Raw genomic sequence first — 57,068 nt, 5'->3', positions numbered from 1 at the left:
CGTGTAATCCGTTCCTTGCCCGTGGGAGGACTGATAATAGTCAGCGGTTTTTCACGGTTTCTGACAGCCTCTTCCAACAGTAAAAAAGGTACTCCGCCATAGTGGTCACCGTGAAAGTGGGAAATCACGATGGTATCAATATCATCTATTTTTATTCCCTGTTTCTTTATCCCACAATAGGCGGTTGCTCCGCAATCAATAAGTAAATTGGTATGTGGAGCTTTGATGGAAAAGCAGGTGTGCAATTGTCCGCCACTTGTAAAGGCATCCCCACAACCGATGATGGTTACCGTTAATTCTCCCATTTGATTGTTTTTAATGGATACAATCTAACCTGCGAATTGTTACACAAACAAATGAATGACTATCCTTGTCAATAATGTATGATGAACTCCCATTGTACCTTTCGATATACACTTTTGTTGCTCATCGGGCTTTTCGTTGCTTGCAGTGACCAATTCTCCGGCGTACTTTTCAAAAGCCAATCGCCACACGAACGTTACCAAAATCAATTAAGTAACGCGGGACTTGAACGCAGCCTACTGTATCGGCAATGGCTTCAGGCTTCTATGCAGAGCCTGACTGATCCGACGATGGTCACGATTCCGCATCAGGAATTAGCGTATATCGCGCGCGATAAACCCACTGCCATCGGATACGCATTTATGGCAAGGCGGGGCGAACGGCTGCTTATCGATGTATCCGTAAATAGCAAGGATAGCGTCCAGTTATTTATTGACCTTTTTGAAGCCCCGCCGGACACCGCTATTCGCCCAAAGCGCCTGGTTTCTGCAGATACCGCTACAACGATCACTTGGGATGTCAGGCAGGATGGGCAGTATCTGCTACGCATCCAAACGGAACTACTTGCGGAATTGTCGTTCCGGCTTCAACTTACCGCCGAAGCCTCCCTCGCCACTCCCGTAATACCCAGTGCCAGGCAGCACATCGGCAGCATATTTGGTGATGTTCGAGACGGTGGCCGCCGCAAACACGAAGGCATTGATATTTTTGCTGCACGCCATACGCCGGTTGTCGCAGCTACCGATGGCGTCGTGCGCGTGGGTAACAATCGGTTGGGAGGGAAAGTTGTATGGCTCCGCGCGAAAGATCGACCGCTAAACCTGTATTACGCCCACCTGGATAGCCAACTGGTAATCAGCGGACAATCCGTGTCAGGGGGCGACACACTGGGATTCATCGGTAATACCGGAAACGCAAGAACGACTCCGCCGCACTTACATTTCGGCATCTATGGAAGAAACGGAGCTATAGATCCGCTCCCGTTCTTGCGTCCGGGGAAGTCCAAGCCGCCGGCCATTTCAGCCGATACCAGTCGGATTGGCGACACTTTACGATCCACGCAGCCGCTTCTTCCGGATGCTTCGCCACATATCCCCCTGCTGGTAGAGGCCACGTATCGCGACGGTTACCGCGTGGTCCTCCCCGACTCCAGCAAACACTTTGTAGCTCAGAAGCGGGTGAGTCCATTAAGCCGGCTGCGACCCTTACGCCTTACTGATGGACGTTATCTATATGCTCAACCAGATACTACCGCTGCACGCATTACCGAACTGGAGGCAGGCCTGCAAACTCAAATCATTGCCGAATATTTGGACTTTTTACTTGTTGAAGGTCCCGTTCGTGGCTGGGTACGTCGATAATAGGTAGGCAGAAGAAATAAAAACAAAAACTAAAATAGTACTTCGTTGTAGAAGAAATAACGAATATTTAATAAGCTTCACTATGTTTTTTTCGATTTTGTTCGGAGTTATTTTTATCATCGCTGTATTGACGTATGTCATTTACCGTTCGAGGCGGAAGCAGAGGTAGTAGACCGCTTTTTCCTGAGTTTGAAAATGGCTCTTAATTGGTTATTCCAGGTAATGAGGTTGCCGATGATCATGGCGTCCTTCATGTTGCTCTTAATCCTCGTCCGCATAATACGCCTAACTACATCCTTTTCCACTTCACCTGTCTCTTTTACCCGACTTAATAATTCCAGTGCACATAACGCCAGGAATGCACCTATTAGGAACAAGAAATTCCATTGATGCAGTGAAATTAACTTTAAGACCTTATCAAAGCCGGGGCTATCCCACTCAAACCGGATTTCCAACGTTTTGTCCGAAAAGTAGTCGGCCAAGATACCGCCCACCAACGGACCAAGGGCGGAAAAAGTGGAAGTGACAATGTTTTTAACCGAAAGGTATACAATAGCATCTTCCTTCGGAGCAAGTTTTAACCCGATATTGGTAAGCGAAAGATTGATTCCAGCGGTCGAAATTCCGCTGAAGATATGGATGAGCGCCAATAGCCCAAGATTGATATACATCTTGGAATAAATGCCAACAAATGTCCACGCAAGGATGCAAAGAATATACAGCGGTGCGCTAATGGCTATGATACTTTTGTTGCTATACCGGTCGGAAAACACACCCCACATCCGCAGCGTCATGATACTGGATAATTGGCTGATGATCGTCAAAACGATAATATAAGAAAGCGGCAGTCCCATCCCTTGCAACATAAACACGGTAAAAAACGGGGTTGCAATGTTCAACGCAAAAACCCATGCCGAATTAAAGACCAGCAATCGCCGGAAATTTTGGTTTTTCAGCGGCATTTTCAAAAGCGTAAACAACCTCGCATTTGACAGATAAGATTGTGGCTCCGGGGCCCTAGACAGCAAATAAGCACCGGTCACACCGACGACACCTGCTATGATGAAGAAAATAGCAAACGTAGTCAGTTCATACGCGGGATACCGGCTGCGTATAAAATCGAGCAATAAAGCCAGAACGACACTTAGCGCAACATTAAGTGTCTGTGTATATCGACTTCGGCGGGAAAAATATTCGCCCAGCATTTTTTCCGGAATCATGTCTTTCATCCATGAATTCCAGCTTAGCCCCGATACCGAGCTAAAAAGAAAGTGGAATAAAAGAAAAAAAATGAGCATGTCGATAGATCCGCTCCCGCGCAGAAATACCACCGAACCGATAATTGCTAAAGGGATCCGTGCCAATGTAAGGCAGAGAACCGATATTGCCCGCCGGTTCTGATACCTCCTTACCAATACAATCGAGAGCAGTTGAAAGACGTTGGTGATCATCGGTAATGCTGCCAATAACCCAATTTGCAGGTTGTTAGCTCCCAATAACAACGCCATCGCCACCAGGAAAGCTCCACCGGTAAGTGAGGTTACGACTTCGGATGCCAGCCCATCCCAAATCACCATTGTCAACCCCCGCTTCAGATCATTTTCGGTCAATTCGCTTTGAGGTTTCAATGCCATAGGTGCGCATAATGATTCAAATTATCAACAAATCAAAAGGACAACTGTTGGCACAATAATGAAAAACAGAAAAAACTCTGGATTCCCGCTTGCGTTATCAGAGTAAACGTAGCACGGATCAACAAATAAGAGCTTATGAAATCAACAGGATTTATTAAACGCTGGTTTGCGATTCTAAAAAACACATTCACCATTTTCATGGATGTAAAAGGCCTCAAATTCAGTGCATCCTTAGCCTATTATACCGTTTTTTCCCTAGCTCCGCTGTTGGTATTGACCATTTCCCTCGCAGCGCTATTTTTCGGCCAGGAGGCAGCGGAAGGGAGAGTCTTCCATGAAATCAACGGATTAGTAGGCAAGAATGCCGCAGCACAAATCCAGGAAATGCTCAAAAATGTACAACTCAAGGAAGACAATACCTGGGCGCTTATTGTCGGTATCGGCACCCTGCTTCTTGGGGCCACCACCGTATTCGGGGATATGCAACATTCCATAAATAAGATCTGGGAAATCAAACCCAAACCTCAGAGGGGATGGGTGAAACTGATCACCGATCGACTGCTTTCCTCATCACTCGTCCTGTCTTTGGGCTTTTTACTGATCGTCTCGCTGATTGTGAATGGGCTATTGATGATATTCATGGATTATATCAGGAGGCAATTTTCGGATTTAGCAGTCTATTTATCACTTACTATAGAAACCCTTACCAACTTTATCGTCATTAGCGCATTGTTTGGGGTTATCTTTAAATTTTTGCCTGATGTGCGCATCCAATGGAAAGACGTAAAAGCAGGTGCATTTTTTACCGCTATACTATTTATGATCGGTCGCTTCCTGATTGGCTTCTATATACAAACTACCGGACCTGAATCTACTTATGGCGCCGCGGCTTCCATCATTGTATTACTTTTATGGGTGTATTACACCGCGGCGATCCTTTATATCGGCGCTTCATTTACGCGGGCGTACGCCGAGTATCATGGGTCTCGCATTGCCCCGGCAGAATTTGCAGTACATGTAGAAGAACGCGAAACCGAATTACAGGTCAGCCATGTCCCACCGCCGAAGGGAACCGAAAATGTAAAAAAGTGATAACAAAAACCAACGTAACATGCCTAAATTCATCTTAAAGGCCGATTTCTTATCGAGACATCAGAGCCCTGCTCTATTTTTTAAAATAATTCAAACAAAAATGAAGGTGCTTTTGTTTACCTAATCACAAACAAGCTAGCTATCGAACAACGCTACTAAACGACAATCCGTCATTTGCCGGATACGATGGAGCAACCATCGAATACTTGGGTGTGTCCACCCGGCGTACACATGGCTCGAGATGGCAACGGGGATGAATATAATACGTAACGATAAATGCTATAGATTATGAATAAGATCGAATTCAACACGAAAGTAGTACAAGAAGTAGGTTCCCTGAACAGCTATGCATTTTATTTTACACGCGACGAAGAAAACGCTAACGACCTGGTACAGGACACTGTCCTGAAAGCGTTTTCTTACTATAACAAGTTTAAAGAAGGCACCAACCTGCAAGCCTGGCTCTATACCATACTTAAAAACACATTTATAAATTACTACCGGCGGAAAGTCAAGACCAATGCAATCATCCTAAAATCTGACACAATTTCCTCCTCCGACCTGTTTAAAAGTTCACTGCGTAATGGCGCAGAGGGCAAATTCATCATGGAGGATATTGAATCGGCACTTGCCAAATTGGCTGAAGAATATTATTATCCTTTTTCTATGTATTATGAAGGATATAAATATCACGAAATTGCTGACTACTTCCAAATACCCATCGGTACGGTTAAAACACGGATTCACGTTGCCCGACAACAATTAAAAAAGAAGCTCAAACCTTATGCAACCGGCAAATAAGCGCGCTACCATGTATGCAAGCTAAGATCACGCGTATTGCGAATATCGTAATCATCACCACGTTATCAGTAGCCGCGCTTTATTTTGCAGCTCCCCTCCTCATTCCGATAGTCCTTGCAGCCTTGCTGGCAATGTTATTGGTTACCGTCAGTAACCGGTTGGAAAAAATGGGAATCGGTCGTGCATTGGCTTCGCTCATTCCGATCTTATTGTTTGTTTGCACGATCGTTTTACTGGGTTTGATCCTTTCATGGCAGATCAATCGTCTTGCTGAAGACTTTGCGGAGACAAGGGCGGTAATAACGGCAAGGATCGATTCCGTCCGCGAATGGATAAGCGACACTTTCGGAATCCATCTGGATGTGCAGAAAAAAATGCTGCAAGAGCAGGAAAAAGAAGCATCCACCTGGGCAGGCTCTTTATTTTTCAGTTTTATAAATGCGGTCAGCAGCTTGGCTATCAACGCGGTGTTGGTCATCATCTATACCTATTTGCTGATATTCTATCGGTCTCACCTGAAAACATTTATACTGCACATTGTTCCCAAGGATAAAAAGCAGCAGGCGGATACCATTATCCATAAATCGGTAACCATCTCGGGCCGCTATCTCATCGGACTTTTTAACATGGTCGCTGTCTTATGGGTGATGTACAGCATAGGTTTTACGCTGGTGGGATTGGAAGGGGCCATATTCTTTGCCATTATCTGTGGGATTTTGGAAATCGTACCCTTCTTTGGAAATTTCGTTGGTAACCTGATTGCTATTTTTTCCGTGTTGGCACAAGGAGGAGATGGACGCATGGTGCTTGGTATCTTATTCGTTTATCTCACCGTTCAGTTTTTGCAAACGTATATTCTCGAACCACTTGTTGTCGGACAACAGGTAAACATTAATCCCTTGTTTACCATTATGGCGCTGGTAGCTGGTGAGTTGTTATGGGGAATCGCCGGTATGGCGTTGGCAATTCCGGTAATAGGCATTGTAAAAATCATTTGTGACCATATTCCTGCACTTCAGCCTTGGGGAGTCCTATTAGGGCCTGCGAAAACCAAAAAGGACAAAACTTCTCTCCTCAGGGTTTTTGGAAAAAGACACCGATCAAAGTAATCAGATTTCTACCGTTACACAACGCAAGAAAGTCAATAATTGTGTCTCTGCGGCCTTAGTCGTGACCTGGCCCCGTCCGGCCCGGCTTTTCCGCAAATAAGGAAGTAATGAGCCGTCCTCATAACCACTGACTAGCTTATCCGGCACATAGTATTGCTTGCAAACCGTGCGTGTGTTGCCCAAACGTTGAGATACCGTATCTAAAACCGACAGGATATTGGCTTTACAATCCTTCTCGCCTGCATAGTCTACACACGCTGCAAACAGTCGGAGTGCCCAAAGCCCTGCGTACCAGGTACGGTAGTCCTTCGAAGAAAATTCCGGCCCTGTGTGGTACTGAATATAACTATTGATATCATTGGCACGAAGCCTTGTAATTTGGTTTTCATCGTTGACGTACTGAAATAAATAAGGCCGGGGAAAACTTGATAACGTTAAGAGCTGCCCGACTAGGTATTTTCGGTTAATCGTAATTTTCTGTTTAACCCCCTTTTTTCCGACGAATTGAAAGGTAGCAGTTGTTCCGGACAGTATCAAATGTTTTTTTTTCAAGGTAGTTAAGCCATGGCTACCATATCTACGGCGATATTGTTCGTTACCGACCCGCATTAGCGTCTCTTCCATAACTTTCAACGCCAAAGCGGTCACCTTGGTCTTATCGAAGTCATTACGACGCAAATCTTTTGCAATTTGCTTTCTAAAAGCGGGTAAGACGGTCCCGAATGCGACCATACGCTCCAACTTCTTCCGTTGCTTTTCGGCGGTCCATTCAGGGTGGTAAAGGTATTGTTTCCGGCCATACTCATCCACTCCCGTGGCCTGTAGATGGCCGCGCCTACTAGGGCTGATCCACACGCTTTTCCAAGCAGGAGGGATAACCAAGGCCCGGAAGCGTTCAAGCTTACGAACGTCCGTAATCCGCTCGCCTTTATCGTCCAGAAAGCAAAATCCCCTACCGCGCTTTATACGTCGATAGCCGGGTACAACGTCTGGCAGATACCTGAGTTTCACCACGCCCCTGTTTAGTGTTCGCCGTGGTGGTCGTCTTCTACTTGGCTTTGAATACGGCTGAAAAGCAAAGCCATTTTCAAATTTTCAAGCATTCTACAACCCATGATATCGTTAGCGTTTTCCTCGTTGCCGTGATTACCCTGCTCCTTATCGTCTCCTTGATAAAATGTTGGCAAAAGTGCCATCTCCCGGTTTAACTTCATACTTTTCACTCGCAAATAAATTTGTTTTTCAATTTTCTCCTGAACCTGCTTTTTCCTCAGCATCGCCACGTTAATCGCTATTGCGCCCGATCACATCGCGGGGTCATGTTTTGGATAATAATCGTTCACGGCGTCAATGACATCGTAGATTTCAAACGGCTTTCGGATATATGCATTGGCTCCGCAATGTTGCGCGATGTCATCGATCTCACGAACCGCCGAGATCATAATGATTGGAATATTCGCGGTCTCTTCATTGGAACGAAGTTCCCGGCACAGATTACTGCCCCAGCACCAGCTCAACCCTTCATCCATCAAAATCAGTCCGATATCGTTATTTTTCAAATATTTGTACATCGATTTTCCGCTATCGGTAATTACCTCATACTCCTCATATTGCATGATTTCCGCAACAATATCTGCCATATCAGGATCGTCCTCAATGTATAGAATCTTCTTTTTCATCAAGTATTTAAGCGTCTGGTTAATTACTTAAACTTATCTGCGCCCTGATAAATGTGTGATGAGCGACCGGATAACTGCAAATTAATAGTCGACCGAATATAAAAGCTTAGTCAAATTTAAGAGGACTACAAACCATTCCGGCAAATGTTTGATTTTTTTATTTTTTTTGGCTGTTAGTGCTTTGGGTAGTTGTATCCTTCAGCAATCGATTACCGCCACCAGGTTTTGAGTCGCCCTGCTCACTCCCCGTTCCTTCTGGCACGGTATTGAGTTGTTCATCCTGTGGGTCCACACCCGCTTCATAATTCTTCTGTTGTTTTTTATTTTTTAGATCACGACGTGGATGGATCAAGCCGTCTCCCTTTTTGTCAGACAATTGATCGCTGTTAGCCGAAACCTGCGCGCTCTCTTTTTTTATTGCCATCGTTCTACGTAATTGAATGTACCTTTGCCTATAGTACAATTTAGGTACTTAAAAGTTTCGTAAATCGTGATCAAAAGTTCATTCGAGCCCTTTTTTATCCGATGACAAATACGCACTGATGTCGGCTGCGTCCTGTGCGGTTAAGGGTATAAAGCGGGGAGATGGCATAATGCTGGTATTCAGATGCCGTTTTTCAGCCACGGCCGATGCCTCGATGACATATTGCTTCCCGTAAGTATCCATGACAGTTACCACCGGTCCGTCTGACAACAGCAGGCCGTAAAGAGCCGCACCGTTCTTTAATAAAACCAAATACGGCTCCGAACCGAACGCCACCGCCACGTCGGGATGGATTATACCATCGAGTATCGCCTTCCGGTCGAATCGGGTCTGGATGTTAGTTAGATCAGGTCCTATCTCCTGCCCAACCGTACCGACCTTGTGACATACAATGCAATTGGCAATGAATAAGCTCTTTCCTTTATCAGGATCGGGGCGCAGTTCCGCTACTTGCTCAATTGAAAACGATACCGTGTCGCCAACATCGAAATAGTGGGCTGCCAAGGCCTTAAAATTGCGGTCGCTATCCTCCAGCATCTGCTCGGTCAGCTCTTTTTTCAACGAGTCCGAAACTAACCCGGCAGCGGCAAGATCTATCAAATAAAGTTTGCCCGTTTTGCTCTTTACCAGCTGCCGGGCCGCCTCCCTTTTATCGTGATCTCCCAAATTGTCGTCTTTCATCTGTCGATAAAAAGCAAGTGCCTCGGGTTGCGCAGCGAGCAGTTTCTGTGAAGCCGATTGCCAGTCCTGGAGATAAGGTTTCCAATCGTTGGTCTTTCGGAACTGCAACCACCACAGTGCTGAACCGGCGACTTCTTGGTTGGCTGCGCCGAGCAACTCACGCATGGACATAGCTGCTTCACGGGTGGGAACAAAACCGAGTGCTACCACGGCCTTGTTCCGGTCGGCTAAATTGAGCTTTTCACTTAATGCCCGTTGTTTCAGTGCAGATACCGCTTCATCGGGATGCAGTTCCCACACGACCGCCGCGAGAGCCTTTGACCAGTTCTCTGGCTCCGGATTACCGGCATGGCTCATTAATGCAGCATAGGCCTCTCGTTCTTTACCTTTCAGCGCAATACCCAATGCACTTAAGTAGGCGCGGTCCTCACCGTCGAAGTCATCGATAAGCGTCAATAGTATGGAGCCACTCTCGTCAAAGGGCACATCCCGAAGCATAAGGGCAACCTCCCTCCGTACGGCAGAAGAGGCGTCGCCCGCCATCTTTTCCGCATACATAAGTAAATTCCCCTTGTCTGCCTGTTTTAGCGCCCGCAATGCGGTCAACCGAATCTGGGGGTCTTTGTGCGCTAACATTTCAACGGTTTTGCGGAGGCCTTCCTGGCCAAGTTGTGCTAATAGCCAAATGGCTCGGGCCTGGTGATATGGATTTTTGTTTTCCAGTAGTTTTGTTAGTTCAGGCAGGATTTGCGGCCCCTGGGCTCTCAACCGTTCGAATCCTTGATTCCGTACATTGACGGCCGGACTCAAAAAGGCTTCGATCTGACCGGAAGTCTCACGCAGATCGATCCGCGGTGCAATTAACTTTTTCCCTTTAGGTGCGATGCGATAAATGCGTCCAAATCCGATGGAATCAATCATCTGATGCCCACCTACAATCGGGTCATACCAGTCCGCCACATAGATCGCCCCATCCGTTCCGATCGCAACATCACTTGGCCGAAACCACTTTTCGGTGTTTTCATCGACATCGTTCCACCGATAAAATTCGTTGTCGACGCCGGTGGAAGTAATGAAGGGGCGACCTGATGATAGGTCAAATCCGGCACCCTCAGGTTTAAAAGGATATCCAAAAATTGCGTTTCTTCCAGCATCGGCACTGAGCAGCATACCGCGGTAAGCTTCTCCGAGCGCATCGCTTTCATTGACCACGATTCCTGTGGGCGCACCGGGTCCGTAAATTTTGCCTACAGGCATTACACCGGGATCTTCCTGATGCCAATGAGCAGTCTGTATGGTTTGATCGGGCCTTCTCTCCGCACGCCATGTCCGTATGCCCGTCTCACTGAAAAAACCGGCATTGCCGCCCTCCATAACCCAACTGGTTCGGCAGGCATCTACTTCATCATCGTTGTCACTTTGCCACATGTTACCATATGAATCCACGGCTACCTCATACGAATTTCGGAAGTTGTGGCCCAGCACCTCCATGCCCGTGCCATCCGGATTTATCCTGAACACCAGTCCGCCGGTCCAAATGTGACCATCGTCGCTTCGTTGCGCTGGAGTGTTTTCCTTGTTGTATGGTGATCCGCCGGTATATACGCTTCCGGCGCGAAGTGTCCACCCATTTTTATCGGCGACCAAATGGGGACCTGCATTGCCCACGATAAAATACCATTTTCCGTCGGGCCCGGCTACGCCGGTATGCAGGCCGTGATCGTGGTCGAGCCCACCGAAACCGGTAAGGAATACCTCTTTACGGTCGGGCTTATCGTCTCCATCGTCATCGGTATAAACAATTACCGAGGGTGAGCATGATATGATCACCTTATTTCCGATAACCGATATCCCCAATGGCGATGTGATATCCTTATCTTGGATAAACACCTTTGAACTGTCAGCGATGCCGTCCCCGTCCGTATCCTCCAGGATAAGTACGCGGTCTCCGGCAGGATGCGAAAGATGTTTGGTTGAATCGTTGTTAAAATTTCGGTAATTTACCGCCTCGGTCACCCATATTCTGCCTCGGATATCCACGTCGATGTTCGTTGGATTAAAGAACATCGGAGATTCAGCCCAGACCGTCGCTTCCAGATCGTCCGGAACAAATAGTTTGGGCTTGATCGGCACCTCATTTTCCGAACGGCAAGCGGCCCAGATCCAAGTTAAAGAAATTCCCAAAAGGCAGATATAGGTGTTTTTTATCATCGTTCAATTGGGTTGCTTGATGGTATAATTAGTTGTCATGATGTTATCGTTAACTAAATATCGAGCGGATGTACCGCGTATTCGCCAAATAGGCCTCTTTTACATCCATCCCGGAAGGCACGCCGCCCTCAAGAATTACCCACCCTTTATACCTTATTTCGTCGAGCGTATTACGTACTTTCCGAAAATCGATCTTGCCCTGTCCAAGTAACGCGCCATTTTCCTTTGCATGAACTTCACAGACATATTCGCTACCCAGTATCCGCAGCTCTTGGTAAATATCGTATCCCATTTCTGTGGCATTTGCCACATCGTAGTATACGCGTACGTGGGTTGAGCCAACTTTGCCAACGATGGCGAGCAAGTCGGCAGCACTTAGCCACGATTCGATACCAAGTATGATATCTTCTTTCTCTGCAATCGGGGCGACTTTCTTTAGCCGACGGATTACCTCAGCTATGCCCGTCTCATCTCCTCGGAGGTCACCCTTGCCAAAAAAGGCGAGCAGCACAACCCGGCACCCCATTGCCTTCGCGACTTGGATACTGTCGCGTACCCATTCTTCGGTCTCTGGTTCGGATTTATACGGAACGTTGTTTAATTCACCTATGGCTAGACTGGATATTTCAACCCCATAAGTAGCGACGGCTTTCCGAAAGGTGCGCTGGACATCTTTACGCCGTAAATGCAGCCCATTCTGGACGGTTCCCAAACTTACTTGCAGCCCATCCAGTCCCAACGTTTTGGCCAATGCGAATGCATTGACATCACTTTGCTTGCCAATTGACCAGTCACATGCTCCGATGCGATATCCGCGTATATTTTGGCTTGTAAATGCCCAGGAACGCCTGATAGTGCCCAAACTCGCCAGTAAAGCAACTCCTTTTAAAATGGTTCTTCTGGTGTAGGTATTGCTGTTGCTCATTCTTCTCGTATCGTGGTTTCCGACCGGCGGTCGTATTCAATTTGTTTACTCAATTGGTTTACTACATTCAAATATACTAAGGCTGCATCTCTTTTTACTATTTTTTTAATCGATTGACAAATATTTCGTTTTATCCGCCTAGCGTTGTGTCGCACGCACGGCCACCGAAAACAGCACAAAAATGAAACCATCCATCCACTGGATTGTTAGCCTGAGAAATGAAACAATAAATAGGTAAAACGATGACGACAGATCAAACAGCTAATAAAAGCGGACAGCCTGGAGACGATCCGACCAGCAAATACCCAAAACCACCTTTTCCCCGGAAGCCACAAGAAGTACCAGGTACTGAGGGAGCAATGGATCCGAAAGCAGACCACGGCGAACAATCTTACCGTGGTAAAAATAGGCTGACGGATAAGGTAGCGGTTATAACCGGTGGCGACTCAGGTATCGGCAAGGCGGTTGCCATCGCATTCGCCCGGGAAGGGGCAGATGTTATCATCAGTTATCTTGATGACACGGAAGACCGGGATGCACAAGATACTGTGAGATACATTGAGGAAGCGGGACGAAAAGCCCTATCGATAAAAGGAGACATCAGTTCGGAAACGCACTGCCAAAAGATTATCGAAACAGCCGTAAAGGAGTTCGGCAGAATCGACATCCTGATAAATAATGCAGCGTATCAAATGTCGCGTGAATCATTACAGGATATTCCAGCGTGGGAGTGGGAGAAAACATTTGCAGTCAATATACACAGCATGTTTTATCTTTGCAAGGCCGCAGAACCGCATATGCCCCCGGGCTCCAGCATCATCAACACCACCTCGGTAAACGCCTATGAGCCCAATCCCACGCTCTTACCCTATGCGGCAACCAAAGCGGCAATCCAAAACTTTACCGCCAATCTCAGTCAGATTTTACTGGAACAGGGCAAGGGCATCCGCGTCAATGCAGTGGCGCCGGGTCCCATATGGACGCCGCTGATTCCATCAACGATACCCGACCATGAGCACTTTGGCGAGAATACGCCTTTTGAGCGGCCAGGACAGCCTGTAGAAGTAGCTCCCGCGTATGTTTTTCTTGCCTCGGACGAAGCTAACTACATTTCGGGTGCCACGCTTCCGGTTACAGGCGGACGCCTTACCATATAAACTCGTTTTGTTCACATAATTCAATCGTACATGAAAACGCTAAAATTGGTATTCGCTTGTGGTTTATTAATCGGCATTTCGTCGTGTGGCAATCCCGGCCAAGAGCGAGATTCGGATGGGGCAGATTCTATATTTTCCGATTCTGTTGCCTCCGACACGGCAACATGGGGTGGTGATACTACTCCTACGACGACCGACTCACTAGGCAGTCCTTCGCTTCCCTGACGGAAAAATAATCCCAAGCGTCGCCCTTCGGGCCGGGAGACATGTCATTTCTGCAATGCATTTCGCATTTCGCTCGTCAAATAGCTACCTTTGCGAAAAACTAGTTTCAGTATGACATTATCACCGCTCATGGCTGTCTCTCCGGTTGATGGTCGTTACCATCAAGCGACGCAAGAGTTAGCAGATTTTTTTTCGGAATACGCATTAATCAAATACCGTGTATTTATAGAGGTTGAATATTTTATCAGTCTTAGCCGTTCCGGCATTCCCCAGCTAACCCATTTTGACGGCAGCCTGAACGACAAACTACGGAATATTTATGAACATTTTTCCTTAGCGGATGCCCAATGGATAAAAGATAAGGAGAAAGAGACGAATCATGACGTGAAGGCAGTCGAGTATTTTCTTAAAGACAAATTTGAAGCGCTTGGCCTCGTAGATTCCGTTGAGTTTATCCACTTTGGGCTCACATCGCAGGATATCAATAATACCGCGATTCCGTATTCCTGGAAAGAAGCTACTGCGCAGGTATATATTCCACAGTTAGAAAGTCTGATTGAGGGCCTGGATCAATTGGCTCTTGAATGGGCTGAAATTCCTATGTTGGCTCGGACGCACGGCCAACCGGCGTCGCCTACCCGACTTGGAAAAGAGATCCGGGTTTTCGTCGAACGCTTAACCAACCAATTGACGGCGTTCACGTCCATACCCAATGCCGCAAAGTTCGGCGGGGCCACGGGCAATTTCAATGCGCACAAAGTCGCGTATCCCGATAGGGACTGGGTTGCCTTCGGCAACGCTTTCGTGAACGATACATTGGGGTTGCAGCGCTCGCAAACCACCACTCAAATTGAGCATTACGATTACTTCGCCGCACAATGCGATGCATTGAAACGTATCAATACCATCCTGATAGACCTGTGCCGCGACATATGGACCTATATCTCCCTTGACTATTTCAAGCAGAAAATCACCAAGGGACAAATCGGCTCATCGGCTATGCCGCACAAAGTCAACCCCATCGATTTTGAAAATGCTGAAGGCAATTTTGGAATTGCCAATGCACTACTGGAACATTTAGCGGCCAAATTGCCTATCTCACGCCTACAGCGGGATTTGACAGATTCCACCGTATTACGTAATATCGGAATGCCGATGGCCCATACGCTAATAGCCTTCAAATCTGTACAAAAAGGACTGCAAAAGCTAATTCTGAACGAACCCGCGCTCAAGGCCGACCTGGAACAAAACTGGGCAGTTGTTGCTGAAGCGATCCAAACGATCCTGCGACGGGAGGGATATCCCAAACCGTATGAAGCGCTTAAGGAACTGACACGGACAAACGAAACCGTTACCCAAGCTACCATTGAAGCCTTTGTCGAGACATTGAAGGTGAGCAATGAGGTAAAAGCAGAATTAAAAGCAATAACACCCTGGAATTATACCGGAGTCTAACCTTTGACGGTGTGTTGACCTGAATGTTCAGGGAATATTGATATCTTTGTAAAAAACGATAGAAAATGGCAACGATCAACGTTTATACTGAATATACGCCAAATCCGGCGACCATGAAATTTTTGGTCAATAAATTATTGATCAATGGGAGTTTGGATTATCCGGATCGGGAAAAAGCACAAGAATCCCCCTTTGCACGGGAACTTTTCAAATTCAATTTTGTCAACGGCGTATTCTTTGCTAGCAATTTTGTAACAATCACCAAAACGGACGATGCCGAATGGGAAGATATCGAAGGCATCCTGAAGGACTTTGTAAAGGGTGCTGTCGAGTCGGAACTCAAAGTGCAGGAAATCACCCGTGATGAAGACGTTACCTTTGAAGGCACAGAAACCGAAATTAAAATTCAACAAATTTTACACGATTATGTCCGACCCGCTGTCGAGCAAGACGGAGGCGCCATTCATTACAAATCTTTTGACGAAGGCACCGTCGTGGTTGAGTTGCGCGGGTCTTGCAGCGGATGCCCTTCTTCCACCATTACACTTAAGGCAGGTATCGAAGGTTTGTTGAAGCGAATGGTGCCTGAAGTGCAGGAAGTTATTGCAGAAGCCATGTAATTTATGCTGACCAGGATAATTGCTGTTTTCGGACTTTTTATTGCCGTAGCCTGTGGGAGTTCCACCCGTTCCGAGGACGGCAACGGTCGATCGGCCGAAGCTCCACCTGACACCACCTCAGTACCATCAGCAACCAAAAACATTTTATTTTTTGGCAATAGCCTAACCGCAGGAATGGGACTGGAGAGCCAAACGTTGGCATTTCCAGGCATCATTCAGCATTGGATAGATTCACTGGCGCTTCCGTATAGGGTAATCAATGCCGGCTTAAGCGGTGAGACTTCGGCTGCCGGGAACGAACGCATCGACTGGCTACTGAATGAAAAGGTAGACATTTTCGTATTGGAATTGGGTGCCAACGATGGCCTTCGTGGAATCCCTACGGAAGAGACAAAAAAAAATTTGCAAAGCATCATCGACAAAGTAACCGCGAAATACCCAGATTGCAAATTGGTATTGGCGGGCATGATGGTACCACCGAGCATGGGCGGGGATTATGGCAAAGCATTCACGGCCATTTTTCCCGCATTGGCGCAGAAAAACGACATGGCCTATGTTCCGTTCCTGCTCGAGGGCGTAGCTGGCGAGTCAACGTTAAACCAATCCGACGGTATCCACCCGACTGAAGAAGGCCATCGCATCTTAGCCGAAACGGTATGGAAGGTGTTAAAGCCCCTATTGTAGCACCGGGAAGTTGCCGTAAAATCTTAACTTAGCGCAAAATCGAATAATAATCCTTATAATGAACGAAGACATCACGAAATTAGAAAAAATCGCATCGCAAGTCCGGCGAGACATCGTACGGATGGTACATGCCTGCCAATCGGGACATCCCGGCGGATCATTGGGTTGTACTGAATTTTTCGTTGCCCTGTATTTCAGCGCCATGGAGCGAAAAGACGGGTTTGATATGAATGGAGTTGGGGAAGACATCTTCTTTCTGTCCAACGGACATATCTCTCCCGTATTTTACAGCACGCTCGCCCGCGCCGGCTATTTCGAGGTCAGTGAACTCGCCACTTTCCGTCAAATCAATTCGCGCCTTCAAGGCCACCCAACCACGCATGAAGGTTTACCCGGCATACGCGTAGCATCCGGTTCGCTAGGTCAAGGCCTTTCCGTGGCTATCGGTGCCGCACGCGCAAAAAAGCTTAATAACGACAACCATTTGGTATATGTATTGATGGGCGACGGTGAACAACAAGAAGGTCAGATCTGGGAAGCGGCCATGTACGCCCCCTTTAACAAAATGGATAACCTTATTGCCACCATCGATTATAACGGACAACAAATCGATGGCGCTACCGAACAGGTACTCTCCCTTGGTGATCTTCGGGCAAAATGGGAAGCGTTCGGTTGGGATGTACTTGAAATGAACGGGAATGTGATGGGAGAAGTGTTGGCTGGGCTAACCGAAGCTAAATCACGAACAGGCAAGGGTAAGCCGGTACTGATCCTGATGAAAACAGAGATGGGAAATGGTGTGGACTTTATGATGGGGTCACACAAGTGGCACGGCGTAGCACCCAATGACGAGCAGCTTGCGACCGCGCTGGCTCAATTGGAAGAAACCTTGGGAGACTATTAATTTAGACGTGAGATACTAACCATGTAGAAATGCGATCTCACATCTCATATCTAAAAAGAAATGAAAAAATACACGTATACAGATAAAAAGGATACCCGTTCCGGATTTGGCGCTGGCTTGTTGGAAGTCGGCCGGAAAAATGAAAATGTGGTAGCGCTGTGCGCCGATTTGGTCGGCTCGCTCAAAATGAACGATTTCATCAAGGAATTCCCGGATCGCTTCTTTCAAGTGGGCATCGCGGAAGCCAATATGATGGGGATTGCTGCGGGGCTGACCATAGGAGGAAAAATCCCTTACACCGGTACATTTGCTAATTTCTCTACTGGCCGCGTATATGACCAGATACGCCAATCCATCGCCTACTCAGACAAAAACGTAAAGATCTGTGCTTCACATGCCGGCCTCACGTTAGGGGAAGACGGTGCAACGCACCAGATCCTGGAAGATATCGGATTGATGAAAATGCTGCCAGGGATGACCGTAATTAATCCTTGCGATTACAATCAAACCAAGGCAGCTACGATTGCCATTGCAGATCACCACGGCCCTGTTTATCTGCGCTTCGGACGGCCGGTTGTACCCATTTTTACCGACCCCGACCAAAAATTCGAAATCGGAAAGGCATGGATGGTCAATGAGGGTACAGACGTAAGTATATTCGCTACCGGACACTTGGTATGGGAGGCGATTCAAGCCGGGGAAAAACTGGCAGAAATGGGCATCGATGCCGAAATCATCAACATCCATACGATTAAACCGCTTGATGAAGAAGCTATTTTGAAATCTGTTGCCAAGACCGGCTGTGTGGTTACGGCCGAGGAGCACAACCGATTGGGAGGGCTTGGCGATAGCGTTGCCCAGGTGTTGGCAAAAAATAACCCGACGCCCCAAGAATATGTTGCCGTAAACGATAGTTTCGGCGAAAGCGGTACGCCTGCACAATTGATGGAAAAGTATGGCTTGAATGCAGCTAATATCGTTGCAGCTGTGCAGCGGGTAATCAAACGAAAATAAAACACCTCTATAAAGGAAGACCGCGTCTCACATGATGGAAGATGCCCAGATATTAGACAAGTTTGCGGATAAGCGTACACGTGACGAAGCGTTCGCACTATTGTTAAAGAAATATCAACAAAAAATCTACTGGCATGTGAGGCGCCTGGTTATCGATCACGATGACGCGGATGATCTCGTACAGGACATTTTCGTTAAAGTGTGGAAAAATCTGGAAAATTTCCGGGAAGATGCACAGCTATACACGTGGCTTTACCGAATAGCGACCAATGAGTGCATTACGTTTCTGAATAAGAAAAAGCAGCGACAGAATATATCGTTAGACGATGAAAGCTCGGCCTATTTGGCAGATTCACTAACCGATACAAGTTATTTTAACGGCACGCAGGCCCAACTAAAATTGCAACAGGCACTGCTTACGCTTCCCGAGAAACAGCGTATGGTGTTTAATATGAAATACTTCGATGATTTGAAGTACGAGGAAATATCAGATATCGTTGGCACGAGTGTAGGCGCATTGAAAGCCTCCTATCACTTGGCAGTAAAGAAAATCGCACAATTTTTTGAAGCAAACGATTAAACCTTCACGTAACAAAAACATCTAAGGAGTACCATGGAGGAAAAACACACATACCGTCCAACCGATACTTCGGGCGAATCGTTACCCGAGGCTTTACGTGTGAATCCGTATACTGTTCCGGACGGTTATTTTGCAAATCTCCAAAAATACACCCTGCAACAATGCCTTTCAATCGAAGAAGCCCAGCAAGCATGGCGTGTACCTTCCGGTTATTTCGATCAACTCAGTGATCGTATCTTTGCGAAAATCAAAGAAGAACAACTGAAAGAAACGATCAGCGAGCCGGGTTTCTCTGTCCCCGAAGGCTATTTCAACCGGTCGGAAAATCAGTTGTTACTTGAGAAAAACCTGGGTGGATATGCAACGGAGCCGGGCTTTTCCGTTCCGGCAGCTTATTTTGAGACTTTACAAAAAAACATAGCCGGTAAGACCTACCAAAGGCAGGATGCACCCATCCGTAAAATTAGCCGCCCACAATGGATAACCTATGCCGCCGCCGCGTGCATAGCATTGGCAGTGAGTATCTTCGGCGTTATCAAGTTGACTATTGAGAACCCGTCTACAACCTCCGGGCATCTGGCATCGGTATCCGACCAAGAGATACTTAGTTATCTGGAGCTTTACGGCACAGACGATGACGTCATGTATATTTCGGAACAACTCGATGACTTTGACGAGCGTGTTATCGGTGAAGAGATAAGTGAAGAGGATATTGAGGCATACCTTAATCATACGCTGTAGAAATGACCACAATAAAACAATTGGGCTTTATCGTTCTAACGCTGTTGTTTTCCATCGCTACAGTTGCACAGGAAAGCAGAGCACAGCGATTTGAGCGAATCGAAGCCGAAAAAATTGCTTTTATCACGAAAGAACTTAACCTTACTCCATCAGAGGCGCAGCGGTTTTTTCCGGCTTATAATCAGTATTTCAAGGAAATCTCTACCTTAAAACGTGAGCGGCGGAGCAATAAGCCGAATTACACACCGAATCTACAGAGCCAGAAATTAGCGGGGAATGGATTTAATCCTTCCAATCGGGATGTGCTTGCCTTCGACGCCAAGGAATTGGAAGTCAAAAAAATTTACCGCAAACGTTTCTCCGATATAATCGGGCCTGCCAGGGCGTCGCGATTTTTCGAGGTGGAGGAGGAATTCCGGAATTATCTTCTCCGGGAATTGCAACATCGGCGGCGTGATAAAGATAACGAATAATTCTGTGATAGCCCATGCTCAGCAACCGGCAGCTTTTTCTGTTAAACACCGCTCAAACCTCCCATTCACCAAGACTCATTGAAATCGAACGTGCGGAAGGGGTCTACCTGTATGGACCCAACGGTGAAAAATATATAGATTTAGTATCCGGGTTTGCTGTTAGCAACATCGGTCACCGCCATCCGGCCGTACTTGAAGCGCTATATGATCAGCTCGACAAGTATCTTCATGTAACCGTCTATGGAGAATTTGTACAAGCCCCACAGGTTCAGCTCGCCACCAAACTCCTTTCGGTTCTACCCGACCCACTCAATACGGTCTACTTTACCAATTCGGGCACCGAAGCTACGGAAGGTGCCATGAAAATAGCAAAGAAATACACGCGACGACGCGAGATCATCGCTGCAGAAAAGGCGTATCATGGAAGTTCCCAAGGGGCGTTAAGCTTAATTGGCAATCCGGAATACCACCGCGCATACGCTCCCCTTCTCCCCGAAGTCAAATTCATCCGTTATAACGCCATCGAAGACATCGACCGGATTACTTCCGCCACCGCAGCGGTAATCCTTGAGGCCGTACAGGGCGAGGCCGGCGTCCGCGTGCCTGATGCAGATTACATGCAGGCCATCCGGCGCCGTTGCGATGAAACCGGCACCTTATTAATTTTCGATGAAATTCAAACGGGTTTTGGCCGTACCGGCGAACTGTTCGCCTTCATGCATTATGATATTGTTCCTGATATCCTCCTGCTGGCCAAAGGTATGGGAGGAGGAATGCCCATTGGAGCATTCATAGCCAACAAGGCTGTGATGGATGTCATTACGGAGAATCCAATTCTAGGTCACATCACCACCTTTGGAGGGCATCCTGTAAGCTGTGCGGCAGCGCTGGCATCGCTTAACGTAATCGTGGATAACCGGTTGACCGAGGGAGTAGAACAAAAGGCCGAAGCATTTCGGCGGTACCTGCAACATCCGGCCATTCGTGAAATACGCGGCCTTGGATTGATGCTCTGCCTACAAATGGACTCCTTTACCCAAGTTGAGCGGATTAGCAGATATTGTGCGGAAAACGGCGTAATCATCGACTGGTTTCTTCATTGCGATACCGCATTACGCATTGCGCCGCCTCTCACCATTAACGATGAGGAAATACGAACTGCCTGTCAGGTTATACGCGATGGGATTACATACGCACAGCAATCCGGTTAACACAGTTATAACACACGGCAGAGCAACCCTTTTAAGTACTCTCCCTCCGGAAATGACGCCCGTATGGGATGATCTTCCGGCTGTGTAAATTGTCGGACGAACTGAATTTCTTTGCCGGCATCCAACGCTGCCCATGCCAGCACCTGCTTGAATGTTCCCATATCCATAGCCGCAGAGCAGGAGAATGTTGCCAACAATCCTCCCTGTTCCAATAGGAGCAACCCTCTTCGGTTTAGATCTTTATATGCACGCGCTGCTTTTTCGAGGCTGGAGCGCGAGGGCGCGTACTTTGGTGGGTCCAGGACGATCAAATCAAACCGTTCCCCGCCCTCCGCAAACCGTCGAAGTTGTTTGTTAACATCTGCTTGTACGGTTTTGAGCGCATTTTCGTCAAAGCCGTTAAGCGCAATATTCTGCTTCAAGGCATCCATTGCCAATGCCGAACTGTCAACGCTTACAACCGATGTAGCTCCCTGGGCTAGGGCGTTCAGTGAAAATCCACCCGAATAACAAAAACAATCGAGCACCCGTTTGCCTCGCGCATAACTTGCCGTCAATAGGCGGTTATCCCGTTGATCGCAGTAAAAACCAGACTTTTGCCCTTCTATAATATTTACCTGATACCGAAGTCCGTTTTCCTTGATTTCCAACCATTCCGGGGGAAGTTCCCCCGAAAGGATTCCGCTTGCAGCCGGCAATCCTTCATGCGTGCGGGCGCTGGCGTCGCTGCGCTCGTAGATACCCCGTGGACGCAGCAACTGGTTCAATTCATCAGTCACCACCTGCTTGATTCGTTCCACGCCCGAAGAATGGACTTGAACCGAGAGAAAATTTGCATACCTATCAACAATCAGTCCTGGAAGAAAATCCGCCTCGGCAAAAATAAGACGTACAGTATCTGTATCCGGAGATCGGAGCAACGGCTCCCTGGCTTTCACCGCTTGCTGAATCTGCATACGCCACCAGCCTTCGTCGGGACACCGGTCAACATCCCATTCGAGCAACCGGACCGTTACGCGTGACTGGCCATTATACAAACCATAAGCGACAAATTCTTCCTGATCATCGATTACCTGAACCATCTCCCCATTCTGAGGTCTCTTCCCTCCATCCGCTACCGCACCTGAAAATACCCAGGGATGCCGCTGATAAGCGGCCTTCGCTTTGCCTTTTTTGAGTTTAATTGCATGCATCTGCTGCAAACTTAGACAACTTGCCTTTTATAAGCAAGTCACCACTCTTTCATCTGCCACTTAAAAAGGTAAGGCAATAAATAAAAAAAACGAACCGATGCAACATCTCGTCAATCAGCTACGTCTATTGGATAAGAAGATTGAGATCAGGACGGGGCGGGGCGTAAAAGCAATTTTGAACGTTAGACGAGCACTTAATTGGAACCCTCATTCAACGACAAGCATTACGAATTGGTAATGGCCTGTAAACAGGGCGATCGCCAGTCCCAGTTCAGGTTGTATAATCTGTATGCAAAAGCAATGTATAATACCGCATTGCGCATTGTGCAGGATGAGGCAGAAGCCGCAGATGTGTTGCAGGAAGCGTTTGTGGACGCCTTCACCCGACTGGATAGCTTCCGTCAGGAAAGCACCTTCGGGTTATGGATGAAACAGATCGTTGTCAATAAATCAATATCCGCACTCCGAAAACGGAAACTGGCGCTCCAACCCCTTGACGACGGGGAAGAAATAGCCGACGAGCCGGATGAAGACGATAACTTGGAGTGGCGGGTTGAAGCCATCAAAGCTGCAATCAACCAATTAGCCGACGGCTATCGGCTTGTGCTTACGCTCTATCTGCTGGAAGGATATGACCACGAGGAAATCGCCCACATCCTACGTATCAGTGAAGCGACATCCAGAAGTCAATTTCTTCGGGGAAAGCGCAAACTGTTAGCTAATTTGAAAAACTGAACAAACTAATAGAAGGAGCGATGAACAGGGATTTGAAAAAATTTGTGACAGAAAACAGGGCAGCATTTGACCATGCACATCCACCCAAGGACCTTTGGGAACGGATTTCCAACGACCTCGAGAAACACGAAAAACCGATTGCCCAAACCGCGGTCAGAAAGATGTTCATACGGGTGCTAAAAGTGGCAGCAGTCACCTTTTTGATAGGAACGGCGGGCATCCTCGTGTATTTTTATGGGAAAAAAAATGCATACGAAGATTACAGCCGGATAAATCCGGACCTAGCAGCTGTGCAACAAACATATAGCCAATTGGTGGTACAGAAGAAGGATTCAGTTGCGATCTTCGCTGCCAATAACCCATCGTTATACGGTGAATTTTCAAAGGCCTTAGACCAAATGGAAGCCAACTATGAAATGCTCAAGCAGGAGTTTGCAACCAGCCCCAATAAGGAGCTAACCCTGGAAGCGATGATACGCAATCTCCAGGCACAGATTGAAGTGCTTAGCCAACAAATGGAAATTTTGAATTACATCAATACGAATAAAAACCAGCCTCAAGATGAACAAATCTAGTATACATATACCTTTCCTGGCGGCCTTTACCTGCTTACTCAGCGGTATCACCGCCGCTCAACCAACGCATATTTGTGTCAATCAAATCGCGTTGGCATACCAAGATGAAATCAACCGCCCGATAGCGTCCATTGATTTCCAAGCGCTGCAACACCACGCCACTCGAATCGCCACTTCGGTGTCCCCCCTGATTGAACAAAGCCAGGTGATTGCCGACCCTTTCGATCCATCGGCGTTTTCTTTCCAAAAGGAAAAGGTTATCGAAAAAGCATATCCGGTAAACACCAACCATAAACTCTCTATCGACAACCGATATGGCAACATATCCATACACAATTGGAACCGTAATGAAGTGAAAGTAACGGTCAGGATACGCACTGCGGAAAATTCGGAGAAACGGGCGCAAGACGCCTTAGAGCGCGTACGCATCGATGAATCGGCCTCAGGAAACAGCATCTCATTCAAAACAAACATCACCTCTTCCGACTCCAATTGGTGGTCTTCGCTGACCAACGGTGCCGGTGATCGGGCGTTACGCATCGACTATGAAGTGTATATGCCCAAACAAAACGATCTGACTCTTGCCAATCAATATGGGCCGATCGAACTGGAAGATCGCGACGGCAAGGTTACGTTATCGGTGCGGTATGGCAGCTTGCGGGCTGGTCGGCTGAATGCGCGCGACAACTCCCTTTCCATTGGCTATTCAAAGGCGGACATCGATTATCTTGAGGACGGTGATGTTTCGGTTAGGTATGGCGGGCTTACCCTATCAGAGAGCGGCAAACTTACCCTTTCAATCAGCTATAGCGACGGCGAGATCGGCCGGATCAACCATGAAGCTGATATCGCCATACGATACGGTTCGTCTTTTAATATGGGGCTTGGCGCCAATATCAAGAAAGTGAACGTAGCCGCATCTTATGCGAAAGTAAGTATTGAACCGGCAAAGGAAGCCGCTTTCAATTTCAACGTCGCGATTAGTTACGGTGGGTTCGACTATGACCATAATCTCACCAATATCCGCACCCGATCCGAAGGCACAACGTCAAAAAGCTTTACAGGTTACTGGAACAAATCGACCGATAACTCGGTTAATATCAGCTCCCGCTACGGCGCGGTCAGTATGAAATAAAGCGCAAGGCGTATCACCCAAACCGCTTCCGTAAAACAGCATATAGCTTATCTACAGCAGCAGGTTTATCAGCCCAGTTGTTCTTTTTCGCATAGTTTGCTTGCAGGAATGCGTCAGCCGAAGCAAAATCATCGTAACGATTAAGCAATTCGATCGCTTCACTATATGCCAAACTATAGCCATTAAACAAGTCTTTGATAAACAATAATTTATCATTCAAACTAATGGCTGATTTTATATCGGTGACCCGCTCCGTATCTCCGCGCTGGGTCGATAGCAATGGATGCACGCCAGTTGACTCTCCTCTCCGTTGCGCAGAAATGCGCTCATTCAGGGACAGTGGCCTAGCAGGTCGTTCAGATTCGGGGGCTACTTGCACCTCTTTATTTGCAATCGTCACCTCGTTGACCACTTGTTTTACTTCAGTCTCATCTGAATAAGCGGCGTTTTCCTGGATGTCCGATGTTTCAGCTCGGTAGGAAGCGTCCTGATTTTCATCATCGCCTACTTCGGCAACTGAAAGCTGGTCGGATTCCTGTTCTTCCTCTTCGCTATCTTCCTCGCCGCTCTCAACCTCTACACCTTCATCCGGCAGAACGGCACCCTCGGCATCCACCTCACTCACTGTAACTTCTCCCTCCTCCGCAGCTGCATCCGCTGTGGAATTATCGCTCAATGCCTTCCCATCTTCGGCACTCACCTCCTGGATCTGTTCGGCATGTAGTGCGCGTTCGCGCCCCGCGTCGATAGCCGGAGTAAAAAGGATTTCTTCTTCTTCGGACTCAGGCAAACGGGAACTTTCGTTTTTCAACAGCCTATTGTATATGGATACATGAGCAGCGAAATAACTTACCGTCGCTTCAAATAAATCTCCCTTTAAATCATCTGAAACAGTCGAACTATTCTCCAATTGGGCAAATTGGTCATTGATATCCTGTAGTAAGGTCGTGAGTTTCTCAAAAATTTGCTGTTTTGTCGCCATGTCCGTCGAAGGTTTTTATTTTTAAAGCATGAAGCAATTCATTGTCAAATAAAAAGATTAGCCAAAATTAATATTAAATTCTGATATTAGCAGCCCTCAGAAGCATATATTCACGCAAAAAAGGAGAGACACGCATGTTATTTTCTGAAGATCGGTTAGTGCGCAGAGATGCTTCGTACGGCAGTATTGAGGTCATTTGCGGTTCAATGTTTTCGGGCAAAACCGAAGAGCTGATCCGTAGAATGCGCCGTGCCCAACTGGCTAAACTTGGCATTGAGATCTTTAAGCCGGCAATTGACACTCGATATCACCAGGAGGTCATTATATCCCACGACAGCAATCGTATACCGTCCACTTCCGTAGATAGTTCATCGGCTATCCTATTACTGAGTAGCGGAACCAAAGTGGTTGGTATTGACGAAGCTCAATTTTTCGATGATGAGCTACCCGATGTTTGCAATCAACTAGCCAACAGCGGGATCCGGGTAATTGTGGCGGGTCTGGATATGGATTTTAAAGGACGTCCATTCGGCCCGGTGCCTGCTCTGATGGCAATAGCCGAACATGTCACCAAAGTCCATGCTGTATGTGTTCGCTGCGGAGCGCCTGCAAATTATTCATATCGCCTCGTCAAAGAAGATAAACGGTTATTGCTGGGTGAAAAGGAAAGCTATGAACCACGATGCCGCGCCTGTTTCTATCAAGGAAAGAAAATTTAACCGATCGTTAAATTTAATTTCAATTAGAACAACCAATAAATTACAAACTATTTCTTGAAATTATTCGTTATAATAGCAACGGTCAGATAAGATCGTTGGTCAGATAAGATCGTCACAAAAAGTACTTTTCATAATTAGGTTTATAATTGGTTAGTTTGAAGCCTCCTGCCCATCGGGAGGCTTTTTTTATATTTATCGACGAGTTTATAACTTACCGACGAGTTCGGCACTCATAGGTTCTACCTTGCTGCGGAAGCGGTGTATCAGATTCCCTCGCTCATCGATCAAGAACTTCTCAAAATTCCAGTTGATTTCGCCGGTGAAATCCGGATTCTCAACCGAGGTAAGGTAATTAAACAGCGGCGAAATATCATCGCCCGCCACACTGCTCTTTTCGGCTAATAAAAATGTGACGCCGTAATTCTTTTCGCAAAACCCTTGAATCTCCTCATTGCTTCCCGGTTCCTGCCCACCGAAGTTATTAGCCGGAAAACCAATGACGACAACCTTATCAGCGTATTTTTCCGACAATTCCTGCAAACCTGCATACTGCTTGGTATATCCACATTTGGATGCCGTGTTGACGATCAACAACTTCTTCCCCCTAAATTGGGATAAATCTACCTTTTTCCCATCAATGGAGATGAAACTGAACTGATACACGTTCTCAGCGGGCTTAACCCATAATACCACCGCTGCCAATACCAAAAAAATTGATTTCATAACCCCTTACAATTGTATTTCGTAATTTTTTTCCCGCTGGATGATGTAGTGGAACAGCTCCTCGATGGGGCGCCTTAGCACCTTTCCGATTTTCACTCCATGCTGATCACATACCTCACGCAACTGTTCAATGAAATAAAAAGCTACCGATCCAACAAAATGACATACGTAATCCCGATAATCGGGATACGGTTTAATATTGGTAACCAAAAATTCTCTAAATCCGGCCTTAATCAGATCATCTACGTACGGATGTGTTATGTGATCGCTCAAAAACACTGCAAACGACGCCAAATAGGCATTGGGAAAAGCTCGTTGGTAAACATTTTTGATGACAATTTCCTTATTAAGGCGGTATTTCGCACGGAAGGCGGCCGCAAGGTCTGCCGGCATGGTCCCATATAAGAATTGCGTGATCAATTGCTTCCCAAACCAAACGCCGGACCCCTCATCACCCAGCACGTAACCAATGCCCTGCCGAGTGGGAAGCACCTCCTCCCCATCAAAGAAACTGACGTCAGATCCGGTACCCAATGTAGCGATGTATCCTTTTCGGTTTCCACACGTTGCGTAGGCAGCGCCCACCAAGTCGGTCTCCACAGAAATGAAAGCATGAGTAAATAGCTGTGACAACGCATTTGAAACCATCTCCCGCCTGTCAGGACTCGTACAGCCCGAGCCAAAAAAATATACCTCGCTGACTCGATCTGCATACGGTATGATTTCTTCCGCATTTTGGATGACCTTTGCGATGTCTTTTTCGTTTACGAAAAATGGATTTAGCCCCTTCGTTGTAAATGTCAACCGCTCGCCTTCGGGCAATGCCAACATCCAATCCGATTGGGAAGATCCACTATCTGCTACCAATATCATAAAATATAGCGTTTACGCGTTAGCTTTTTTCGGAATATCAAATTTAAACAAAATTTGACATAATACACAACTTCACTTCATCTTAAGCGTCCCCGCGATCTGATTTAAGGTGATTTCGGCCAGTTTGGCTTGATATTGTGCGGTGCTGAAACGGGCACTCGCATCCACAAAATTCCGCTGTGCTTCCCGGAACTCCAAGGGAGCGATGCTGCCCAGCTTGAATTTCTCGAGAGTGATATCCATATTTTGCTTGGCAATCTCTTTATTTCGCTCTTCCAGACGTACCAGCTCGAGATTCATCAGATAGGTTTGGTAGGCGGCAAGCAACTGCGCCTCAATATTCTGTTTGACCTGATCAACCGCTATCTCAGCAGCTTCCATGGTAAATTGAGCATTCCGTTCATTTCGTCGCTGCTGAAATCCATTGAATAGGTTCATAGAGGCCGAAATGCCATAACTAAATCCGTTGTTTTTCGATCGCGTAGAAAAACCTAACTCGGTACGGGACTGTGAGCGCGTGTAGGCCGATGAAAGACTAACAGCGGGATACCGTTCTCCCTTTACGCGCTTCAATTCCAACTCGGCAATCCGATGGCTGATAATAGCCGATTGCAACGTCGGATTCAGCTCCTTGGCTTGCTGGGACAGCACCTCATAATGAAGGTCATTCCCAATTATGATGGTATCCGCAACGCTGAATGCGGTATTTACGTCGCGTGCAAGCAATTCGTTAAGTCGTATTTGCGTACTTCGGTATTGGTCTCGCTGTCGCAACAGATTGGTCGTATCGGTATTGAGATCCACACTTGCCGCTAAGACTTCTAATTTTGAAGCTCTCCCAATCTGATACCTGTTTTCCGCGGTTTGATACCGAAAGGCCGACAAATCCAGTGCGGTTTGCGTCGCACTGATTAACTGATGCTGCTGGACCAGATCAAAGTAACTGCTCACCACATCATAAACGGTAGACAAGATCGCGGCCTTTAGATTTGCGTCACCCAAAGCTTTGAGCTGTTTGAGTTGCTCATAGCGGGTAAACATCTGCAGTCCATCGAAGATGGTCCAATCCAAACTTGCGCCATACGCAGATGAGCTGGTTCGGTTTCCGCGTACGGCGCGGGTTTCTCCGCTTAGTAACGTTTGTGTCGTATTTTGGATGCCCGCCGCCGATGACACATCCGCACTTAACGAAGGCAACATACCGGCATTTCCGATCGCTACGTTATTCGCTGCAATGGCTACATCCTTTGATACCAACCGAATATCGTAATTGTTCTCCAGCGCTATGGCCACTGCTTCTTCCAAGGTCAGTTCCTGTTGTGCGGTTCCCCAAAACGGGATTAGGTAAAATGCGAAAAAAATAAATCTCTTCATAATTAATGAGCTCCTGCCATCACTTCTTCCTCAATGCGTTTCGCTTCTTCCAATTCAGGATTCACTTTATGTTCCCTAGACCACATGGCATAAACCGCGGGAATGATATACAGCGTAAGAACCAATGAAAAGAGGGTGCCCCCGACAATGACCACGCCCATCCCGATGCGGCTTGTCGCTGCGGCACCCAACGCCATAGCGATGGGAAGCGCACCAAGTGAGATCGCCAAACTGGTCATCAATATTGGACGCAACCGGGCTTCGGCCGCCTCAACAATCGCCTCCCGTACGGGCCGGCCCCTTTCTTTCAGTTGATTAGCAAATTCAACAATCAAAATACCGTTTTTAGTAACCAGTCCGATGAGCATGACCGTGCCGATCTGACTGAATATATTCCAGGATTCTCCGGTGATCCACAATGACAGCATAGCACCGGCTACGGCCATCGGAACGGTAAGAATGATAATAAAAGGGTCCAGAAAACTTTCAAATTGGGCAGCAAGAATCAGATATACCAGCAATAACGCCAAACCGAACGCAAAGAGGGTGTTCGAACTACTCTCCCGGAAATCCCGCGATTCACCACCTAAATCAACCGAAAAGCTGTCATCCAAAACCTTTTCCGCAATTCGATCCATGGCATTGATTCCATCTTCGATGGTTTGTCCTTTCGCCAATGATGCCGAAACTGTGGCAGACATAAAACGATTATTGTGGTAAAGCTGAGGAGGGCTGCTTTTCTCAACCATGCTGACAACGTTGTCAAGTTGAATCAAATCACCGGTGGAACTGCGAACGAATATCGTCGCCAAATCCAGCGGCGAACTGCGGTCCGTATCAGAGAACTGACCAATGACCTGATATTGCTTTCCATTCATCAGGAAATAGGCAAAACGTTGTCCGCTTAATGAGAGTTGCAACGTCTGTGCCACGTCCCGCACGGATACACCCAAGCTTTGCGCTTTATCCCGATCGATGCTTACATTCAGCTCGGGCCGATTGAATTTCAGATCCACGTCCACATTTACGAAAGTCGGATCGGCCGTCGCTAAGTTCATAAATTCAGGTATCTTTTCCTGCAATTTGGCAAAATTTGGTGCCTGTATAATGTACTGGATCGGCATTCCACCCCTGCGGCTAACCGAAATTGTAGGTTGCTGTGAAATGAACGTCCGAGCCTCTGTAAACACTCGCGTCTGCCGGGTTAGCGCCTCGGCAATTTCTTCCTGAGATCGTTCCCGCTTTTCGGGCGGGACCAGACCGATCCGCATCATGCCTGTGTTGGGTGAACCTGTTCCCGAGAAACCCGGAGAAGTGTTAACCATATTTACCGATTTTTCCGGTACAGAATCATTCACCAATTGAATCAACTTCAACATGAAACGATCCATATATTCGAATGTACTTCCCTCCGGAGCGGTCACGCTGGCGCGGAGCAAGCTACGATCCTCGTAAGGCGCTGTCTCTTTCCGCAGGTGTACCCAAAACCACCCGATCAATGCAAAACAAATGATCAATATGGGAAAACTGATCCATTTCGCCCGCATAAACCGCTTCAAGGAGTCGGCGTATCCGGTTGTCATCTTCACGAAATACGGTTCGGTTACGTTGTAGAGCCAGGAGTGCTTGGCTCCGCCCGGTCGCATCAAATAGGCGTTAAGCATCGGCGTGAGCGTTAACGAAACGAAGGCCGAGATCAACACCGCGGCAGCAATCACTACGCCGAATTCCCGGAATAGCCGGCCAACAAACCCTTCCATAAACATCACCGGCAAGAACACGGCCGCTAGCGTTACGGAAATCGAAATCACCGCAAAGAAAATTTCATTGGCCCCTTTGATAGCCGCCATGATGGGCGACATTCCCTCTTCGACCTTCTTGTAAATATTTTCGGTTACCACAATGCCATCGTCGACCACCAACCCCGTTGCCAGCACAACAGCCAGCAACGTCAATACATTGACCGAGAATCCGAGCAGATACATGACAAAAAATGTCGCGATTAAGGAAACAGGTATATCAATCAGCGGTCGGAAAGCAATGCCCCAATCGCGGAAAAAGACAAAAATAATAAGGATGACCAGTACCAACGCAATGACAATCGTTTCGCCCACTTCCAATACGGATCGTTTGATGAATAACGTATTATCCATGGCTACTTCCATCTTGATATCACTCGGCACCTCGTTCTTCAATTGCTCGAAGCGTTCATAGAACGCATTCGCAATGTCAATGTAATTGGTACCGGGCTGCGGAATAACTGCTAAGGCTGCCATCACCGCCCCGGATTCCCTGAATTCACTTTCCAGATTTTCCGGACCAAGCACAGCACTGCCGATGTCCCCGAATCGAATGATCCGGTCGCCCTCCGAGCGAATAATCAGGTTATTAAATTCCTCTTCAGTCGTTAAATTGCCAATGGTCTTTATCGCCAATTCGGTGTTTTCACCTACGATTTTTCCAGAGGGCAATTCGACATTCTGGCGATTCAGCGCGTCGCGGACATCAAGTGGCGTAAGCCCATATGCCGATAGGCGCATCGGGTCGATCCATAGCCGCATAGCATACCGCTTTTCACCCCAGATCTGAACTGAACTAACGCCTGGCAGCGTCTGAAGGCGCTGGGCGATCACATTGTCGGCGATATCTCCCAACTCAAGTGCAGAACGGGTCTCACTTTGAGCAGTCATTACAATAATCGGTTCTGAATCCGCATCAGCCTTTGAGACCACCGGCGGCGCATCGATGTCCTGCGGCAAACTGCGCATTGCCTGGGATACCTTATCACGGACATCATTCGCCGCTTCTTCCAGGTCTTTACTTAATAAAAACTCAATATTAATACGGCTGGAACCTTGACTGCTTGATGAGGAAATATTACGGATACCGTCAATTTGGTTGATGGAACGTTCCAGCGGTTCGGTAATCTGGGATTCAATGATATCCGGATTTGCACCCGCATAGCTTGTCCGTACCGATACAATCGGTGGATCGATGGACGGGAATTCGCGTACGCCCAGAAAGGTATATCCGATGACTCCGAATAAGATGAGCACCAGGTTCATCACAATGGTGAGAACCGGCCTTTTGATACTAATGGTGGAAAGACTCATGGCCTTTGAATTTATGGGTTTTCAACAACCTGCACACGGATGGGCATATCGTCTTTCAATGACATGATACCCGATACCAGGACGGTATCGCCGATATCCACGCCGCTCATAATCAACACATCCGTACGTGTACGGCTTTCTGCCTCCACGGCTGTTGCTTTGGCTTTCCCATCTTTGAGCAAATACACTTGTTTTCCATTTTGCACCGGGATTACCGCCTCCGTGGGCACCAATACGGCATCCAAGACATGCTCCAATGGAAGCTCAATACGCGCAAACGAACCAGGAAAAAGTTGTTCCCCTGGATTTTCCGCCAGCGCACGGACGCGAATGGTACGTGTCGTGGCATCCACACCCGGTTCGATGGCATAAATCTCAGCATGATACCGGGCATTCGATCCACTGATTCCAAAATAGATTCCCTGACCCGTTCGGATCTGACTGCTGTATTTTTCAGGAACGGAAAACAGGATTTTAACAGGATTTATACTCAACAAGTTAGCTACCACCGTGCTTGGCGTAAGATATTCGCCTTCCGAAATTGATCGAAGTCCTATCCGACCGCTAAACGGTGCGCGTACCGTCGTTTTGGCAATCTGCGCGCGGATAAGGATAGTCTGTGCTTTCGCCGACTCATAATCGGCATGCGCGACGTCGTATTCCTGTTGGCTGATTGCCTCTTTTTCCAGCAGTAAACGGGCTCGGTTTTCATTATCTTCCGCTAACTTTTCCGTACTTTGCGCTTGGATAAGCTGCGCTTGCAATTCCGAATCGTCTATCCGTAGGAGCACCTGTCCCTTTTTAACCATTCCGCCTTCCTGAAACGAAAGCTCACGCACAATACCCGACACCTCACAGCGTATTTGCACCTGTTCATTGGGCTCTATCGAGCCCGAAAGGGTAATGATGTTTGAAAACTCCCGGGGTTTTACCACAATCGCATTGACCTCCATGGGACCTCCTCCACCGGTTTGAGCGGGCGGTGTTATTTTTGTTTTGTCATTTCGCGTCAAGCGATAACTCACAAAGGCCACAGCAACAATCGCTATCGCAATATACAAGTACTTTTTCTTCATTTTAGTATCTGAAATAAGGTTCAGGGAAATCCCTTCCCCTCATAAAGCATAAAAATACGCCTTTTGGTTGCCAAAACTACAGCAACTCACAACTATTTCATTGCTGTATCACATTTTTTACCGAGTCAGCGTGATTTAAATGTAGTTATTCAATACCAAAACTCCGATCAGTCCAACAATCGAGACGATCGTCTCCATAAGTGACCATGATAAAATTGTGTCGCGGATACTGAGGCCAAAGTATTCTTTGAACATCCAAAACCCTGTGTCGTTAACGTGTGAGAACATCAGGGAGCCCGCACCAGTGGCCAATACCATGAGCTCTGGACTCGTATGGGTAGCTTCAATCAACGGCACGGCGATACCGGCCGCCATAAGTCCGGCAACCGTCGCCGAACCGAGCGCTACGCGAATCGCAGCAGCAATTGCCCACACCAGTACCAACGGCGACAGCGACAAACGCCCAGCCCATGCCGCAATATGATCGCCCACGCCACTGTCTACCAACACTTCTTTAAAGGCGCCCGCAGCGCCGATAATAAACAGAATAATCGCAATACTACGAACAGAATCCTCCAAACTATCCATTACCTCTTTCATGGATTTTCCCCGAGAAATCCCCATGGTATAGACCGCTACGAACACAGAAATCAGCAATGCAATGTTGGGATTTCCCACAAAAGTAGCTGCAGCCAAAACCGTCGAATCTGCCGGCAGAACAAAGGACAGTGCCGAGGCAAGAGCAATGAGAAGTACCGGCAGCAGGCCAGTAAGCAAACTGGTCCAGAATCCAGGGATGTTTTCCTCGGCAACTAATTCAACTTGGGCAAACTGAACGGGCGGATTGGGCCGGATACCTTTCAGCGCCCAAGAAAAAAATACGCCTCCCAAGAGGATGGCTGGAATCGCTACCGCTACTCCGTAAATAAGTGTTAGTCCCATATCTGCTTTATACAGCGCACCGATCGCTGTTGGCCCCGGATGGGGAGGCAAGTAGCCATGCGTCACGGACAAGGAGGCGAGCATGGGCAATCCTACATAAATAAGCGGTAGCCCCGTCTGGGCTGCAATCGCGAAGACAAACGGCACCAGAATCACAAAACCGACGTTGTAAAACATGGGGATACCGACTGCAAACCCAATAAGTACTACCGCCCATTGTACATTCTTTGTGCCGAATGCTCGAATCAGGCTCGTGGACATCCGTTGTACCCCACCTCCATCTGCTATCAATTTGCCGAGCATCACGCCAAAACCCAAAATCAGCGTCAATGAGCCCAAGGTGCTTCCGATTCCCTGTTCGATCGAGGTCATCACATCCGATACGGGCATACCGAGTGCTATGCCCACCGCCAGCGAAGTAATGAGCAGTGAGAAAAACGCGCTAAGTTTAAAGACAATTACTAGAAGCAGAAGTAATAAAACGCCGCATATAACAATAATAATAGGTATCATATCAAATTGGTTAGCTGTATAATTAAAATTCGTCCTTTACCTTTTCATACAACCGTTCAAATCGGTTGAAATTTTCCATGTATATATGCCGGGTTGTTGCATCGGGTGAATAAATTTTCTTTGCCGAGTTATCGTTAAACTCACCAAAGTCCACCAATTTACCGAACGCTTTTAACGCGGTCATGTAAGCACCCATTGCCGCGCCTTCTACATGGTCATGCACAACCACTTCCTTATTGAATACGTCGGCCAGCAATTGGACCCATAACGGTGCGCGGGCAAAGCCGCCGCTGGCATGGATCATCCGGATCGGCCCAGCAATCTCCTCAAGTACTTTGCCTACGCTGTATAAACCGTAGATCACACCTTCAAACACAGCTCGTGTAAAATGGGACCTCTTGTGATGCATCTGCACGCCGAAAAATAAGCCCTTGGCTGCTGCGTTCCAATGGGGGGCACGTTCACCCGCAAGATAGGGCAAAAAGAGGAGCCCCTCCGCTCCTGCGGCTACCGAAGCTGCTTCTTCGGCAAGGGCTCCATAAGGATCCGCGTCCAGATTACCCGCAATTCCGAAATTGTCTTTGTACCATTGAAGCACCACGCCTCCGCTGTTAACGGCTCCACCCAGCACAAATGTATTTTGGGTAAGCACGTAACTGAATGTGCGGGCTTTCTTATCGGTTATTGGCACGTCGGAAGTCATCCGCACCGCGCCACTGGTACCGATGGTAACAGCAGCGTCGCCGGGTGTGATGGCATGTGATCCCAAGTTAGCCATACATCCATCGCTGCCACCGATAACAAACGGTGTATCCCTTGGAATACCCATCGCCCGGGCACTAGCCTCGTCAATGCCCGAGATCACCTGAGTGATGGGCACTGGTTCGGACAGCTGCTCTTCCGATATGCCTACCAGATCCAACGCGGGCCGATACCAGCCAAGCGCATGGATATCAAACAAACCTGTCGCAGACGCGATGGATTCATCGACCATGTATCGCCCAAAGAGTTTATAAAAAATATATTCCTTGATTGAAATAAACTTGTATGCTTTATTGAATACGGCAGGAAGGTGCGCACGCATCCAGCCCAGTTTACACAGCGGGGACATAGGGTGTACCGGTGTTCCGGTTTTTGAATACACCTCAAAGCCTTTGGCGCTATTTTTCAGATTGCTAGCAAAGATTTCGCTTCTTGTGTCAGCCCAAATGATACAAGGAGTCATTGGTTGGTGTTGCCTGTCCATGGCAATCAGTCCGTGCATGGCACTACTGAATCCGATGCCCGATAGCTTGGCTTGGCCAAACCGTCTTCCAACCAATCGTACGGTCGCCGAAATTGCCTCAATGACCGCAGAATACAGCGTTTCCGGAGACTGCTCAAAATATCCGGGCTGAGGACTCAGAATCGGATAACCTACGTGGTAGTCGGCAACTACTTCTCCCTCCTCCCGAAAGGCAATCGCCTTTGTACCGGAGGTACCAATATCGACCCCTATTATATACTCCATGGACACCGTTCTGTTATAACTGGAAATTTATGTCGTCCGCACAAATATATAAAAATGCGCAACTCTTGCGTTTTTTACTTAACATTGTAAGTCCATTGTCAACGAAGCGTATGCGGATATTTCTGTACCTATTAGCCTTGCTGTGGTTTCCCGTTCTCTGTGATGCGCAGGATCTTCGCAGTATCAATCATTTTATTGTCAAGGAAAACCTGATCAAAAATGGCAAATTGGCAATTATTGCTACCGATGCCGACGAAAATCCACTCGACTCTATTTCGGGAACCTACCAATTCGTCATCAATGGATTTGAACAATCCTTGAAATTCAACGAAGGGGTAGCCATTACACCCCATGCAATGGAGGCATCTGCCTTCGTATTCATCAAACACCGTAATCAACAGGGTTCACACGGACGGCTCTATTACGTGTTAAGAAATGACGGAGGCCTGAACCCGATTGCCATCAATTGGTACTACCTTATCCTTATCCCAGCGCTCATTCTGTTGATCGCTTACTTATTCAAGCGGCTGATGATTTTGGCTTTGGTTATCCTGGCTGGATTCTTTATTTTCAATTACAGCAAAGGCTTGAACCTGGAAAATTGGTTTGAAACCATTACACATGGAATCAAAGCGTGGTATTAAAATGGCATACCGATACCAAAATTGTACTGAATGAAGTTATAACGATCGGGAGCATTGGTAAGGCGATATTGTTCCTTAAATTCCCTGCTATTAAAAAGTTCCGAAATCACCCACTGTTTCGAACCTTCAAACTGCGGATCACGGACTTTCATACCGGCATCCAGTCTGACTACAAAATAATCGAGGTCAAAGCGTAGGCCCGCCCCCGCGCCCAGCGCAATTTGCCCAAGAAATTGGTTGAACCTGAACTCCCCGCCCGGATTCAGTTCATTTTCCCGTATCCGCCATATATTACCAAAATCTGCAAACGTTGCAGCTTTTAATTTTGCACCGAAAATATCGTTCACCAGCTTAAACCGATACTCGACGTTGCCTTCCAGTTTGATTTCGCCCAATTGGTCCAGATTACGAAGATTAAGGCGCAGGCTTGGATCCAACACCTTCCGGTTATAATTGCCGGGGCCCAACGTACGTGCCTGCCAGGCTCTCATGCCATTCATACCGCCCCCGAAAAAGCTTTTTTCAAAAATCAACAAACTGGAGTTATTCCCATACGGTATAGCTATCCCCGGATTGAGCCTTACCACCAATTGGCGGTCGCCACCGAGATACCGATAATAGCGCAGATCTACCTCACCTTTGGCATACTGGAGATAGGGAACACCAAGTACCTCCTTTTCTCCGTCCTCGTTCCGTCTAAAATTGATGGCCTGGCTCGCCAACCCCAACAAATTGCCGCTGAGATCCAACGCCCCCCGGAAATATAAGAAATCCTCCAGGCGCGATAATTTAACGGAATTGACGGTATAGGTGTATTGCGATCCCAATCCGAAATACGCACGGTTGTTGCTCCGCACATACAGCAGGAACCCTTCGCTGATCAGTCTCTGGGCGAATTCGTCATTCAATTGCCCATAGCGGTACTCTAGCACAAGTGGGGCAAGCAAATGCTGTTTATAGCGGCTGCTGTTCCAATTATATGACAAGGTCCCGCTAAAATAACGATTCGAATAGGTCTGAAATTGGTCAAACGCCTGGATATTGAGTGAAAAAATCGTCCGCGGCAACCCACTCGTTCCGACCGGCGGAATAGCAAATGGCGTAATCAACCGCGGAACGGTAATGTTAACCCCTGCCTGAAAATCGTTATTGAATACGCGATCAAACAAATTTCCCGACAGACGGGAATCGAACAATACACCGTATCGCAATTTCACTTCCAATTGTTCAAGTCCCCCGAACAAGTTTCGGTGTGTAAACGTGTTGCCGATGTTGAAGCCACTCATGCCGGAATTAAACGTATACTCGCCTTCAATCTGATTACCCATATACGCCCTGGGTACCAGCTCATAGTGAACATTCAGCCGATTGGTATCCGGTTTATCGTACGTAATTTTAACGCTGCGGAACCCATTTAGTTCATAAAGCCGGTCGTACGTAAGGTCCTCCATAACCACGTTGTACCGATCACCCTGCCGATGAAAAAGATAACGCTCAATGGGAGCTGGCCGGAAGCGGCCCGTATAGTCTTCGAAATAAAGATCGCCCCCTGAATTGGACAGCAGGGGGCGTTCCCGATTCAGTTCGCGCCGATCGTGTCGAATGGTCACAAAACTGGAATCGATCACATAAGGAGTGTGGCCCGTGCTTCCCTCCGGATTGTCGATGATCAGCTTCAGGTCCGCTTGATTATTTCGTAGGGCGGTATCCACGTCCACGCGCATGTATTGCCTCAAATAATCGTAGTAACCTTCCCGGCGCATCAGGTGGTAGATTCGCTCCCGCTCCACAACCAACGAGTCTTCGTCGTAGCGCATTCCCGGCCTGATCCTGCTTAACGCGACACGCTGTTCTGCATACAGTCGGGCCAAATCAGGGTCGGCAATATCCACAGCTACGTTGCGTAAGGTGAATGGTTGCCCAGGTATCGCGTGAAAGCGGACGTGCGCCCGTTTCCCTTTGGTAACAATATCGTTGCTCACTGACGCATTGAAGTACCCTTTTGACCGCAAATAGCGATTGATCTGCTGCGTCGAAAAATCTACCAGTGCGCTATCCAAGATATGCGGCGGTTCACCCACGTTGCGGATGTTCTCCGTCCGGTAACGTCCCTTTTTGGCATTTGCCAGGTTGTAAACAAACAAGTTAATGCGGGAATTTGGGCGGATATCCACCGGTATATATGCCTGTGCCCGCTCCTCGAGCGATGGATCGATTCCCGTTATTTCGGTCTTGGTGACCAATGTTTGCCCGTCTTCCAATAATCGGGTTGAGCGACACGATACGGATAATATCAGCAAAAGCCCTATACTTGCATATGCAAAAAAGCAATCCCGTTTAACCATTGACAATGCTATCAAAACCGCAAATCCGTATCATCACCTCGCTTCAACATAAAAAATTCCGAAGGGAACATGGGTTGTTTATTGTGGAAGGTATTAAATCTGTCACGGAGTTTATCCATTCCGACTACCACGTAGTGCATATTTTCTATACCTCCCAAGCGGCTACAAAGTTGATTAAAATCCCGCAAAATATAAAATCGGAGGAGGTGGGCGAGGATGATCTCCAGCGCATCAGCACGTTGAAAACTCCGCAGGGGGTTTTAGCTTTGGTGCAGATTCCCCTCTTCCCGACGTTGACCGAGGACATGTTATCCAATGCGTTCCATCTGGTACTTGATGATATTCAGGATCCGGGCAACCTGGGCACCATCATTCGTACCGCCGAGTGGTTCGGACTGCAACGAATCATTTGTTCCAACGGGTCCGTAGACGCCTATAACCCCAAAGTCGTACAAGCCAGCATGGGGTCATTATCCCGGGTACAGGTGCATTATACCGACATCACCACGCTGGCGCACAAGGCGTCCGTCCCGGTTTTTGGCGCGGTGCTAAATGGCACTCCGATTTACGAAACCGATTTTGGCACCGAAGGACTCATCATCCTGGGCAATGAAGGCAAAGGCATCAGCGAACCGGTTTTAGCGCACATTCAGCAAGCCGTCACCATTCCAAAAATTGGTCGTGCCGAGTCTCTCAATGTTGCGATTTCCGCGGCACTTTTTTGCGCCGAATTAGCACGAAGAAAAAAATAGAAAAAATTTTCTCGTATTTTTACGTCCGATGGAAAAAGCATACGCATTAGTTACGGGAGCCAGTCAGGGCTTAGGGAAAGCGTTCGTTTTAGAACTTGCAAAAAGGAACATCCATACCATTTTGGTTAGCCTCCCAGGCGAAGGTCTGGCTTACATTGCGTCGCAGGTAGAAGCCTTGGGGCTGGAGGCCCATTGCTACGAAACCGATCTTACCCAAAAAGAAAACATCGTGGCATTGGCAGCGTGGGTCAATGAGCGGTTCCCGCTTAGCATTTTGATCAATAACGCAGGATGCGGCGGCACGCAAAGTTTCAGTGATGTCAGCGTGGATTATCTCGACCGCATCATCCAGCTTAACGTAAAGGCCACCTCGCTCCTCACCCATCAATTGCTTCCGAATTTACGGAAGCAAAAATCCGCATATGTACTCAACGTAGGGAGTGTGGCTGCCTATAGCCCCATTGGATATAAAACCGTTTACCCCGCATCCAAAGCATTTGTTCACAGTTTTACACGCGGGCTTTATCAGGAGTTTGCAGACAGTAACGTGTTCTTCAGCGTCGTCAATCCGGGACCGATGATGACCAATCCGGATTCCTCTGCGCGTCTGCAGCAACAAGGTTTTTTTGCTACGATGGGATTGCTTTCTCCCGAGCAGGTTGCAGCCATATCCATCCGGCAGTTATTTAAGCGGGATACGCTGATCATGCTCAATTGGGTTAATAAGCTTACCTGGATGGTCATGAAGTTTTTGCCGATTTACATCCGGCTGCCGATGTTGACCAATGCCATCAAAAAGGAAATCAATCGCGCATGAATGTACTGGTTACCGGAGCGAATGGCCTATTAGCTACCAACACCATCATCGCTCTCTTGTCTCGAGGGTATCGGGTAACTGGCCTGATCCGCGATCCGCATAAATTTCTATTGCCACCACAACCTAACCTTCGGTTGGCTGTTGGCGACATTACGCACGTGGAATCGCTGGAAAAAGCGACCGAAGAATGCCACTGCGTCATTCATTGCGCCGCAACCACTGATCAGAATTTGCTGCGCTACGAAGCCTATCATCGCATCAACGTAACCGGCACAGAAAATGTCATTCAGGCAGCATTAAAAAACGGGGTCAAAAAGATGATCTATGTCGGTACCGCCAATACATTTGGTTATGGCACCTTACAGGCGCCGGGTAACGAGACCCTTCCTCCCAAGGCACCCTTTAGCCAGGCTTGGTATGCAATGAGCAAGTTAGCGGGCCAGAAAAAAGCGTTAGCTGCAAGGCATCAGCTCGCCGTGATTGTCGTAAGCCCCACGTTTATGATCGGCCCGTATGATGGAAAACCAAGTTCGGGTGCGATTATCCGCATGGGGTATGGCAAACGATTGATATTCCATCCACCCGGTGGCAAAAATTTTGTAAATGTAGAGGATGCTGCCACCGGTGTAGTGGATGCATTGGAAAAGGGAAAAAACGGAGAGGCTTATCTTTTATCGGGAGAAAACCTCACATATCGGGAATTTTTCAAAAAACTGGGCAACCAAACCGGACGACGCCCCTTGCTCATTCCGGTACCTCGTCCGCTTTTGTTGACCGCAGGATATTTAGGCAATTTCCTCCGCTCCGTCGGCATCAAAACACCGCTTACCTCGATCAACATGAAAATTCTATGCATCCGGAACTACTATACCAATCACAAAACACGAAATGAGTTGGGGACGGCTTTTCACCCCATCGAACAAGGAATTGACAAAGCCATCCATTGGTTTAAAGTACACCGGATGCTGTAAACATAATTGGTATAACCTTTGCAAGGTTATCATCATGAAACGAATCCACATTCTAGCCGTCATCTGCATCGTAGTCTTTGCTGGTTTAGCATCGGTTAGCCATGCCCAACCCCGGACTACCGAAATCACGCGGAGAAATTCATGGATAAAAGTCGGATTAAATGCCGGCCTGCCCATTGCCCGGCTTGCTGATCAAGCTGCCTTTACATTGGGCGCGGAAGTTAAGGGCCAGCTCATGTCCACGCCGAATTGGGGACTGGGGATAACCTCTGGATATACACATTATTTCCCGAAGGAGGCGGCCGAGAATTTCGGTTCCATTCCAGCAGGCCTTTTTGCGCGTTATTATCCGGCAAAAAGGGGCTTTTTTATCGGCACTGATCTGGGTTACAGCTTCCAAACCGGCAGCCATCTCAATGGAAACGGCGGAATGTACGTCAGACCTCAAATAGGGTATCACAACCGCCTTTGGAATCTTTTCGGGTTCTACAATGGCATATTCCGTAAAGAAACGAACGGTGGGCACCTGCAATACCTCGGCATTGGAACAACGTTCAATATCCTGTTTGATTAACGTTCAGCCATTGTATTTGCGGTAATTGCGAATCTTTTTCTACTTTTGTCCGTGCAAAGACCTAACAATTGCTATTCATGCAAATGTCGGCATCAGTTACAACGGACACATATCTCCTTTTGGGCACCAATATGGGTGATCGCTTGGCATTGCTGAAACAAGCGCTTGAAGAGATTACCGAACAGGTGGCTCCGTATACCCGCATTTCCTCGATCTATGAAACAGCGGCTTGGGGAAACGTAAACCAACCCCAATACCTCAATCAGGTAGTGCAGGTAAGCACCTCCCTTCCACCCTCCGCGTTATTGGAAAAAACGCAGGCCATTGAAAAAAAATTAGGCCGCAAACGCCTTGTTAAATGGGAGGCCCGATTCATTGATATTGATATTCTTTTTTACGGGGCTCAAATTATTGATACGCCCGATTTACAGATACCTCATCCCCACATAGCTGAGCGCAATTTTACGTTAACACCGTTGGCAGAAATTGCGCCTATGCTAGTCCACCCTACGTTAAAAAAGACCGTCACCGAATTGTTACACCAAACAACAGACCGATTGCCGGTACACCGTTTATAAAACAACGACCTATGAGCAACATAAACTTTGAATACGCCAATATGGATTATCTTGAAGACTTGTCCGGCGGTAATGCCCAACTGATTAGGGAAATTCTGGCACTTTTCATTAAGCAAACGCCACCCGACATCGAGCTTCTCGCTTCTTATGTCAGAAATGAAGATTGGGAAAAAGCCTATAAGCAGGCCCACCACATCAAGCCCACCTTGGCTTATGTGGGTGCAAATGGAATGCGCGCTGAACTGCAAGAGATTGAGACTCTTGCCAAGAATCGTCAGAATCTCAACCAGATACCGGTTAGAGTTGACGCGCTTTTACCCAAACTTGAAATTCTCTATGGGGAATTAAAGGCCTATCTCCAGACAATCGGATGAGCACTCACTTATACCAGTGCCTTAATTTCAAAGTCATAGCTCTCCATAATTAGATTAGCTAGCAACTTTTTACAGGCTTCTTCAACTTTTTGACGTGCAACCTCCTCATTCGGTGCATCCACCTCCAGCGTAATGTGCTTACCAATGCGTACATTGCTGATTTCCGTGAGCCCTAAATTCTTCATGCTCCCGGTTACCGCCTTCCCTTGAGGATCCAGGATTTCTTTTAAGGGCATCACATTGATTTCTGCCAAAAAGTTCATATGCTACTTAATTTTTCAACGTGCTTTACGCCGTTCGCCTAAAATAGATAAATGAAAACAAAAAATATAGTACCAGTATAATTGGAACCGCCGCAAATTTAAGCAAACCAACGCATACTGCACTTAAAATTATAAAAATGAATTTCCACCGGTTTTTCTGCCACGACCGTGATTCCAACTTCAGCGAAAACAATCGGATATTACTGACTAACAGGGCACTCGTAACCACCACATTGCACAGCAAAAAAACCGGATGATAAATAAGGTGACCATAGGTTTCCGCAATGAAGGGCAGCGAGACGGTATAAAAAGCATTCATAGGCGTATTAAGCCCGATAAAGTCAGTCGACTGGCGTTCGTCAATATTGAATTTTGCCAGGCGGATGGCAGAGAATACAGTCACCACAAATCCGGCATAAGGCACATACATACTCTCGGGAAACGCGGCAGATAACAAGGTATACCAGATAGCACCGGGTACAAGTCCGAAGCTGACCACATCCGCCAATGAATCCAATTCTTTACCCATTGGTGATTTGACGTGCAGCGCCCGGGCGACCAATCCATCCAGAAAATCAAAAATTCCCGATATTATTACGCAATACGCAGCTATCTGGGGTTGTCCAGCCAATGCAAATGAAACGCCCACGCAACCACTTAGCAGATTCAGGCAAGTGAGCAAGTTGGGAAGGTGCCTTTTCATAATCAATGGGGGTATGCAATGGATGAAATACCCCCATAGCCAGGATTAGCCGTTCATACTAATGAGAAACTCCTCATTCGACTTGGTTCCGCGCATTTGTGCCAATAAGAATTCCATCGCCTCAGTCGAATTCATATCCGCCAAATGATTCCGCAATACCCATATCCGCTGCAACGTTTCGCGATCATTAAGCAGATCATCTCTCCGTGTACTGGAAGCAATGAGGTCAATCGCCGGGAATATCCGCTTGTTGGACAGCTTACGATCCAACTGCAATTCCATGTTACCGGTACCTTTGAATTCCTCAAAAATCACCTCGTCCATCTTCGACCCTGTATCGATCAAAGCCGTAGCCAGAATGGTCAACGACCCACCATGCTCGATATTCCGTGCCGCTCCGAAGAAGCGTTTTGGTTTATGCAGCGCATTAGCATCGACACCACCCGAAAGGATTTTCCCGGATGCGGGTGCCACCGTATTATATGCACGGGCCAAGCGGGTGATTGAATCCAAAAGAATCACTACGTCATGTCCGCATTCGACCATTCGTTTGGCCTTTTCCAATACGATATTTGCAATTTTAACGTGTCGTTCGGCCGGCTCATCAAATGTGGACGAGACCACTTCGGCACGTACGCTCCGAGCCATATCAGTTACTTCTTCAGGGCGCTCATCGATCAGCAGGATGATCAAATATACCTCGGGATGGTTCTTGGCAATGGCATTGGCCACATCTTTTAACAACATGGTCTTACCGGTCTTGGGTTGAGCGACGATCAACCCCCGCTGGCCCTTACCGATTGGCGTAAACAGATCCATGATACGCGTAGAATAGTTGCCGGTTCCGGTAAACAGCTTTAAGCGTTCGGTTGGAAACAACGGTGTAAGGAAGTCAAAAGGCACACGATCCCGCACATCTGCCGGATTCTGCCCATTGATAGCCTCAACCCGTACCAACGGAAAATATTTTTCTCCTTCTTTAGGCGGGCGGATGCTTCCGCGTACGGTATCCCCCGTTTTGAGCCCAAAAAGTTTGATCTGCGATTGAGACACGTAGATATCATCAGGCGAGGTGAGGTAGTTATAGTCCGACGAACGGAGAAAACCGTAGCCATCGGGCATAATCTCCAACACGCCTTCATTAACAATGACGTTATCGAAATCGAGGCTGGCCGTTGGCCCTTCTATCTTACTTCCGTTCGTAGCGGCGGCTTTTTGAGCTCCCTGCGCCTGTTCAGCACGCGATTCGATCGACGTTACGGTTTCTCTATTTTCACCAGCGGAATCCTCCTTTGTGCTTCTTACACTGACCGGTTCGCCAGCTTTTACGGTACGTGTACGTTTTCTCGGCTTGTCATCGACCAGGGAAGTCTCCTCTTCCGCCACGGCCGCTTCCTCTGCTTTCGCGGCATTCCTGGCCTCTTCTTCGCCCGTTTCAACAATCTTGCTGACCAATTCCTGTTTCCGGAGTTTATCTGCATCCGGAATGCCAATTAGCCTAGCTATCTCGCGCAACTCGGACACGAGCTTCGCATTCAATTCATTAATATTCATCAACTACTTAATAATAAATAATATAAGGATTTGCTTTTATACACAGAAATTTATCCACCGTGTTCCGCCGCACATTTTAACATAACAGTGTTCTAGCATTTGGTCTTCAGAAATCAAAGATTTTCGATGAAGTGTTAGGATAAACTTTGAGAATACTGCGCAAAGTAAAGGATTACATTTTGAATTTCAAAAAAATATTGAAAAAACACAAATCACCTGGCTTAATCAGCGTTTACACGGTTTAACGGTGCGCAACCGAAATCGAAGAACCAACAAAGAACCTGTATATCAACAGGATAAAATAGATGACTCCGCTAAAGAAACACAAAAACAAGGAAAAAGTTTGAATTATTGATATAAAAACCGGTATGTTAGACGAAAATTTTAGCGACCGTCCGGATGCAAAAACGAGCGTTAAGTCATTTTTTTAAATAAGCGGACCGATATTGTTATTTTTTTCCGGGAAAACTGTATTTTCGGCGCGTATTATCAAACGGATATCATTTAACAAAAAATACCAAAAACTAACACCCAACAAATGATTATTATTGCAGACGGAGGATCGACCAAAACCAATTGGTGCTTGCTGGATGACGCTGGAAAGAAAGTGTATTTCAATACGGAAGGTTACAATCCTTATTTTGTAAACAGCGAATACATTGTAAATTCGCTAAAAAAGGGCCTTCCCAAGGACCTGCCGTATGAACGGATTGTCGAGGTTAACTATTACGGTGCAGGCGTACACAATGAAGAAAAAGCAGCCATTGTCGTCGAGGCCCTCAAGCAAGTATTCGTAAACTCCCATGTATTTGTTGGGCACGACCTTTTGGCGGCAGCAAGGGCATTGCTTGGAGATCAACCTGGATTTGCTGCAATCCTGGGTACCGGAACCAATACCTGTATCTATGACGGAAAAGACATTCTGCATAACATTGATTCGGCCGCCTATATATTAGGAGATGAAGGCAGCGGCTGCTACATCGGCAAGAAATTATTGACCGATTACATACGCGGCTATATGCCAGAAGACGTACGGGCTGTATTCTGGGAAACCTTCAAACTAACTCCGGACGACGTGATGGATGCGGTTTATACGAAACCACTGGCCAATCGCTTTTGTGCAAGTTTCAGCAAGTTTGTCTATGACGTGATGGTCAACATCAACTATTCCCGCGGATTGGTGCAGACTTCTTTTGACGATTTCTTCCGCAATTTGGTTTCCCGTTATCCGGACTACCAGCGTTACACCTTCAATTGCATTGGTTCCGTGGGGTACAATTTCCGCAACGTTCTGGAAGATACGGCCATTCAATATGGTATGAAGGTTGGAAGAATCCTCCGGTCGCCCATCGATGACCTGGTGCAATACCATATCAACAACAAATCGGTCACTCAATAACGTAAAACCGAAACAATGCGGGCGCCGGCCTTTACAGGATTAAAGCCTCCCCGATACCGAGTAGGTGAAGATCAAGTCCGGCGTCTGCAAATTTCTTCTTAGCCGCGTTCTTATCGATGGTAATCGGGGGGAACGTATCGTAATGAATCCCCACAACGCGCGTACAATTGATAAACCGACAGGCGGTAATCGCGTCATCAACGTCCATGGTAAAATGCCCACCGATTGGCAAAAAAGCCCAATCGAGGCCCAACTGCTCCAACAACTTCATTTCGGTTGTCAAAGCGGTGTCCCCGGCGAAATAAATGGTTTTACCCCCACTTTTCACTATGTAACCGGCCGGAACACCCCCATATTGTCCATCTGGGGTCCCGTTGGTATGCAAGGCATATACCATTTTGATAGTGCCGAAATTGGTTTGCACCGTGCCTCCAAAGTTAAACGGAATGATCTGTGATTCTGGAATATCCTGCCGATTGACCCACATGGCGGTTTCCACGATCGCCATCACTTTCGCCTGGCTGTTTTTCTGAATCACCGCTACGTCCGCCACGTGATCGTCGTGTGCATGGCTTAATACAATGTAATCTGGCTTCAGCCGATTGATATCGATATGAGCAGCTTGGGGGTTCGGACTGATAAAGGGGTCGAACAGCACCGTTGCGCCTTCCAGCTCGAGCATCACGCTCGAATGACCGTAAAAGATCGCTTTCATCAGCAAATAATTTTATTTTGGTACGTTGAAGAAACTGCATTTCATCGCCATTTTCCAATGGTACAGACGCGGCAGTTTCATTTGTAAATTATTAATCCCTAATGGTTGTTATCATTGGCCAAATAAACCGCCCAAGCCACCCAGCATATCTTTTGCCGCACCCTGCATTTCAGCCTGGCTGATTTGCTCTGCTTGCTTCAGGGCGTTATTTACAGCCACGGCGAGAAGTTCCTCCAATTCCTCTTTATCTGCATTCGATAAAAAAACGGGATCGATATGTACTCCCGTCACTTCTTTATTAGCAGTTGCCGTTACCTTGATAAGCCCTCCTTCTGCCTCGCCCGTGACCGTAATGTGGTCCAGTCTTTTTTTGATTTCCTCGGCCTTCTGACGTGCCTCAAACAATTTATCAAACATCTTTCCCTATCAATTTGATCCCTAAATTAACAAATCCTCCCGAAATCAGAAAACTGCTTCTCATTTTTTGCGAACCAGAAATTCCGCAACCACTAGCTTAGGGTTGCTGTGCGCGGCCCTTCACCCGGAGATAGACTACACTGTTGTGAGGAAGCCCTAACGTCGTGGCCGGCGTGATTTCCAGCAGGTTTTGGAGGTAAACGCTGATAATGCCCGACAGCACTCTCCGCCGCGATTCTTCGAATTCCGGCATCACGAAAAACTTACCCAGCCGCAGCCTCCCATCGGGCCCAACCAATACCGAAAACGTATAATAAAAGTCTTTATAGGCTTTGTCAATGACGATATCGTACTCCGGATACAGGTACGCATAAGCTGATGACTGACTGATCAATTCGAGACTGTCGTATTGCCGGCGCTTAATTTCCAGGATCGGACTTTTGCTGATCAGCTTCGGATAATTTTTGGAAGAAAACGAACTATCCACGTTTTCCAGATTACGGTTCGCGCGGGCCACCATCTCCTTTACAAAAGCGCTATCGCGTTTTCTTGGCTTCCGTAATTCCGCCAACGGGATATCCAGTTGCTTGAGATAATCCTTTGAATAGAACCGCATATAGACATTTGAGCGGATTTTATTCACTTTCAATCCATCGAGGCTCAGCCGTTGAAGCATCATACTATCCGGATGCAGATCGATCACTTTCCAACTTTCCCTTGCAAAATGGAAGAACGAATCGTGATCGTGGGTAATCTGAAAATTAAAGGACGAATCGCTGCCCGGCACATAGATTTGTACCGCATCTTCGCGGGTAAACTTCACGTGCCACTCCGCCTCTTGCACAAAGCCGATCGAATCATAAGCCAGCCCATTGTCGAATGATCGACGTGCCTCATAAAAGTCGATACCTACGATGGGCGCAAAAGAAGGGCGTCTGGGGTCTTCGTCTTTTTCCTCAGCACCCGAACAACCTATAATGTAGCCGCAGAACGCAATAAAAAGAGCCTGGCAGCATCCTCCGATTAACCGATTTCGCATGGGCCGCTAACCTAATACAATTGCGTGTAATATGCAATAAATTTTATGTTACATTATCGGTATGCCTCGTCCGGAAACTCTCCAGCCACGCTGCCACCTACCCCGGCTGTTGGATCTTGGCATAAATGCCCCCCGAAATTGTCGCGTTTCAGGGATTTAACTATTGCGTAACGATGTTATATTCGCATGGTAATTCAACAAAAAACACATTATGAAAAGCAAAATTTTAACGGTTTTCTCTGCAATCTTCGGCTTACTGTTACTAAACAGCGGCCTCGACAAACACTTCCATTACATGCCTATACCCGAAGGTTTACCGGAAGAGGTCGTCAAAGACAACGCCGCGTTCATGGAAATCGGATGGCTGTTGCCACTCATCGGCCTAGCAGAAATTATCGGGGGCTTACTCATTATCTTTCCCAAAACCCGGGCTTTGGGAGCGCTGATCGTCTTCCCGGTGATGGTTGGCGTATTACTTACGCATATTCTTGTCGCACCGGAAGGGTTACCCGTCGTATTGGTTATATGGGCTATCCTCATATGGATTATCATCGATAACTGGCGAAAATACTTACCCTTAATCGGCAAATAACGGCCGGAGGTCCGATACCCGATTGACATCGGCAGGCTAGAGGTCGCCCAATTGCTTGCCGATGTAGGCGTTAAACCTGTTGTTCTTGGGTTCCCCGACCCGCTGTTTGAGATAAATACCGTAAGGTCCGGACAACAAATACGATACAATACAGGCGATGGCCACATAGATACCGCATTGGGCACCGAACAACTCCATTCCCATGAGCATGCAAGCGAGAGGCGTATTGGTTGCACCGGCGAACACGGCAACGAATCCCATGCCGGCCAGCAGTCCCATGGGGAGGGGAATAAAAAGAGCCAGGGTGTTTCCCAGCGCTGCACCGATGAAAAACAAGGGGGTCACCTCCCCACCCTTGAAACCAGCGGCTAACGTGACAATGGTAAAAACCATTTTTACCGCAAAATCATACGCAGGCAGTTGTTGGTCGAACGATGCAACAAGGGTCGGAATCCCCAACCCGATGTATTTGGTCGTGCCGATTAACAGAACAGCAACGGCCACCACCCCTCCTCCAACGAACGAACGCAATGGCAGGAATGGAATCTTTGCTTTAAACACCGACCCTACCGTGCGCATGGCCCTGCTGAACAGTGCGGCACACAGTCCGAATACGATACCCGCCGCGATCGCATAGACGACATGCAGCCCACCCATGTCGGGAATGGCTCCTATAGCGTAGTGTGTATGTGGCGCCTTCCACATCCGGGTCACCGCATCGGCGAGAATGGCCGATGCAAAAGCGGGAAAAATCGCATCGTATTTAATGCGGCCTATCAAAAAGACTTCCAAGCCGAAAACTGCCCCAGCCAAAGGGGTACCGAACACGGAACCGAACCCTGCCGCCACAGCCGATATAATCAACACCTTCCTATCCGCCGGACTCAGTCGAAACGGCTTGCTGAATTGATCGGCTATTGCGCCAGCCATTTGCAGGGCAGTTCCCTCCCGACCTGCCGACCCACCGAACAGATGGGTTGCAATCGTACCGACATACACAAAAGGAGCCATCTTGAATGGAATGGTGTTTCCCGGCCTGTGGATGGTTTCGATAAGCAGGTTATTTCCGGCTTCGACGTCTTTGCCGAAATACTGATAGAGCAACCCGATTGCGAGGCCCGAAACTGGAAGAAATGCAATCAGCCACAGATGGTTTTCCCTGACGGAAGTGGCCCATTCAAGCGAAAAAAGAAAGCCTGCCGATACGCTGCCTACGCACAAACCCAATACCGAACTGATGGCCAGCCATTTGCCGATATATGGAATAGCGGGATGCTTCCTGAAAAAAAATTTGACGCCGATTTTGGTGCTGCGGGCACGTGATCCCTTCCGATTTCGTTTTTGCATACGATCCTGATTAAACGTCTTTCCTATTCACTTAACCAGGCGTCATCAGCATCCCTTACGGAGCGGTTGGGTAAGGAAGAACACCATTTCCTTTTGTCGGGACAAATATAAAACAAAGCGGCGAATATCATCCATGATTCCTTAAAAATCACCTCCAAAAGCGCCAAAGTAAGCAGCCCCGATCAGGGCGGCCTTGCTATTCAATATTACCCGGATGGATACTTCCTCCAGCAGGTCCGTCATCTGGGAATTCTGGATAAACTGTCGCCGGAACAATTCCTCGCGCAGCAACGGATAAATCCGAGGCGGTATGCCGCCGCCTAATAGCAGTCCGCCCGTGGCTTTGTGTTTAAGCACTAAACTGGTGGCTTCCCGGGCCATATAAGCGACGAACAATTCCATGGTCTTCATACAAGTGGCGTCCAGTTCACGCATGGCCGCATGGCTGATTACGGCTGCTGGATCGTTGCCGGCCTTGAAGTTTTCCGTCAGCCACGCGGGTTCTTTATGGCCTTTCACATCGCGCAGGAAACGGTAAATCCGGTAAATACCCGGACCCGAGACCACATGTTCGCAGCTCACGATATCGCTCACGCCTTTTAAATAAGTCTGTAACTCGAGATCCAGCTCCGTACGCGGTGCGAAATCGCTGTGTCCGCCTTCGGTAGCAAATGGCCGGTACGCGGCGCCATCCCAGAACAAACCCGCTTCGCCCAGTCCCGTGCCCGGAGCAAGGATGGCCATGTTGCCTAGTGTCCCCTCACCCGGGTCAAACACTGGGGCAATGTCTTCAGCGGTCAGGCCCGTTAGCCCGTACGCCGTAGCTTCCAGGTCATTGATCAAGACCGCATGCGTGATACCCAGCTCGCGTTCCAGGCGATCTCCGTCGAGTTCCCATGATAAATTTGTCAGCTTCACCTGGTTATTCAACACGGGTCCGGCGACACCGATCGATAAGATGTAGGGAGCACTTGGGTTGGTTTCAAGGAATTGTGTGACAATTCCTTCAAAGGTAGCGTGCGCCTTCGACGGAACGGTGGTTTCCCGCAATAGCGTAAGCACGCCATCCCGTAATTCAAATAGCCCCAAACTGGTTTTTGTACCGCCGATATCGGCTGCCAGGATCGCTTTTCCGTAAAGATCACGCTTTTCCTTTTGGGGTAAAAACAGTGGATAGGACATGGTGTCTTTTTTGCTGCAAAATACAAAAAGCAATCCATATTATCCCTCTCAGTGCCTGGCTCCCTCATCCGGCAGGCAAATGCCCTTCTGGATGTATTGCACTCCATACCGGGTACGGATGTGATCCATTGCCTGCATCAGGTTTAATTCTTCCAATGTATCATTAAACAGATCGACTTGATAAGCACCTTGTATAAGATTCGAAAACCGCACGCCAACGAGCCGGACGAATACTCGCTCGCGGTAGAGTTTTTTAAACAACTCCATTACTTTTTCAGTAATTGCCCGATCTGAATTTGTATAGGGGATGCGTAATTGCCGGGTGTGCGTATCAAAATTAAAATATCGGATTTTCAGCGTAATGCACCCGGTTAGCTTTTTATCTTTTCGCAACTCAAACGCCAAGCTGTCAACGATATTCACCAAGACACGCCGAAGTACGTCCCTATCGGCGGTATCTTGGTGAAAGGTACGCTCTTTGCTCATTGAGCGTTGTTCACGGAAAGGTACCACAAGGCTATCGTCCAGTCCGTTTGCCTTACGCCAAATGGCCAGACCATTTTCACCCAATACCCGCTGCATGGCTTTCGCTTCCATTCGCTGTACGGCGCCAATCTGATAAATACCCAAACTACGAAGCAACGCATAACATTTTTCGCCAACCATTGGAATTTTCCGGATCGACAGCGGTGCCAAAAACTGCTTTTCCATGCCGCTTCGGACGTGCCGCTCGCCACAAGGCTTCGCTTCGCCGGTTGCGATCTTGCTAACCGTTTTGTTAACCGATAGACCAAATGATATGGGCAATCCCGTCTCTTTCATGATCCGCTGCCGGAGTTCCTGCGCCCATTTCCAGCAGCCAAAGAAACGATCCATGCCCGTGAGATCCAAATAATGTTCATCGATGGACGCCTTTTCGACAACGGGTGTGCACGCCTCAATGATTTCGGTAACGACACGGGAATACCTGCTGTACAAATCGTGATTGCCCCGCACCACGATGGCTTCGGGACACAACCTAAGTGCCCGTTTCATGGGCATGGCGCTATGCACACCGAACCGCCGGGCCTCGTAACTGCATGAGGCCACCACTCCCCGATCGCTGCTGCCACCGATCAGCACGGGCTTACCCATGAGGCTATTATTCAATAGTCTTTCTACCGATACGAAAAACGTATTCAAATCGCAATGTACCACGTGCCGTTCCATTGTGCTAATTATTTTAGTAATACAATATTCGTGATTACCCAATTAATTCGCAAGAACGATTTCCAATAAAATCAACTACTCATTCCCGACGAGTTCCTTCAGCGCTTTTACGATTTGCGGATCGGTATAATCCCTGCCGCCTTCCAAACGGCCCACCATCTCGCCGCGCTTGTTCAGGATAACCGTGGTAGGAATTGCTCCGCCCAAGTAATCGGAGGGAATGGGACTCGCTGGCGTGTAAACCGGCAAGTCGTAATTGTTATCCTTCATAAAAGCGGTAGATTGGGCGATCTTATTATCGACATCCACCATCAGGAACGCAATCCTGTCTTCTCCTTTAAAGGACTTTCGCAGCGCATCGATGGAAGGCATCTCGTGTATACACGGTGGGCACCACGTTGCCCAAAAGTTAATGAATACGACCTTGCCTTTCAACGAATTTACGGAAACGACGTTTCCGTTTTCGTCCTTGAACGAGACGCCAGCATCCGCCGGCGCTTCCGCCGCTACGGGTGCGGTTTCTTCGGCCACGGCTGCCGTTTCCGCTGCCGCAGAATCTGCATTCGCCGCAGTCCCCGTGCGGCTTTTATCGGCATTTCCACACGCCGTTAACGCCATAATTACCATTATAAAAATTCCAAAACGCATCGCCATACCGTTAAACTGCTTTTTCATCATCTGATTATTTATTCCAATAATATTCATTCAATCCGTTTATTCCATACAATATTCAATTAATTTTTCCGGTTTTGATTTCTTCCGAGGGTTTCACCAAAACGTTATCCGCAGCTGAGAGGTCGCCGAACACCTCCGTAAGGGTATCCAGACGGATACCCTCCTGGACGGGAATCCGCCGGATTTCGTCACCGTTCAACGTCATGACATAGGTTCCCGATTGCGTATTCAGCACGCTTTTACCCGGAACCCAATGTGAAGGACGGTTGCGTTGCAAGGTCAGCGTTACCCGTGCATAGTCACCGCCCTGCAATTCGCCCGATGAATTGTCCACGTCAAACTCCAGCGTCAGCGAGCGGTCCTGCCGGTCGAGCAGGCCTGAAGTACGGGAAAGCACCGCCTCAAAAACTTTTCCCGGTTGTGACCTGACGGAGAATGCCGCCCGCATGCCAGGTGTTACCGAAGCCGCGTGTTTTTCGGGCAGCGATACGGTCAGCCGCAGTGGATTCTCCTTGGACAAGCTGAACAGCGGCTCACCTGCGCCGGTGCCGGCCAGCGCACCGACCGAGCTGTTCCGCGCGGTAATGACGCCATCGAACGGAGCAGTGATGTGCAGGTATCGCTGCAGTTGCGCAACAGGACGAAGGGCAGGATTCGGTATTAAATGAGGAGTCTCCGGTGTTGGAGAAATAAAGGTAATGTACCCGGAATTTTCAGGTTCCCATACCGGGGATGCGGTTGTTCCTTGGCGCGCGTAAGGCCGATCAGGGAGAGCAAGGCCATGGCCATGAAAACCGCGGGTAAAACGTCGTTAAGACTGGTAGCGGTCGTCCGCGAAATTTCAGTATCAGCGGTTTTATCGTTGACACAGGTCTCCGCACCGTTTCCAAACACACGGATTGCGCCTTTGGGTACGCTTTGCTCCGTATTGACCGGAAGGCCCACTAGACTTTTGATACTGCTTTTTACCTGGCACGACAGGATCAACGTAAAAAACATAAAGACGAACACCAGGAAGTTTCGTCCATATTTTTTCGAAATCGTTGATAATATCCTATCCATCAGCGGCCAAATTTAGCCCATTTTTTTTGGACAAACAAGAACCTTGATTGCTATTACGCTATAAATTTTACGCAATTCGCAGCTATTATTATGCAATTACGGCATACGGTTAACGCGTTTTGCGACGCGCTCACCTTCAGAAAACTATCGTAAATTCCAACGGCAAACGTGTATATTTGCGATCGATTAATTGCACTTTTATGAAACGAATCGCCCTGATAACCGGCTTTATCGTGATGCTGTCCCTTTCGGCATTCACCGCAGTGTATTTGACGTCCTGGCAAGTAAAAGAAAATGATTACAGCGTCAAATTCAGCACCAAAGGTGCCTCCGGCACCCTATCCGGGCTGAAAGGTACCATCGATTTTGACCTGACCGACCTTGCAAATTCGCGATTCGATGTTACCGTCGACGTAAACACCATCGATACCGGCATTGGGCTTAAAGACAAACATGCGAAGGCCGAAAATTTTCTGGATGCCCACAACTATCCGACGATACGTTTTGCTTCATCAACGATCACTCCATCCGACGGTGGATTCGTAGCTACCGGCCAGCTTACCATCAAAGACGTTTCCAAGGAGGTAACGATTCCCTTCACTTTTGATGAACAAGGCGATGAAGGAGTCTTCCGCGGTACGTTTGAGCTGAACCGGAAGGACTATCACCTGGAAAAAAACAAGATCGGCGAAATCATCCAAGTTGAACTGGTGGTGCCGGTAAATCGGCTATAACGGCTTATTCTTTTTGCAGGTGATCAGGAAAAACGGGTAATTCTCCTCAATTTCTGTGACCTCAACCAGGCCAGCTGTTCCAAACTCCGCGTTAATGGATTCCCGGTCATAAAAGAACAGCCGCACGCCGCCGAACATTTCGTAGCGATCCGCACTGATCAGCCGGCCCTGTCCATACGTGGGTGCCCGTTTGGAGATGACGGCAAATACCATATAACCATTTTCCGACAGCTGGTCGTAGCAGTCCTGGATCAGTTTCCTGCGTTCAGCCTCGCCCAGCAAATGAATCAATGCGTAGCAAAATATTCCATCGTA

At 47.7% G+C, this 57,068-nt stretch carries 60 protein-coding genes and 1 riboswitch (2 of these 61 running past the window's edge); of the genes, 29 read left to right on the top strand and 31 right to left on the bottom strand.

From position 1 onward, the window contains the following. Positions 1-305 carry the start of an MBL fold metallo-hydrolase gene (locus tag ACFQRK_RS00865; RefSeq protein WP_379002691.1) on the bottom strand. 433 nt of this gene lie to the left of the window's left edge, so the window shows 305 of its 738 coding nt (coding positions 1-305); it begins with the start codon at positions 303-305; the stop codon falls past the left edge of the window. Positions 306-383: 78 nt separating this feature from the next. On the opposite strand from ACFQRK_RS00865, the gene ACFQRK_RS00860 reads away from it, so the two are divergent. Continuing rightward, a complete protein-coding gene (locus ACFQRK_RS00860) occupies positions 384-1,664 on the top strand; it encodes a peptidoglycan DD-metalloendopeptidase family protein (protein WP_379002690.1) in 1,281 nt (426 codons plus the stop codon). Positions 1,665-1,801: 137 nt separating this feature from the next. Here the strand turns inward: ACFQRK_RS00860 and ACFQRK_RS00855 are convergent, their stop codons facing one another. Continuing rightward, on the bottom strand, positions 1,802-3,298 hold the full coding sequence (locus ACFQRK_RS00855) for an MFS transporter (protein ID WP_379002688.1): 1,497 nt from the start codon (positions 3,296-3,298) through the stop codon (positions 1,802-1,804). A gap of 135 nt (positions 3,299-3,433) precedes the next feature. On the opposite strand from ACFQRK_RS00855, the gene ACFQRK_RS00850 reads away from it, so the two are divergent. The 3 genes from ACFQRK_RS00850 to ACFQRK_RS00840 all read left to right on the top strand — a co-directional run bounded on the left by ACFQRK_RS00850 (position 3,434) and on the right by ACFQRK_RS00840 (position 6,300). Continuing rightward, positions 3,434-4,390, top strand: coding sequence for a YihY/virulence factor BrkB family protein (locus ACFQRK_RS00850; protein WP_379002686.1), 957 nt, complete (start codon positions 3,434-3,436; stop codon positions 4,388-4,390). A 288-nt stretch (positions 4,391-4,678) separates the two neighbouring features. Beyond that, the gene (locus ACFQRK_RS00845; RefSeq protein WP_379002684.1) at positions 4,679-5,191 is read left to right on the top strand and encodes a sigma-70 family RNA polymerase sigma factor; all 513 of its coding nucleotides are present in this window, start codon (positions 4,679-4,681) and stop codon (positions 5,189-5,191) included. A gap of 14 nt (positions 5,192-5,205) precedes the next feature. Continuing rightward, positions 5,206-6,300 carry an AI-2E family transporter gene (locus ACFQRK_RS00840; protein WP_379002682.1) on the top strand — a complete coding sequence of 365 codons (1,095 nt, stop codon included), beginning with the start codon at positions 5,206-5,208 and terminating at the stop codon, positions 6,298-6,300. Here ACFQRK_RS00840 and ACFQRK_RS00835 read toward each other — a convergent pair whose 3' ends face one another. The 6 genes from ACFQRK_RS00835 to ACFQRK_RS00810 all read right to left on the bottom strand — a co-directional run bounded on the left by ACFQRK_RS00835 (position 6,301) and on the right by ACFQRK_RS00810 (position 12,280). Further along, positions 6,301-7,311, bottom strand: a complete 1,011-nt coding sequence (locus ACFQRK_RS00835; protein ID WP_379002679.1) for a DNA topoisomerase IB — start codon at positions 7,309-7,311, stop codon at positions 6,301-6,303. It abuts the gene before it with no gap. An 11-nt stretch (positions 7,312-7,322) separates the two neighbouring features. Beyond that, the gene (locus ACFQRK_RS00830) at positions 7,323-7,577 is read right to left on the bottom strand and encodes a hypothetical protein (protein WP_379002676.1); all 255 of its coding nucleotides are present in this window, start codon (positions 7,575-7,577) and stop codon (positions 7,323-7,325) included. Between the two features lie 27 nt (positions 7,578-7,604). Further along, positions 7,605-7,979: a PleD family two-component system response regulator gene (locus ACFQRK_RS00825; RefSeq protein ID WP_379002673.1), complete on the bottom strand. Its 375-nt coding sequence runs from the start codon at positions 7,977-7,979 to the stop codon at positions 7,605-7,607. Positions 7,980-8,136: 157 nt separating this feature from the next. Beyond that, positions 8,137-8,403 (bottom strand): hypothetical protein, encoded by a 267-nt coding sequence (locus ACFQRK_RS00820; protein WP_379002670.1) that lies wholly within the window; start codon positions 8,401-8,403, stop codon positions 8,137-8,139. A gap of 78 nt (positions 8,404-8,481) precedes the next feature. After that, entirely contained in the window at positions 8,482-11,355 is a 2,874-nt protein-coding gene (locus ACFQRK_RS00815; RefSeq protein WP_379002668.1) for a PVC-type heme-binding CxxCH protein, read from the bottom strand. Positions 11,356-11,404: 49 nt separating this feature from the next. Beyond that, the gene (locus ACFQRK_RS00810) at positions 11,405-12,280 is read right to left on the bottom strand and encodes a sugar phosphate isomerase/epimerase family protein (RefSeq protein WP_379002666.1); all 876 of its coding nucleotides are present in this window, start codon (positions 12,278-12,280) and stop codon (positions 11,405-11,407) included. Positions 12,281-12,522: 242 nt separating this feature from the next. On the opposite strand from ACFQRK_RS00810, the gene ACFQRK_RS00805 reads away from it, so the two are divergent. The 11 genes from ACFQRK_RS00805 to ACFQRK_RS00755 all read left to right on the top strand — a co-directional run bounded on the left by ACFQRK_RS00805 (position 12,523) and on the right by ACFQRK_RS00755 (position 21,344). Continuing rightward, a complete protein-coding gene (locus ACFQRK_RS00805; protein ID WP_379002664.1) occupies positions 12,523-13,437 on the top strand; it encodes an SDR family oxidoreductase in 915 nt (304 codons plus the stop codon). Positions 13,438-13,467: 30 nt separating this feature from the next. Further along, positions 13,468-13,662: a hypothetical protein gene (locus ACFQRK_RS00800; protein WP_379002662.1), complete on the top strand. Its 195-nt coding sequence runs from the start codon at positions 13,468-13,470 to the stop codon at positions 13,660-13,662. A 111-nt stretch (positions 13,663-13,773) separates the two neighbouring features. Continuing rightward, complete coding sequence (purB, locus tag ACFQRK_RS00795) at positions 13,774-15,117, top strand: adenylosuccinate lyase (protein WP_379002660.1); 1,344 nt, start codon at positions 13,774-13,776, stop codon at positions 15,115-15,117. A 65-nt stretch (positions 15,118-15,182) separates the two neighbouring features. Further along, positions 15,183-15,737, top strand: coding sequence for a NifU family protein (locus ACFQRK_RS00790; protein WP_379002658.1), 555 nt, complete (start codon positions 15,183-15,185; stop codon positions 15,735-15,737). 3 nt (positions 15,738-15,740) lie between these two features. Further along, a complete protein-coding gene (locus tag ACFQRK_RS00785) occupies positions 15,741-16,421 on the top strand; it encodes an arylesterase (RefSeq protein ID WP_379002657.1) in 681 nt (226 codons plus the stop codon). Positions 16,422-16,479: 58 nt separating this feature from the next. Next, positions 16,480-17,325: a transketolase gene (locus tag ACFQRK_RS00780; RefSeq protein WP_379002655.1), complete on the top strand. Its 846-nt coding sequence runs from the start codon at positions 16,480-16,482 to the stop codon at positions 17,323-17,325. A gap of 60 nt (positions 17,326-17,385) precedes the next feature. Then, positions 17,386-18,339 carry a transketolase family protein gene (locus ACFQRK_RS00775; RefSeq protein WP_379002654.1) on the top strand — a complete coding sequence of 318 codons (954 nt, stop codon included), beginning with the start codon at positions 17,386-17,388 and terminating at the stop codon, positions 18,337-18,339. Positions 18,340-18,373: 34 nt separating this feature from the next. Next, entirely contained in the window at positions 18,374-18,919 is a 546-nt protein-coding gene (locus tag ACFQRK_RS00770) for an RNA polymerase sigma factor (protein ID WP_379004632.1), read from the top strand. A gap of 33 nt (positions 18,920-18,952) precedes the next feature. Beyond that, positions 18,953-19,660, top strand: a complete 708-nt coding sequence (locus tag ACFQRK_RS00765) for a hypothetical protein (protein WP_379002652.1) — start codon at positions 18,953-18,955, stop codon at positions 19,658-19,660. Positions 19,661-19,662: 2 nt separating this feature from the next. Continuing rightward, positions 19,663-20,133, top strand: a complete 471-nt coding sequence (locus tag ACFQRK_RS00760; protein ID WP_379002650.1) for a hypothetical protein — start codon at positions 19,663-19,665, stop codon at positions 20,131-20,133. 14 nt (positions 20,134-20,147) lie between these two features. Further along, entirely contained in the window at positions 20,148-21,344 is a 1,197-nt protein-coding gene (locus ACFQRK_RS00755; RefSeq protein ID WP_379002647.1) for an aspartate aminotransferase family protein, read from the top strand. Between the two features lie 5 nt (positions 21,345-21,349). On the opposite strand, the gene ACFQRK_RS00750 is transcribed toward ACFQRK_RS00755, so the two are convergent. Beyond that, positions 21,350-22,537, bottom strand: coding sequence for a class I SAM-dependent rRNA methyltransferase (locus tag ACFQRK_RS00750; protein ID WP_379002645.1), 1,188 nt, complete (start codon positions 22,535-22,537; stop codon positions 21,350-21,352). Positions 22,538-22,735: 198 nt separating this feature from the next. Between ACFQRK_RS00750 and ACFQRK_RS00745 the strand changes: the two genes are divergently transcribed. Genes ACFQRK_RS00745 through ACFQRK_RS00735 form a run of 3 tightly spaced genes read left to right on the top strand, consistent with a single transcriptional unit; the run spans position 22,736 to position 24,982 of the window. Further along, positions 22,736-23,272, top strand: a complete 537-nt coding sequence (locus tag ACFQRK_RS00745; protein ID WP_379002643.1) for an RNA polymerase sigma factor — start codon at positions 22,736-22,738, stop codon at positions 23,270-23,272. Positions 23,273-23,292: 20 nt separating this feature from the next. Then, the gene (locus tag ACFQRK_RS00740) at positions 23,293-23,847 is read left to right on the top strand and encodes a hypothetical protein (protein WP_379002642.1); all 555 of its coding nucleotides are present in this window, start codon (positions 23,293-23,295) and stop codon (positions 23,845-23,847) included. Then, positions 23,834-24,982 (top strand): hypothetical protein, encoded by a 1,149-nt coding sequence (locus ACFQRK_RS00735; protein WP_379002640.1) that lies wholly within the window; start codon positions 23,834-23,836, stop codon positions 24,980-24,982. The genes ACFQRK_RS00740 and ACFQRK_RS00735 overlap by 14 nt, the downstream gene beginning before the upstream one ends. Positions 24,983-24,995: 13 nt before the next feature. On the opposite strand, the gene ACFQRK_RS00730 is transcribed toward ACFQRK_RS00735, so the two are convergent. Beyond that, complete coding sequence (locus ACFQRK_RS00730; protein ID WP_379002638.1) at positions 24,996-25,964, bottom strand: hypothetical protein; 969 nt, start codon at positions 25,962-25,964, stop codon at positions 24,996-24,998. Between the two features lie 134 nt (positions 25,965-26,098). On the opposite strand from ACFQRK_RS00730, the gene ACFQRK_RS00725 reads away from it, so the two are divergent. After that, positions 26,099-26,683, top strand: a complete 585-nt coding sequence (locus ACFQRK_RS00725) for a thymidine kinase (protein WP_379002636.1) — start codon at positions 26,099-26,101, stop codon at positions 26,681-26,683. A gap of 204 nt (positions 26,684-26,887) precedes the next feature. Here ACFQRK_RS00725 and ACFQRK_RS00720 read toward each other — a convergent pair whose 3' ends face one another. The 7 genes from ACFQRK_RS00720 to ACFQRK_RS00690 form a co-directional block, all read right to left on the bottom strand. Then, positions 26,888-27,406, bottom strand: a complete 519-nt coding sequence (locus tag ACFQRK_RS00720; protein ID WP_379002634.1) for a glutathione peroxidase — start codon at positions 27,404-27,406, stop codon at positions 26,888-26,890. A 6-nt stretch (positions 27,407-27,412) separates the two neighbouring features. Next, positions 27,413-28,279, bottom strand: a complete 867-nt coding sequence (locus ACFQRK_RS00715; RefSeq protein ID WP_379002632.1) for an N-acetylglucosamine kinase — start codon at positions 28,277-28,279, stop codon at positions 27,413-27,415. Between the two features lie 72 nt (positions 28,280-28,351). Next, entirely contained in the window at positions 28,352-29,653 is a 1,302-nt protein-coding gene (locus ACFQRK_RS00710; RefSeq protein ID WP_379002630.1) for a TolC family protein, read from the bottom strand. 2 nt (positions 29,654-29,655) lie between these two features. Beyond that, the gene (locus ACFQRK_RS00705) at positions 29,656-32,766 is read right to left on the bottom strand and encodes an efflux RND transporter permease subunit (RefSeq protein ID WP_379002628.1); all 3,111 of its coding nucleotides are present in this window, start codon (positions 32,764-32,766) and stop codon (positions 29,656-29,658) included. A gap of 11 nt (positions 32,767-32,777) precedes the next feature. Beyond that, positions 32,778-33,842: an efflux RND transporter periplasmic adaptor subunit gene (locus ACFQRK_RS00700; protein ID WP_379002626.1), complete on the bottom strand. Its 1,065-nt coding sequence runs from the start codon at positions 33,840-33,842 to the stop codon at positions 32,778-32,780. 135 nt (positions 33,843-33,977) lie between these two features. After that, positions 33,978-35,297 carry a gluconate:H+ symporter gene (locus ACFQRK_RS00695; protein WP_379002625.1) on the bottom strand — a complete coding sequence of 440 codons (1,320 nt, stop codon included), beginning with the start codon at positions 35,295-35,297 and terminating at the stop codon, positions 33,978-33,980. A 22-nt stretch (positions 35,298-35,319) separates the two neighbouring features. Continuing rightward, complete coding sequence (locus ACFQRK_RS00690) at positions 35,320-36,807, bottom strand: gluconokinase (RefSeq protein WP_379002622.1); 1,488 nt, start codon at positions 36,805-36,807, stop codon at positions 35,320-35,322. 95 nt (positions 36,808-36,902) lie between these two features. Here ACFQRK_RS00690 and ACFQRK_RS00685 point away from each other — a divergent pair, with 95 nt between their 5' ends. Beyond that, positions 36,903-37,451, top strand: a complete 549-nt coding sequence (locus ACFQRK_RS00685) for a hypothetical protein (protein WP_379002620.1) — start codon at positions 36,903-36,905, stop codon at positions 37,449-37,451. Here the strand turns inward: ACFQRK_RS00685 and ACFQRK_RS00680 are convergent. Next, complete coding sequence (locus tag ACFQRK_RS00680; protein ID WP_379002618.1) at positions 37,448-39,796, bottom strand: BamA/TamA family outer membrane protein; 2,349 nt, start codon at positions 39,794-39,796, stop codon at positions 37,448-37,450. The genes ACFQRK_RS00685 and ACFQRK_RS00680 overlap by 4 nt on opposite strands. A 5-nt stretch (positions 39,797-39,801) precedes the next feature. Between ACFQRK_RS00680 and ACFQRK_RS00675 the strand changes: the two genes are divergently transcribed. From ACFQRK_RS00675 to ACFQRK_RS00650, 6 genes are all read left to right on the top strand, one after another. Beyond that, positions 39,802-40,548, top strand: coding sequence for a TrmH family RNA methyltransferase (locus ACFQRK_RS00675; RefSeq protein ID WP_379002617.1), 747 nt, complete (start codon positions 39,802-39,804; stop codon positions 40,546-40,548). 28 nt (positions 40,549-40,576) lie between these two features. Beyond that, positions 40,577-41,365: an SDR family NAD(P)-dependent oxidoreductase gene (locus tag ACFQRK_RS00670; protein WP_379002615.1), complete on the top strand. Its 789-nt coding sequence runs from the start codon at positions 40,577-40,579 to the stop codon at positions 41,363-41,365. After that, positions 41,362-42,336, top strand: coding sequence for an NAD-dependent epimerase/dehydratase family protein (locus tag ACFQRK_RS00665; protein ID WP_379002613.1), 975 nt, complete (start codon positions 41,362-41,364; stop codon positions 42,334-42,336). Before ACFQRK_RS00670 ends, ACFQRK_RS00665 begins: the two co-directional genes overlap by 4 nt. 34 nt (positions 42,337-42,370) lie before the next feature. Continuing rightward, a complete protein-coding gene (locus ACFQRK_RS00660; protein WP_379002611.1) occupies positions 42,371-42,910 on the top strand; it encodes a hypothetical protein in 540 nt (179 codons plus the stop codon). 83 nt (positions 42,911-42,993) lie between these two features. Further along, complete coding sequence (gene folK / locus ACFQRK_RS00655; protein WP_379002610.1) at positions 42,994-43,488, top strand: 2-amino-4-hydroxy-6-hydroxymethyldihydropteridine diphosphokinase; 495 nt, start codon at positions 42,994-42,996, stop codon at positions 43,486-43,488. Positions 43,489-43,499: 11 nt separating this feature from the next. Then, a complete protein-coding gene (locus ACFQRK_RS00650) occupies positions 43,500-43,862 on the top strand; it encodes an Hpt domain-containing protein (protein ID WP_379002608.1) in 363 nt (120 codons plus the stop codon). An 8-nt stretch (positions 43,863-43,870) separates the two neighbouring features. On the opposite strand, the gene purS is transcribed toward ACFQRK_RS00650, so the two are convergent. Genes purS through rho form a run of 3 tightly spaced genes read right to left on the bottom strand, consistent with a single transcriptional unit; the run spans position 43,871 to position 46,382 of the window. Continuing rightward, the gene (purS, locus tag ACFQRK_RS00645; RefSeq protein WP_379002606.1) at positions 43,871-44,125 is read right to left on the bottom strand and encodes a phosphoribosylformylglycinamidine synthase subunit PurS; all 255 of its coding nucleotides are present in this window, start codon (positions 44,123-44,125) and stop codon (positions 43,871-43,873) included. A 25-nt stretch (positions 44,126-44,150) separates the two neighbouring features. Continuing rightward, entirely contained in the window at positions 44,151-44,828 is a 678-nt protein-coding gene (gene pssA, locus ACFQRK_RS00640) for a CDP-diacylglycerol--serine O-phosphatidyltransferase (RefSeq protein WP_379002604.1), read from the bottom strand. A gap of 45 nt (positions 44,829-44,873) precedes the next feature. After that, positions 44,874-46,382 carry a transcription termination factor Rho gene (rho, locus tag ACFQRK_RS00635; protein ID WP_379002602.1) on the bottom strand — a complete coding sequence of 503 codons (1,509 nt, stop codon included), beginning with the start codon at positions 46,380-46,382 and terminating at the stop codon, positions 44,874-44,876. A gap of 538 nt (positions 46,383-46,920) precedes the next feature. Between rho and ACFQRK_RS00630 the strand changes: the two genes are divergently transcribed. Next, positions 46,921-47,781, top strand: a complete 861-nt coding sequence (locus ACFQRK_RS00630; protein WP_379002600.1) for an N-acetylglucosamine kinase — start codon at positions 46,921-46,923, stop codon at positions 47,779-47,781. 31 nt (positions 47,782-47,812) lie between these two features. On the opposite strand, the gene ACFQRK_RS00625 is transcribed toward ACFQRK_RS00630, so the two are convergent. The 3 genes from ACFQRK_RS00625 to ACFQRK_RS00615 form a co-directional block, all read right to left on the bottom strand. Continuing rightward, entirely contained in the window at positions 47,813-48,496 is a 684-nt protein-coding gene (locus tag ACFQRK_RS00625; RefSeq protein ID WP_379002598.1) for a metal-dependent hydrolase, read from the bottom strand. Between the two features lie 111 nt (positions 48,497-48,607). Beyond that, positions 48,608-48,913: a YbaB/EbfC family nucleoid-associated protein gene (locus tag ACFQRK_RS00620; protein ID WP_379002597.1), complete on the bottom strand. Its 306-nt coding sequence runs from the start codon at positions 48,911-48,913 to the stop codon at positions 48,608-48,610. A 97-nt stretch (positions 48,914-49,010) separates the two neighbouring features. Next, positions 49,011-49,952, bottom strand: coding sequence for a hypothetical protein (locus ACFQRK_RS00615; RefSeq protein ID WP_379002595.1), 942 nt, complete (start codon positions 49,950-49,952; stop codon positions 49,011-49,013). A gap of 211 nt (positions 49,953-50,163) precedes the next feature. Here ACFQRK_RS00615 and ACFQRK_RS00610 point away from each other — a divergent pair, with 211 nt between their 5' ends. Continuing rightward, positions 50,164-50,544: a DoxX family membrane protein gene (locus tag ACFQRK_RS00610; RefSeq protein WP_379002594.1), complete on the top strand. Its 381-nt coding sequence runs from the start codon at positions 50,164-50,166 to the stop codon at positions 50,542-50,544. Positions 50,545-50,580: 36 nt separating this feature from the next. Here the strand turns inward: ACFQRK_RS00610 and ACFQRK_RS00605 are convergent, their stop codons facing one another. The 6 genes from ACFQRK_RS00605 to ACFQRK_RS00580 all read right to left on the bottom strand — a co-directional run bounded on the left by ACFQRK_RS00605 (position 50,581) and on the right by ACFQRK_RS00580 (position 56,019). Further along, a complete protein-coding gene (locus tag ACFQRK_RS00605) occupies positions 50,581-51,891 on the bottom strand; it encodes a voltage-gated chloride channel family protein (RefSeq protein WP_379002592.1) in 1,311 nt (436 codons plus the stop codon). A gap of 29 nt (positions 51,892-51,920) precedes the next feature. After that, a riboswitch (Fluoride riboswitch) is annotated at positions 51,921-51,991 on the bottom strand. Between the two features lie 41 nt (positions 51,992-52,032). Beyond that, entirely contained in the window at positions 52,033-53,073 is a 1,041-nt protein-coding gene (gene glk, locus ACFQRK_RS00600; RefSeq protein WP_379002590.1) for a glucokinase, read from the bottom strand. Positions 53,074-53,121: 48 nt separating this feature from the next. After that, the gene (dinB, locus tag ACFQRK_RS00595) at positions 53,122-54,282 is read right to left on the bottom strand and encodes a DNA polymerase IV (RefSeq protein WP_379002588.1); all 1,161 of its coding nucleotides are present in this window, start codon (positions 54,280-54,282) and stop codon (positions 53,122-53,124) included. A 75-nt stretch (positions 54,283-54,357) separates the two neighbouring features. Next, a complete protein-coding gene (locus tag ACFQRK_RS00590; protein ID WP_379002587.1) occupies positions 54,358-54,987 on the bottom strand; it encodes a TlpA family protein disulfide reductase in 630 nt (209 codons plus the stop codon). A gap of 25 nt (positions 54,988-55,012) precedes the next feature. Further along, positions 55,013-55,585, bottom strand: coding sequence for an efflux RND transporter periplasmic adaptor subunit (locus ACFQRK_RS00585; protein WP_379004631.1), 573 nt, complete (start codon positions 55,583-55,585; stop codon positions 55,013-55,015). Between the two features lie 32 nt (positions 55,586-55,617). Next, positions 55,618-56,019: a hypothetical protein gene (locus ACFQRK_RS00580; protein ID WP_379002584.1), complete on the bottom strand. Its 402-nt coding sequence runs from the start codon at positions 56,017-56,019 to the stop codon at positions 55,618-55,620. Positions 56,020-56,219: 200 nt separating this feature from the next. Between ACFQRK_RS00580 and ACFQRK_RS00575 the strand changes: the two genes are divergently transcribed. Beyond that, positions 56,220-56,753 carry a YceI family protein gene (locus ACFQRK_RS00575; RefSeq protein WP_379002582.1) on the top strand — a complete coding sequence of 178 codons (534 nt, stop codon included), beginning with the start codon at positions 56,220-56,222 and terminating at the stop codon, positions 56,751-56,753. On the opposite strand, the gene ACFQRK_RS00570 is transcribed toward ACFQRK_RS00575, so the two are convergent. Beyond that, on the bottom strand, positions 56,748-57,068 hold the 3' portion of the coding sequence (locus ACFQRK_RS00570) for a class I SAM-dependent methyltransferase (protein ID WP_379002581.1). The gene runs 309 nt beyond the window's last position; the window shows 321 of its 630 coding nt (coding positions 310-630); its start codon lies off the right edge, out of view; its stop codon occupies positions 56,748-56,750. The genes ACFQRK_RS00575 and ACFQRK_RS00570 overlap by 6 nt on opposite strands.

Origin of the sequence: Parapedobacter sp. GCM10030251 (assembly GCF_042666505.1) — a bacterium.
In the GTDB taxonomy this organism is placed as follows: Bacteria; Bacteroidota; Bacteroidia; order Sphingobacteriales; family Sphingobacteriaceae; genus Parapedobacter.
This window is presented reverse-complemented; position numbering and strand designations above follow the sequence as displayed.

Coding starts and splice junctions, on each gene's coding strand:
- ACFQRK_RS00860 (WP_379002690.1), top strand. CDS start 384: ATGATGAACTCCCATTGTACCTTTCGATATACACTTTTGTTGCTCATC.
- ACFQRK_RS00855 (WP_379002688.1), bottom strand. CDS start 3,298: ATGGCATTGAAACCTCAAAGCGAATTGACCGAAAATGATCTGAAGCGG.
- ACFQRK_RS00850 (WP_379002686.1), top strand. CDS start 3,434: ATGAAATCAACAGGATTTATTAAACGCTGGTTTGCGATTCTAAAAAAC.
- ACFQRK_RS00845 (WP_379002684.1), top strand. CDS start 4,679: ATGAATAAGATCGAATTCAACACGAAAGTAGTACAAGAAGTAGGTTCC.
- ACFQRK_RS00840 (WP_379002682.1), top strand. CDS start 5,206: ATGCAAGCTAAGATCACGCGTATTGCGAATATCGTAATCATCACCACG.
- ACFQRK_RS00830 (WP_379002676.1), bottom strand. CDS start 7,577: ATGCTGAGGAAAAAGCAGGTTCAGGAGAAAATTGAAAAACAAATTTAT.
- ACFQRK_RS00825 (WP_379002673.1), bottom strand. CDS start 7,979: ATGAAAAAGAAGATTCTATACATTGAGGACGATCCTGATATGGCAGAT.
- ACFQRK_RS00820 (WP_379002670.1), bottom strand. CDS start 8,403: ATGGCAATAAAAAAAGAGAGCGCGCAGGTTTCGGCTAACAGCGATCAA.
- ACFQRK_RS00815 (WP_379002668.1), bottom strand. CDS start 11,355: ATGATAAAAAACACCTATATCTGCCTTTTGGGAATTTCTTTAACTTGG.
- ACFQRK_RS00810 (WP_379002666.1), bottom strand. CDS start 12,280: ATGAGCAACAGCAATACCTACACCAGAAGAACCATTTTAAAAGGAGTT.
- ACFQRK_RS00805 (WP_379002664.1), top strand. CDS start 12,523: ATGACGACAGATCAAACAGCTAATAAAAGCGGACAGCCTGGAGACGAT.
- ACFQRK_RS00800 (WP_379002662.1), top strand. CDS start 13,468: ATGAAAACGCTAAAATTGGTATTCGCTTGTGGTTTATTAATCGGCATT.
- purB (WP_379002660.1), top strand. CDS start 13,774: ATGACATTATCACCGCTCATGGCTGTCTCTCCGGTTGATGGTCGTTAC.
- ACFQRK_RS00790 (WP_379002658.1), top strand. CDS start 15,183: ATGGCAACGATCAACGTTTATACTGAATATACGCCAAATCCGGCGACC.
- ACFQRK_RS00785 (WP_379002657.1), top strand. CDS start 15,741: ATGCTGACCAGGATAATTGCTGTTTTCGGACTTTTTATTGCCGTAGCC.
- ACFQRK_RS00780 (WP_379002655.1), top strand. CDS start 16,480: ATGAACGAAGACATCACGAAATTAGAAAAAATCGCATCGCAAGTCCGG.
- ACFQRK_RS00775 (WP_379002654.1), top strand. CDS start 17,386: ATGAAAAAATACACGTATACAGATAAAAAGGATACCCGTTCCGGATTT.
- ACFQRK_RS00770 (WP_379004632.1), top strand. CDS start 18,374: ATGGAAGATGCCCAGATATTAGACAAGTTTGCGGATAAGCGTACACGT.
- ACFQRK_RS00765 (WP_379002652.1), top strand. CDS start 18,953: ATGGAGGAAAAACACACATACCGTCCAACCGATACTTCGGGCGAATCG.
- ACFQRK_RS00760 (WP_379002650.1), top strand. CDS start 19,663: ATGACCACAATAAAACAATTGGGCTTTATCGTTCTAACGCTGTTGTTT.
- ACFQRK_RS00755 (WP_379002647.1), top strand. CDS start 20,148: ATGCTCAGCAACCGGCAGCTTTTTCTGTTAAACACCGCTCAAACCTCC.
- ACFQRK_RS00750 (WP_379002645.1), bottom strand. CDS start 22,537: ATGCATGCAATTAAACTCAAAAAAGGCAAAGCGAAGGCCGCTTATCAG.
- ACFQRK_RS00740 (WP_379002642.1), top strand. CDS start 23,293: ATGAACAGGGATTTGAAAAAATTTGTGACAGAAAACAGGGCAGCATTT.
- ACFQRK_RS00735 (WP_379002640.1), top strand. CDS start 23,834: ATGAACAAATCTAGTATACATATACCTTTCCTGGCGGCCTTTACCTGC.
- ACFQRK_RS00730 (WP_379002638.1), bottom strand. CDS start 25,964: ATGGCGACAAAACAGCAAATTTTTGAGAAACTCACGACCTTACTACAG.
- ACFQRK_RS00725 (WP_379002636.1), top strand. CDS start 26,099: ATGTTATTTTCTGAAGATCGGTTAGTGCGCAGAGATGCTTCGTACGGC.
- ACFQRK_RS00720 (WP_379002634.1), bottom strand. CDS start 27,406: ATGAAATCAATTTTTTTGGTATTGGCAGCGGTGGTATTATGGGTTAAG.
- ACFQRK_RS00715 (WP_379002632.1), bottom strand. CDS start 28,279: ATGATATTGGTAGCAGATAGTGGATCTTCCCAATCGGATTGGATGTTG.
- ACFQRK_RS00710 (WP_379002630.1), bottom strand. CDS start 29,653: ATGAAGAGATTTATTTTTTTCGCATTTTACCTAATCCCGTTTTGGGGA.
- ACFQRK_RS00705 (WP_379002628.1), bottom strand. CDS start 32,766: ATGAGTCTTTCCACCATTAGTATCAAAAGGCCGGTTCTCACCATTGTG.
- ACFQRK_RS00700 (WP_379002626.1), bottom strand. CDS start 33,842: ATGAAGAAAAAGTACTTGTATATTGCGATAGCGATTGTTGCTGTGGCC.
- ACFQRK_RS00695 (WP_379002625.1), bottom strand. CDS start 35,297: ATGATACCTATTATTATTGTTATATGCGGCGTTTTATTACTTCTGCTT.
- ACFQRK_RS00690 (WP_379002622.1), bottom strand. CDS start 36,807: ATGGAGTATATAATAGGGGTCGATATTGGTACCTCCGGTACAAAGGCG.
- ACFQRK_RS00680 (WP_379002618.1), bottom strand. CDS start 39,796: ATGGTTAAACGGGATTGCTTTTTTGCATATGCAAGTATAGGGCTTTTG.
- ACFQRK_RS00675 (WP_379002617.1), top strand. CDS start 39,802: ATGCTATCAAAACCGCAAATCCGTATCATCACCTCGCTTCAACATAAA.
- ACFQRK_RS00670 (WP_379002615.1), top strand. CDS start 40,577: ATGGAAAAAGCATACGCATTAGTTACGGGAGCCAGTCAGGGCTTAGGG.
- ACFQRK_RS00665 (WP_379002613.1), top strand. CDS start 41,362: ATGAATGTACTGGTTACCGGAGCGAATGGCCTATTAGCTACCAACACC.
- ACFQRK_RS00660 (WP_379002611.1), top strand. CDS start 42,371: ATGAAACGAATCCACATTCTAGCCGTCATCTGCATCGTAGTCTTTGCT.
- folK (WP_379002610.1), top strand. CDS start 42,994: ATGTCGGCATCAGTTACAACGGACACATATCTCCTTTTGGGCACCAAT.
- ACFQRK_RS00650 (WP_379002608.1), top strand. CDS start 43,500: ATGAGCAACATAAACTTTGAATACGCCAATATGGATTATCTTGAAGAC.
- purS (WP_379002606.1), bottom strand. CDS start 44,125: ATGAACTTTTTGGCAGAAATCAATGTGATGCCCTTAAAAGAAATCCTG.
- pssA (WP_379002604.1), bottom strand. CDS start 44,828: ATGAAAAGGCACCTTCCCAACTTGCTCACTTGCCTGAATCTGCTAAGT.
- rho (WP_379002602.1), bottom strand. CDS start 46,382: ATGAATATTAATGAATTGAATGCGAAGCTCGTGTCCGAGTTGCGCGAG.
- ACFQRK_RS00630 (WP_379002600.1), top strand. CDS start 46,921: ATGATTATTATTGCAGACGGAGGATCGACCAAAACCAATTGGTGCTTG.
- ACFQRK_RS00625 (WP_379002598.1), bottom strand. CDS start 48,496: ATGAAAGCGATCTTTTACGGTCATTCGAGCGTGATGCTCGAGCTGGAA.
- ACFQRK_RS00620 (WP_379002597.1), bottom strand. CDS start 48,913: ATGTTTGATAAATTGTTTGAGGCACGTCAGAAGGCCGAGGAAATCAAA.
- ACFQRK_RS00615 (WP_379002595.1), bottom strand. CDS start 49,952: ATGCGAAATCGGTTAATCGGAGGATGCTGCCAGGCTCTTTTTATTGCG.
- ACFQRK_RS00610 (WP_379002594.1), top strand. CDS start 50,164: ATGAAAAGCAAAATTTTAACGGTTTTCTCTGCAATCTTCGGCTTACTG.
- ACFQRK_RS00605 (WP_379002592.1), bottom strand. CDS start 51,891: ATGCAAAAACGAAATCGGAAGGGATCACGTGCCCGCAGCACCAAAATC.
- glk (WP_379002590.1), bottom strand. CDS start 53,073: ATGTCCTATCCACTGTTTTTACCCCAAAAGGAAAAGCGTGATCTTTAC.
- dinB (WP_379002588.1), bottom strand. CDS start 54,282: ATGGAACGGCACGTGGTACATTGCGATTTGAATACGTTTTTCGTATCG.
- ACFQRK_RS00590 (WP_379002587.1), bottom strand. CDS start 54,987: ATGAATATTATTGGAATAAATAATCAGATGATGAAAAAGCAGTTTAAC.
- ACFQRK_RS00580 (WP_379002584.1), bottom strand. CDS start 56,019: ATGGATAGGATATTATCAACGATTTCGAAAAAATATGGACGAAACTTC.
- ACFQRK_RS00575 (WP_379002582.1), top strand. CDS start 56,220: ATGAAACGAATCGCCCTGATAACCGGCTTTATCGTGATGCTGTCCCTT.